Source organism: Ruegeria sp. BB7 (assembly GCF_056539365.1).
The window spans coordinates 1-57,486 of sequence record NZ_JBQFUV010000014.1 but is presented as its reverse complement, the minus strand read 5'-3'; the positions used below and the strand labels follow the sequence as shown (position 1 = coordinate 57,486).

The window sequence follows — 57,486 nt, the reverse complement described above, 5'->3', positions numbered from 1 at the left end:
AGGCATTGCAGCTTCGACACGCTGGCCGCCGCATTTCTAAAGTTGCGGGTCTACCAACCTATAGCAATGGAGTGAACATGCGCTAGTATAGAAATGAGTTAATTTGTTACGGAATTGATCATCATGACAATGAGCACCCATGCTGTAACTCTCATCGTTGCTGCGATCTACCCGACAGTCTCAATGGCGGGCAATGCTGAAGTTTCTAATGTCTCATCGCCGTTTAAAAAGCCGGCCGTACTACCTGAGTCGGGCGTCGACTGGACGGGATTCTCCTTCGGTTTGGAGCTTGGCTATGCTCTTGATGTTGAAGGCACCAGCAGTCCAATTTACGGGGCGAAGCTGGCCTACGATTACGATTTCGGCAGTTTTACAATTGGTTACATCTTTCAATACACCCGACTAGAGCAGGACATTGACGCTGGGTTCGAACTCGTTTCATACACTCGTCTTGGTGCGCGTGGTGGCATCGACAGAGGACTGAACTTGTTCTACGCCAGCGCTGGCTACGCTGAAATCGACACGCACGCCGCCGGCAATACGAACCCTGGCGACGGCAGCGGTTATTTCGTGAGCCTTGGCTATGAGCGCTTCATTCGGGAAAAGCTCACGGTTGGGGCCGAGTTGATGTATTCTGAGTTTTCAGATTTTAATCGCGAGTTTAGAGACGTGGATCTGACTGCGCTTGCATTTTCAGTGAACTACCGGTTCTGAACCCATGCGGGTTGCTTCCCCTATTCACAACTCCGCTTCGAGTTGGGTAATATCAGGGCTGCGTAAACTACCAATGAGATGGGGGTGGGCGATGGTGCCGACATTTTGCCGATACGCTTTTCTGCCTTCCGCCGAGGTGTTTCAACGCATCAGCGTATATTGCGCCAGACCTTCGGCGCATCGCTCAGCACGCGTTGTCGGCAAGGAGGCGTAGCAAATCGGTGCCAATTTATCCTGAGCTAAAGACTGTCTTCGTTCATATTCCAAAAACTGGGGGATCAACAGTCTCTACAATTTTGCGCCGTCCTAGTCACTTTAGTCTAACCAAACATGATCCTATTCCCGCGATCGACAAACACTCGTCAGTTTTTGTGAATCTTCAGCACTTGGGACCGGAGGCGGCGGACTACTTTAAGTTCAGTTTTGTTCGGAACCCTTGGGACCGTTTGGTCTCCGCCTATCATTATATCATTGCGCGGCGCGAGAAATTGGAATTGGTGACAAATAACGACACTTTTGAGAGCTTCTTGTCTTCATTCATAGAAGAGCCGTCGCAGTTCCTTGAAATACCATATTTCAAACCCCAATCTGATTTTCTCGTGGATGACAGTGGAGAAATACCGTTGGATTTCCTGGGTCGCTTTGAAACCTTCGAAAAAGACCTGAGCGTTGTTCTTCGGGAAATCGGCGGTCGGCGTATGTTCTTCAAGCATCGGAAAAAGTCGAAGAGGCGAGACTATCGAGACTATTATTCCGCTGAAAGCAGCAAAGCAGTCGGTGAGGTATACATCCGTGATGCTGAGAATTTCGGGTATGTTTTCAATGACGGCTTAATTCGCAAAAAAAACTTTGGTCTTCGAAAACTGTAGTCTTGGGGGCGGTAAGTGCGGACTTGGTTCCGTTCTGACATTGGAACTTCTCCGAGTGCCGTGCGGGTAAGGCACTTACAAATTGTCGTTTCGCTTCCAACTTTATGCCGATTTTCGGCGCGGAGGGGGCACGCTCTCCGATTACTCTAAAAGCCGCCCAGGCACGCAAATAGCAATCTAGTTCCAACTCGTTGAATTATTTGATTGCAGAGAACTGGTCCAATCAAGGGCCATTAGCCAGCACTTCAGTTATTAATCTTCAATATTTCGAAGGTCAGCCTGAGAACGCTGGTCTTCTGACCTGATTGGCCTGCGCCAGCGCCTCCTCGGCTCGACCGACTACCACCTTGCGCACCCGGTTCAGGCCATAGGCGTTTATCCGGCTCGAGCACTTCCGCAGGGGCAAAGCCTGCTTACACCCAAAGCTATCCACCCAAACGAACCTGCCCAGGCGGGCTCCCTGAGTCTGGAACACGATGTTGCTTAGGTTCTTGTTGCTAACCACGATATGGTTATCGATCAGCGTATCGAAGAAAGTGTGCAATAGCGTCAAGTGCCAGGACGCGAGGTGACCTTCATCGATCATCTGCCTCAGCGTCGGAGGCAGATTTCCATCGGGATCGGAGATGCGTTCGTAGACCAATCCCAACCCGAGGTCGGTTGGAACCGTTCCGTGAACCTCGCAGATCGGCAATTCTACACCAGGCTGCTGCACACGGGCCTTTAGCTCGAGATACTCGCGAAACTCCCGCACAAAGCCCTTGTACATGGTTGCTCGGCGAAATCGGCGCTCGATCCGGTTTGTATTTGGGATATGGCCATGATCGTCGAACGTACCTGGCTGCGGCACTTTCACAATAAGAGCCGGGTCGCTCGGATGAGCATAGACAAACTGACGGTTACCCTTTGCAAGCACGGGCTCGGCGCTCAACCTTAGCATCTTTCATCTCACTGGGCTGTGGATAAGGAGCATGATATCGTATCTTCGAAACAAAAAAAGTGGGTGGGCCTGGATGGCACAAACTGTGTTGCATCGATATTAGCGCCTTATCTGCTCGTATTGAATGATGATTGCGTCCGCTTCGGGCTCCGGGACGACGCTCGCTTCACTCTGCCTGCGTGATAACTGTGCGGACAAAGTCATCAAAGTATGGATACGCGGGTAGGCCAATAACCTGACAAGGCCCCTTTCTATTCAGCGGCAAACACAAATGAGCCAAAGTTTGCTTTAAACGGCCGTTTCAGCAATAGTTCTGGAACAGCCAAAATTCGAGGAGGGACTTCCATTGTTTCAAAGTCTCCGTACCGCGCTCGCCATTCTGTGCGTTCCTTTTGCTGGTGCAGCCAACGCTCAGTTTTATGGCCATGAATTCGAAGGTACTCAGGCCCCGATCCGTGAGGGGGAACAACCCGTTATTCCTTTGGACACTGAAGATCCAACTTACAATGCGTGGCGCACACCCTTGCCAAGTTTTGAAGGAGAGCGTGAAGGACGCGAGCCTGGAATTGTTGACCCTCAACGGTTCTTTGGTCAGGGCTACATGCAACTCCCAACTTTTTTACACCAACCATTAGCATTCACGCCCGGCGATCTTGCAGCCGCTGAAGTCGACGTCGCCATCATGGGTGCATTTACGGATATGGGCAGTGGTGCACGGGGGGCGTCGCGCGGGCCAAACGCCGTGCGTAACTCATCAATTTACCTTGGATATGGAGCGCGGCAGCCGCACATGCATGTCATGGTTGACCCACTGCAGGACATGACAGTCGTCGACTACGGAAATGCCCCCAACGATATGATGAGCACAGAGCGCACAATTCATGCGGTTCGTTCTTTTGTTGGTCAGGCAGCGGCAGTGCAACACGCTGACGGTAGCCATGTGATACCCTTTATCGTTGGTGGCGATCATTCACTGATGTATCCAAATGTTGCTGCGATGACGGACGTTTACGGAAAGGGTAACGTTGGCGTTGTTCATTTCGATGCACACTACGATGCAGGAAAATACAGTCTCGGGCACCTGATCAATCATGGCATGCCCGTCTTCAGGTTGATCGAAGAAGACTTGGTTGAGGGTAAAAACTTCATTCAAGTCGCCTTGCGCGGATACTATCCAGACGAAAAAGCATTTGAATGGATGCGTATGAACGGGTTTCGCTATCATACCATGGCTGAGATCGCAGATCGCGGCTGGGACGCTGTTATGGAAGACGTCATTGCCGAGGCGAATGAAGGGCCGGAGTACATTTATATCTCTTTCGACATCGACACCTTCGATCCAGCGTTCGTACCCGGAACGGGAACACCTGAGCCTGGCGGCCTGATGCCCCGAGAGGTTTTCCCAATAATTCGACGCCTCTGCGCCGAGTCAAACGTGATCGGGTTCGAAATTGTTGAGCTCGCTCCTTTGATGGACCCTACCTATGTTTCTGCTTTAAATGCTAACCGAACCATCAGGGAATGCCTGACGGGCATTGCCATGCGTAAACAAGGTTTGACCGAACCGGATTACAAAAGCCCGCTTACTGTTTCGCACGGTCAGAATGACAATTAGGCTAATTGTCTGTTCGGTCTGTTTGGTTTCTCTGACAGGTTTGGCGGCGCACTCCGAACCACTGGAAATTTCGTGGTCTGATCTTCGAGAAGGTCGCCTTGTTGAGTGCTCTGAGTTTTTAGATGGCTACCTGTCAAATCCAATTTGTTCGCCAAGAGACTTGAGTGATCGCATGCTTTCAATGCAGATAGCCGATTGTGTACCTGGGAACTTTGGCTTGGAAGGCAGTATTGTTCAAATTGCTGGTTACGCCCATCCCATTGAGTTCGAATTTAGAGATGTGAAAAGCTTTTTGTTGGTTCCTCTGCTGTCTCAGAAGTGCCGACATCCACTTGCACCTCTTCCTGATCAGGTTATTTCTGTTGAGTTTCCAGAAGGCATCGACATTACAGCGGATCCGGTTTGGGTTACTGGTAAAATTTTCATCCGCCCAACTCAGAGGGAACTCGCGCCTTCTATCTATAGGATCGAAGCTTCGGAAATAGTCACCGCAACCATTCCTGACGTCTCAGCCGCCGAGTAAGGTCTTCCGCCAAAGGGATCAGTGAGCGCGATGTGCTCGTTGCGGATATTGGATCCGGTTTCTTAATCGTCTGTTGGGCTGGTCAAAGCGGCCACTAGTCGAAAATAATCTTGCCATGATGCAGCAAGAATCTGCATCGAGAGGGTTCATTAGAAAGAAGTTTCGTTGACGTTCGGAAAAGGTCGAATCCTGCTCCCGCAACCAAAATACACAAACAAATACAACGACATAACGTACCAACAGGCGCTTTCTGCGTTTAAGGCCTCAGCACAACTGGAAGCACTGTGGAAGCAAAAGGGGCAGGAAAAGCCGTGTGTGGTGGGCGAGCAACAGAAACCACTCGCATTGCGCAGGTGCTACTGGAGGGCTTCGGTTTTGGGGCAGGGGCTACTTCTCGAATACCTACGAAGCCATTTCCGAGGACATCGTTCTGCAATACCTCCAAAACCATTTCACGAAGTAACCGACGCCAGTCGGTAGTGGTTCAGTGGACCGGGAGAAAGTATCCGTCGTCAGAGTTTTTCGGAAAGAACGGGCTGTTTCGTAATGGAGGCTCTGGTTCGGTGTCTGTTTAAGTTTACGCGGCATCAGATTGGTGCTGCAACCGGCGTTTTCGAATTGTCTGTTTCTTGATCTCCTCTCTCCTCTTTAGGATCTTCGCGCCCCGGCCGTGATAGACGTCAGCCGGTGTCAAATTGCCGAGGCTCTCGTGGTATCGCCGGTTGTTGTAGTAGTCGATAAAGGCGCCGATCTGACGTTCGAGATCGCCCGGCAGGAAGTAGTTTTCCAGTAAGACCCGGTTCTTCATCGTCTGATGCCAGCGATCAATCTTGCCCTGGGTCTGAGGGTGATGCGGCGCGCCACGGACGTGATCCATGCCCTTGTCGTCGAGATAATCCGCCAAGTCGGCGGTGACGTAGGATGAGCCGTTGTCGCTGAGCAACCGGGGTTTCTGAACGACCATGGCCTGATTGCATCCGGAGACCTCCAGCGCCAGTTCCAGCGTGCCCCAGCCTTCATCGTCGTGCAGAGTTTCCACGCGATGATGTCGCGGCTGTAATCGTCGAGGATCGTGCTGAGATAGAACCAACCCCAGCCGATGACTTTCAAGTAGATGAAGTCGGTCTGCCATAGCTCGTTGGGTCGCATCGTCTTGTCCCGGAATTCGTCTGCTGCCCGGATCACCACATGGGCCGGGGCCGTGATCAGGTCCTCGGCCTTGAGGATGCGATAAGCCGATGCCTCGGATACAAAATACCGCTTCTCATCGGTGTATTTGACCGCCAACTCGCGCGGCGGCAGATCCTCATGATCCAGCGCAAAGTCGACAAAGGCCTCGCGGATGTCGTCCGGGATGCGGTTCCACACCGACCTCGGTCGGGGAGAGCGATCAGCGAGCGCATCAACGCCACCTTCAACCCAGCGGGCATACCAATCGTAGTAGGTGCTGCTGGGAATACCGAGCATCGCCAGTGTTTGCTTCACCGGCAGATGCGAAGCATCCACCGTGCGGATGATCTCAAGCTTCTCTGAGGCTGGGTATCTCATTCGTCGTCGGCCCCATCCCCGAGCATGCTTTTTTTGAGCAGCCGGTTCTCAAGCGTTAACTCGGCAACGACCTCCTACAGGGTCAACGCTTCGGATCGCAATTCCCTGACTTCAGGAGCCGTCGCCTGCCGGGCTGTATCGCCCGCCCGCCGGCTCTTCCCATTCCTTTCGACCAGGAATAATACAGGCTCTCAGCGATCCCCTGACGGGGGCTCAGTGCGGCATTGCTTTCTTCGCCCGGCAGGCCAGCCAGGACAATCCTGATTTTCTCCTCGGCCGAGTAATGCTTGCGCGTTTTGCGCTTGATGTCCCTGACCAGCTTGTCAGCAGCGTCTTTCGATGTTCCGGACTTCTTGTTCATCTTCGCTCCATCATGGCTTCGATGAACCAGAAATCCTCCGTTGCTCAAACCCCTAAATCTGTCCGGTAGGCGCTGACGTCAGACAAGATAGATAACATTGGCTGGTCAGGTTGGTCCCAAACGGGCGGACAGCCAACGGCCCATTTTCAGTGCCACAAGCTGAGATGTCCGTCAGATCAAGTTTGAAGTTTTACATCTAATCTTACCTACTGTAGTTACACGAGTAGTCATTCTTGTTAATTGTTCCGTAACGCATATATGCTTTGGCTCTACAGCCGCCGCCACAAATCGATGTAGCATTTGAGCAAGTGCCGCATCCCGACACATCGTGCAGTTTCAGCGTTCTCAGTGCTTCCATTTCGGCAGCGTGGTTCCATTGCTCAAGAAAGGACGTGCTGTAAACTGATGGTGATTTGAAATCTGTTTCGGTGAAAATTGAGCAAGGAGCTAACCGACCAAATGCATCGAGAGCTGCATTTGTCGTTGCAGCCGCACAAGTCTGAAGCTTGTCGATATTTTTTTTGTACGGATAAGGTTCTCTATAACTCCATGGATAGTTGGCACCAATATCAATTTTCGGAATAGCGCCCAAGAACTCTCTTTTTGTTGCTTCGAGAAATTCTGCTAGCTCAAAAATTTCTTGAGGAGTCAAAAACTCGGCGTCATTCTCTCTTGCTCTCCCACTCTCGAAGGCAAATCGAACGACCCATCTATCAGGCTTAACACTTGCTACAACCGCTCCCAAATCTCTTAGCCTTGGGACAGATTTCCGGGTCAGGACCGTTTGAATATACACCCTACTTTTTGTATTCGCCAACAAACTTAAAGCACTCAATGTTCTTCGAAATGCGCCTTTGCAGCCTCTAAAAGTATCGAAAGATGATTCGTCTGGATCGTCTAAGCTAACGTTGAGCACGTCTATACTATCTTCAATGCGATGTACGTTCGTCTCAGTTATGAGTGTTGCATTTGTCCCAAGCGTTAATTCGCGCGTTAGAGGACGAACTCGATCAACAATCTCCCAAAAGTCTTTCCTCATCATCGGTTCGCCACCGGATAACGTTATGTTTCTAAATCGAAACTCTGAAATCTCATCAATAATGGCGGAGATTTTCTCGAATGGAGGGTTAAAGCCCTTTGGCGAGGAGTTATTGTAACAGTGCACGCAAGTCTCATTGCACCGTCTAGTTATTTCCCAATAAAGGTCAAGTGGTGCGGATAGGGTTGGAAATCGCCCCTCATTTCCTGGAATCCGAATCTTCAGTTCGTTCGGGCTACGATCACCGGCTATGATCCCGTAGATAGTTTCAGCCTGTTCTTTTGCAAATCCAGTTTGTTCAGTAGGAAATGCCCTATCCACTTCCTCTTGAAGCTCATGAATAGAGATCCCATTCGATATTGCCTTCACCACATCAAAACCAAAGTGGTCTAGGAGAATGATCTCCTCGGACCCCAGTTTTGCAAGAATGCCTCCGAAAGGCTCCTTCCTTGCTAGGAACGACATCTGACCTGTTTACTCAAGAACAAAAACAGACGTTTCGTCGATGCCTTGCTCTTCAAGAACCACGCTTACAGATACCGATCCATGGCAACCGCATCCGCAAGAGGCCATAGAAATATCATCGCCATCTTCATAAGGAACCAGTCGGTTTACGGTAAATAGTCCTTCAGTTGGAACCTTTTCGGCTTGTACTTTGCCAGTCATAAGAAATCTCCATAGTTTAAAATTGAGTCTCAACTTTGCACATTTTGGCGATTCTGTCATGTGATAAAGCCAGTCGCCTTATGGTCCTGAAGCCATGCGAACGAACGAGTCAGGGTCGCGCGTCGCGCCGGAGGCAGTGTGATCGCATCCGCATCGCTGGTAATCAGCCATTGTAGCCATCGGGCATAGCGCAATTCTAACGTCTTCAACGAGGTCGCGCGTAGATGTGAGAGCGCGCCGCAATCGTCAAGCGGTCCACCTTCCGTCTGAAGGTTGAGCCACTATCCCGGTCTTGCGCAGGCCATTCGTCGAGCGGCAGAACAAGGCTCATCAGCGACGCCCTTTCTTGGCGTCTATCAGGTCAGCAAAGGCGCGTGTTGCCGAACGTGCCTCAAGACCGGAATACATGTTGATGGTGTGGCTGACCTCCGAATGCCCGAGCAACCGACGCGCAACCTCGTAGCCGCCGGGATTGGCGTCGAGCCAGTTCATCACCGCGAAATGCCGAAACAGGTGGGCGTTCATCTCCAACCGCCGTTTCCTTCCGGATCCGTTTGGAGACGCGCGCAGACAGAACGCCGGGGTCAACTGAATGCTGACCATCCCTCCGGGGAAACAGCCACGGCGTTCCTGCCGGACAGAGTTCCGGACAGCGAGATTTGAGATGTACGTCGATCATACGCAATACATCGCGCGGGATCTCGAGCTCGACAGGTCGCACGTTTTTTGTCTCACCGTCTTCCTGAACCAGGTAGACGCGCCCATCGCCCGGGCGGTGCTGGTGGCGATCCAGGTGGAGGCCAGCCAGCTTCTTAACGCGGACGGGGCAACCCAGTAGGATGGCGATGGCAAGCGTCTTGGTCGCGTCTCTGAAAGATTGGATAAAGGCGGCAACTGAATCGGGCTACATCAGACGCTTGCACAGCAAATCAAGAACCGGGCTTTCCAGAACATTACAGCGAATGGATTGATTGTGCGTACAGGTGCTGGACTCGCAGGCGGCTGAGCAGGCGAGGTGGTTGTGCTCAGCTGTTTCGAGCGAATTGACTAGGCATTTTCAATGCATTCATTTGTTTAAAGCTATCGTATATGACTGCAGGTGTATTTTAAGCCAGTCAGTTTGCAGCCTTATTCGACGTTTTGAGAAAATTGTTGTTGACCCATTGCTGGCTAATCCGCTGCGATTTTTTTAAAATCGCTAGGTGAAACACCGAACTCCTCTTTAAACGCCCGCGAAAAGTAGGTTCGACTTTGATATCCTGCCATTACCGAAATCCGCTTTATGGGCAGATCACTTCGGGTTAACAGGTCGGCTGCCCTGCGCAAGCGTATATTTCTAAGTACTTCGATAGGTCCGATCTTGTATGCCTTGCCAAATCGCGACGCAAAAACCGATCTGCTCAGCGCGCATCTTTCTGCCAGGCTTTCGAGATTGTGACCAAATTCCGGGTTTTCGAGCATAGCTTCCATGGCAGGCCAGAGTTTTTCATCTGTTGCACCGTCAATCCACCACAACGACGGATCACCAGCATTGTGCCGCCGCCGGAATAATCGAATGACGCATTGCTCCAAAAGGGATTCCGCCAGTGCTCGGGTTCCTATGTCCGGGTGGCTGACCTCATAGACGAATTGATCTAACGCCATCCTTACGCGGTCTGTTGGCGATAGGTGCTCGACAATCGGATAGCGAAGCAGGCTCAGTGCTCCGCCACTGCCCCGATACGCGATTTCCAGACGTCCACATATTGCAAACAGCGGCGACCCAACCGAATTGTCGCCGACAACAACATTGGTCATTCCTTCGATTGGTGGCAGATTACGTGGCCTTGTGCTCCCACCCGCGTTGGTCACATGAAAGGCGTAGGTCAAATATGCCGGTGCCAGCAGAACTGTTCCCGGGCTAAGCTGAACATCAACATTATTCCCAATGTTAACCGTTGCCGAACCATCCAATACATAGTGCAATATGGCAAAAGGGCGAACGCCGAAATCAACACGACAATCCCCACGCAGTTCGCATAAGGCGAAGGGGCTCATTTTGATTTCCAGGGTCTCCAGAACGCGTTCGATCGACATGTCTGGCCGCAGCCACTTCCAGCACCAGAAGACGCCTTTCAGACGATAAGGCACGGCATTTTTTTTATTATGTCCGCAGTTTTTGTCCATTCAAGGAGAAAGTGTTATGTGCACCAACCCAAATTGCGACAATGAAACCGATATTGGCCGCCGTCAGTTATTGACAAGCACTGTAGCTCTGGCCGCTGGTGGTGCTTTGCTTTCCGGGCAAGCACTTGCGGCTTCAGATCAAGACGGTTCCTATTCCGATCCAAGTGAGCCAGCACTGCCGCCGACAGACGTGGAAGTTGGATTGTCTGATACAGCCTTGGTCGTAACTGACCCGCAGGTTGATTTTCTGAGCGAAGACGGTGTCACCTGGGGCGTTGTTGGGGCATCTGTTCAGGAACATAATACCGTCGAAAACATCGGTCGCCTGTTTGAGGCTGCAAAGGCACAGGGAATGACGGTCGCCATTTCGCCTCATTACTATTACCCGTCCGATCATGGCTGGACCTTCGGTGGTCCGCTTGAAAAACTCATGCACAAAATCGGAATGTTCGATCGGAAAGGACCGTTGACGCTGGACGGTTTCGATGGTTCGGGTGCTGATTTCATGCCTCAGTACAAAGAGTACATCTTGGACGGAGAAACGATTGTCGCCAGCCCTCACAAAGTCTATGGGCCGGAAAACAACGACCTGAGTCTACAATTGCGTAAACATGGCGTGTCGAAGGTTATTTTGGCTGGCATGTCCGCCAACCTGTGCCTGCAGGCCCATCTATACGAGCTGTTGGAGCAAGGCTATCAAGTGGCCGTTGTTCGCGATGCCACTGCGGCAGCTAAACTTCCGGAAGGGGATGGGTATTTGGCTGCCCTAATCAACTTCCGTTATGTTGCCAATGGACTTTGGACCACCGACGAAGCAGTTGAAAAAATTCAGGCTGCATCCTGATGTAAGGTCGGATCTCAGAGTAAGCTGCGACACTTAAAGTTTCGGTGCGTTCAATGCTTCTCCCCAAAGTGGGAGAAGCATTCACGCGAAACTCTCATTGATTGCAGCAGGTTGAGCGGGCGACAAAAGCCAAATAGCCAGGTGTCTTGTAAATCTGGCTATGGCCGAGCGGCCCGCGGGGAAATTGAAACACGCTAGCATTTGCGATTCAGGGCAAAAAAACCGCGCAAATTTTATTTTTTTCCGCGGGCTACGGGAAACCCCCAATATCGAATGGCAGGTTGTTTCGTTAACTGTGCTTTATCGAACGGGTTTTACGGACGATACCACTTTTCCCCTGTGAGGGGTTGGCTACTTACCCCCTCGGCCGGCCCCTCAGTCATCGGCCGCGACCCGTTTCGATCCCTCCAGTAAAGGTGTTCAAGCGCTGTGATCCGGTGCGTAAAGAACCTGTGTGACAAGTCCGGGTAGCACCGCGAAGTCGCCAAAACTGACGGTGTTCAGTATCTCGTCGACCGGAGATTTGCGATAGCCTTCGGTATACAGGAAAAACGGCACCTGTGCGCGTTGGGCGGTTTCGGCATCTACCTCACTGTCGCCGACAAACAGTTGCGGACCAGCAGAGGAGACAGCGGCAAAGCTGGCCTCAAGGTGGGCGGGGTCGGGTTTGCGGGTCTTAAAGCTGTCACCGCCAAGAACGGCATCGAAAAGTGGCGCCAGTCCCAGAGCATCCAACACATGGCGCGCCGGGGCTTCGGGTTTGTTGGTGCAGACCCCAAGAACGCAGCCCATGTCGCGCAATTCTTTCAGAGCTTGCAGGACACCCGGATAGACGACTGTCTTATCGCTTGAGGCTGCATTGTAGTGGTTCAGAGTTATCTGGGTCAGCTCTGAATGAAGGTCCATCGGCAGGTCGTGATGATGGATTACACGCTCTACCAGTTTGGGTAGACCGTTACCGACAAACTGTTTGATTTGATCCTGCGACAGGGGTGCGACGCCAACGCCGTCCAGCATTTTGTTGGTGGCCGCAACAATATCAGGAAGGCTGTCCACCAGCGTTCCGTCCAGATCGAACATGATTGTTGCGCTCATCGGTTTTCCCTTTGGAGTGATACGTTACGCCAGGCGTAACGCGCCTGAATTTCTGGTGCAATCAAGTAAGTTTGGGGGAATTGAAAGAACGGGCCTTGACATACCTGACTAAAATAATCAGATTATGCGAGAGATCATCAGCCAGCCCTTATTGGGGTCAGCCAGAACATCGAAAACCGCAAATAGATCAAGGCATTTTGCCTGAGACTCTCTGGAGTTGTCCTGATGAATATGCAGACCCCGAATCCCACTCAATCCTACGCCGTATCCATGCTTCCGGCCCACAAGGCCGAAGACCTGACCCAAGGTGGCAATCTGGCCCATATCGAACTGGGCGACCAGTTATATACGCTGCGCATCACCCGCGCGGGCAAGCTGATCCTGACCAAATGAGCGCGCCTGACCCTCGTGGTGGGGCGACCGTTGGTCGCCTGACCGATCTTGATCCGATAGAAGCTGGGGCTGTGATGTATCTGCGGCTGTGGGGGGCCGGGACACAGGGGCGCGCCGACGCTGCCAGCGACTTTGAGATGGCATTGGGTGCCGAATGCGGTCGCGCTGCGATGATGACGCTGGATCATCTATGTTCGCTTTGTGCGCATCACGGGCGCCGCCCGCTGATCCACCACGGACTGGGTTGTTCCTGCCTGGGTGCGGACGAGAATTGTTTTGCGCAGATGATCGCAGCCGCATCCGAAGGAGCCCGCGAAGATGCCATGATGATGGCGTCACTGATCGTGAGGCCGGATTTTGCCCCTGCTCTGGCCTCCTTATCCGAAGACTTGGGACTGGCCTTGCGTCGTATGACTGCGTCCATCCCACTGCCCACGACAGGACATCAACCCCCCGCAGCCGTGCTGCACTAAGCAGCTGATCCGCGAAAAACCCCGGCGCGCACCTCGCGTCGGGGTTTTGTTTATGTCAGCAACACCCACACCCTGCGTGATGGTGGTCATGGTCGCAGACGGGGGCAGGGGCATAGTCGCCAACCTCGGTCAGCACGTCCCGCAAAGCCCAAAGGATCATGTCCACATCCTCGGCCTCGATCGTCAGGGGGGGGCGGATTTTCAGGATATTGTCCTTCGGCCCTTCGCTGCCGATCAGAATGCGGTGGCCACGCATCCGGTTCTTGACGTATCTGCAGATCTCGGTGCCCTCGGACCCGTCCGGGTTGATCAGTTCGACCCCCAGAAACAGGCCCATGCCGCGCACATCGCCAACGCAGCCGAACTCAGATTCGATTTTGCGCAGGCCATCCATCAGGCGCGCGCCCATGGCGCGGGCGTTCTCCTGTAGACCCTCGTCATCAACGATGTCCAGAACTTCTTTGCCGATCCGACACGACAGGGTCGAGCCGCCGAAGGTCGAAAAAAACTCGATCCCGTTGTCAAAGCTGTGTGCGATTTCTTTGGTTGTCACCAGCACACCCAGAGGGTGGCCGTTGCCGATGGGTTTACCCATGACGACAATATCCGGCAGCGCGCCCTGATGTTCAAAGCCGAAGTAATACTCGCCCAAGCGTCCCAGTCCGGTTTGCACCTCATCGGCGATGCAGACACCGCCTGCAGCGCGGATTTTCTCATAGACCGCAGGTAGATAACCCTTGGGCGGGATGATCTGACCACCAACCGAAGGGAAGGTCTCGGCAATGAAGCCCGCCACGCCTTGGCCTTTTTCCTGTAGGGCAGCAATCGCCGGATCCACCAGATTGGCGTATTTCCAGGCGCGATCAGGATCGTCGCGTTTGAACGACCCACGATAATCATCGGCGACCTCAACTAGTTCGACCCAATCCGCCTGACCAACACCGCCGGGCTTGTTGAACTTATAGGCCGAGATCGCGACAGCCGCGTTAGTATTGCCGTGATAGCCGTGATCCGGCGTTACTATCCCCTTCGCCCCGGTATGCGCGCGCGCCAGCCGCAGAGCCAGTTCATTGGCCTCGGTGCCGGAATTTACGAAGAAGCAGACCTCGAAATGATCCGGCAGTTTCGACAGTACTTTGTCGGCAAACGCCGTTTGTGCCGGGTGCAGATAACGGGTGTTCGAGTTCATCCGCTTCAGCTGATCCGCCGCCACCGCCTGAATACGCGGATGCGCGTGGCCCACGTGCGGGACGTTGTTATAGGCGTCCAGATAGGGGCGGCCCCATTCGTCGAACAGGTGGTGTTTCCAACCGCGTACCAACATGACCGGGTCGTCATAGGTCAGGCTAAGATTGCCGCCAAAATGGTCATGCCTCCCTTGCCGGATTGCCTGCTTGTTGGTCGGGTGGTAAAACACCTTCTCATCCGGCAAATTCAGCATTGCCGCAGGGTTGGGGCAGACGGCGTGCCATAGTTCCATCTCGTCCGGGTCGCCAACGCCCGGCCAGTCGGTCTGCATCCCGTTCGTTGTCAGAGCAAGTTGGAAATGCACATGTGGGGCCCAGCCACCATTCTGGCTGGCATCGCCCAATCTGGCGAAGGCCGCGCCTTGCGCCACCGGGTCGCCCGGATTAAGCCGCTCGCAGACCTCGGGGTCCAGATGACCGTAGAGCGTATAGAACGGATCACCCTCGGGCGTTTCATGGTGCAGAATCACCACACCACCATAATCAAGATGCACATCGCGGTTTTCCACCGCCTCAACCCGGCCACTCATCGGTGCGTGCAGCACAGTGCCTGCGGGGGCAAACACATCCACCGCCAGATGAACCGTGCGCCGGTCCGAGGCTTTCCAAGGCCCCTTGCGGAACCCGGGCTCGGCATAAATCAGGCGGGGTTCGTTGTAATAACCCAGCCAGAGCCCCTCGCCGAATTCCTCACCCACGCGCGCGGCTTCTTCCAGCGGCATGTGAAATGGGTTTTGTGGCCATGTCGAGTTTTCAACCGAGAGCGAACCCATGGGGACATCGCTGAGATCCTGATCGAACATCTGGGCGAACTGGCCACGATGCTCGGACAGGTAGGCATGGATCCGCTCGGCTCCGTCCGTCACCGGTAATCCGCAGGCTGAACGCAGCCTGGCCGACATCAGATCACCATTCACACCCGTATTCTCAAGGAAGCGCCAAGCTGGGGCTTGACTGATGGTCACATAGGGGTCATCCGGGTTCTCCGCCGCCATAATGGTCGAGTTCACGACAGACACCGCCAGACGCATCCGCAAAAGCGGCCAGATCAAATCAATCTCATCTGCACGCAACCGGTTGGCTGCATGATAACCGCGTACCAAAGCAGCCAATGCGCGTTCAGGCTTGGGGTGATCCAGAACGACATATGCCCCCGCGATAGCCAGATCACAGATGCGCGGAGCCGCGCACATATCGCCCAGATCAATCAGGCCCGAGATGCTTTGGCGCTGTCCCAATTCACCTTCGACCAGAATGTTGTAATCATTGGCATCATTGTGGATCGCTTGTTTGGGCATTCCCGCCAGCGTTCCCGAAATCACCCGGAAGCCGTCGCAGATTTCCGAAAGCGAGTTCCGGCGCGCAGGGTTGGCTACCACATCCAACTGATCCGCGATCCAATCTGCCTGTGCCAAATCCCACTTGAAATCTGCGCGATGCAGCCCGTCATGCGTAAAACGTTCCAGCGCTTTGTCTGTCGCACCCAGTACGCGACCTAGTTTCAAGATCAACTCTTCAGACTTTGGTGCAGCCATGGCATAGCACTGCCCCGGCCGGCATTCCAGCAGCCAGACCAACCGCCCATTCCCTTCCAGATCGGCAATCTCCGGCAGCAGCGCGCCGGTGAGGTCCGGGTAGACCTGCGGAAATGGCAATCCAGGTGCTTCGCTCGCAATATGCGCCAGCGCCTTTACCTGCAGATCGATGAATTCTGCTTCACAGCCCGCGCGCATGACCTTCAAAACATAGTTCTGACCATTGGTGGCCCTGACCATGAAGTTCAGGTCATATTCCCCATCCAGCCGCGTCAGCTTGGCATCCAAGCCCCAATGCGCCCGCAGAGCATCCGCCCAGAATGCAATCATGTCGCTCATCTGATTCCCTGTCCTTTTCCCACCGGGATCCCCTTCATCTGGCCAAAAATATCTTCGGGGGTGAATTGGCCCAACGGGCCAAGAGGGGGCAGACAGCCCCTTTTGTATTAATCCAACGCACGCAAACGCTTGATCAACGAAGACGTATCCCACCGACCGCCACCCAGCCTTTGCACATCCTTATAGAATTGATCGACCAGCGCCGTTACTGGCAGAGACGCCCCGGTTTCGTTTGCCGTCTCCAGGCAAATCCCCAGATCCTTACGCATCCAGTCAACTGCAAAACCATGCTCGAAGTGATCGTCCAACATGGTTTCATAACGGTTCGCCATTTGCCAACTGCCCGCCGCACCCTGACTGATCACCTCAACAACAGATTGGCCATCCAGCCCAGCCTTCTCGGCAAAATGCAGCGCTTCGCTGAGGCCCTGAACCAGACCTGCAATAGCGATCTGGTTGCACATCTTGGTCATCTGTCCCGCGCCGCTGTCTCCGATCCGACGGCAGATTTTGGAATAGACCTGCATGATCGGTTCAGCCGCATCATAGGCGGCCTGATCACCGCCGCACATGATCGACAATACGCCATTCTCGGCACCCGCCTGACCGCCCGAGATCGGGGCATCCACAAAGGCGATGCCCATGCCTTGACCAGCCGCAAAAAGTTCTCGGGTCACCTTGGCGGAAACAGTGGTGTGATCGACGAAGGTTGCACCTTCGGCCATCCCGTGAAAGGCTCCGTTTTCGCCCGTGCAGACCATCCGCAGATCATCATCATTGCCGACACAGGCCATAACGAATTCAGCGCCTTGCGCGGCCTCTTGCGGGATGGCCGCCATGGCGCCGCCGTACTGAGCAACCCAAGCTTCGGCCTTCGCTGCGGTGCGATTGTAAACAGTCACCTCATGACCTGCCGCCTGCAGGTGACCAGCCATTGGATAGCCCATGACGCCCAGGCCCAGAAATGCAACTTTAGCCATATGGTGATCCTCTCTGTTATCCGACCCGTTTCACTTGGAAGAACGGATTGTCAGGCAGAGACAAAGCAAAGCCACGCGCAAAGAGCAACCCCGCGTCAGGGCTTGCCGCCCAAATCCTGCAGGATCGGACAATCGGGGCGGTCATCCCCAGCGCAAGCATCAATCAGGTGGCCCAGCGTGTCGCGCATGGCATTCAGATCGGCGATCTTGGCTTCGATCTGCGCCAGATGCGCGCGGGCGACTTTTTTGACATCGGCACTGGCGCGGGTTTCGTCCTCATATAGCGCCATCAGCGTGCGGCAATCTTCGATCGTAAAGCCCAAGGCGCGGGCGCGCCCCAGAAAGTTCAGCTTGTGCACGTCCTGCGCGCGAAAGCGGCGATAGCCATTGTCGTCGCGCATCGGTTTGATCAGGCCGATATCCTCGTAATACCGGATCGTCTTGGCGGGCAGGCCGGTTTGGGTCGCAACGTCTCCGATATTCACGGCGTGACCTCCTGTGTTTCGTGGCCTTGAAGTGTCTCAGGCAGGCTGGCGCGCACGCGGCGCAGGCGCAGCGCGTTCGATACCACAAAGACGCTGGACAAGGCCATCGCCCCGGCGGCAAGAGCCGGGGACAGAAGATGCCCGCTGATCGGGTACAGCGCACCTGCAGCCACTGGGATCAATAGGATGTTATAGCCAAAGGCCCAGCCGAGGTTCTGGCGGATGTTGCGCATGGTGCGGCGGCTGATCTCGACTGCATTTGCAACACCGCGCAGATCGCCGGACATCAGCACCACATCTGCCGTTTCGATCGCCACATCCGTCCCAGTGCCGATGGCCACGCCGATATCCGCCGCCGCCAGTGCGGGGGCGTCGTTGATCCCGTCTCCAACAAAAGCCAGCGTGCCGAACTGGTCGCGCAGCCCGCTGATCGCTGACAGCTTACCGTCTGGCAGAACTTCGGCTGTGACATGGTCTATACCCAGCTTGTCGGCCAGCGCCTGCGCCGTGCGGGCATTGTCGCCGGTCACCATTGCCAGCGTCAGGCCCATCGCATGCAGCCGCTCCAGTGTCTGTTGCGTGCCCGGCTTTATTGGGTCCGAGACGGCAAGCAGCGCTGCCGCCTGACCGTTGATAGCAACGAACAAAGGTGTCGCGCCTTGATTGGCGCGATGATCTGCCTCGGCTGACAGTTCCGCAAGATCGATAGCGTTTTGTGCCATCAAGCGGGGCGAGCCCAGCAAAACGTCGTGGCCTTCGACCTTCGCGCGCACACCCAACCCGGTGAGGGATTCAAACTCTGACAGGTCAGGAACCTCTTCAGGTCCCGCGCGGGTGATCGCAGTCGCAATGGGGTGTTCCGAGCGCGCCTCAACCGCTGCAGCCAGCCGTAGCACGACGTCGCGGTCAAAGCCGTTCACAGTCGTGATGCTTTCAAGTTCTGGTCGTCCCAGCGTCAAAGTCCCGGTCTTGTCAAATGCAATGACCTTGGCCTGTTGCAGTTGCTGCAACGCATCGCCTTTGCGGAACAATACGCCCAGCTCGGCCGCGCGCCCGGTCCCGACCATGATTGAGGTTGGTGTTGCAAGTCCCATGGCGCAGGGGCAGGCAATGATCAGAACCGATACGCCCGTAACCAGCGCCATCGGCAGCGCAGGCGCCGGGCCAAATACAAGCCAGACCACAATTGTCAGCAGCGAGACAGCGATGACAGCAGGCACGAACCATGCGGTGATCCGGTCGACCAGCCCTTGAATCGGCAATTTGGCCCCCTGCGCCTGTTCCACCATCCGAATGACCTGCGCCAGCACTGTATCCGCGCCGACCCGTGTGGCCTGCACACGCAGCGCACCGGTGCCGTTGACTGTACCGCCGACGACCTGATCGTCGGGCGATTTTCCAACGGGTACGGGTTCGCCCGTGATCATGCTTTCATCAACGTACGAGGTGCCGTCCAGCACGTCGCCATCCACCGGCACCCTTTCGCCCGGTCGGATTTGCAGGATGTCTCCAACCGCAATGTCGGCGATCGGGCGATCAACGAACTTACCATCCACCTCAACGCGGGCAGTCTTGGGCTGCAACCCTGCCAGCTTGCGGATCGCGGCTCCGGTGCGACCTTTCGCGCGAGCTTCCAGCACTCTGCCCAGCAGGATCAGCATCACGATGACCGAGGCGGCCTCGTAATACACATTGGCGCTGCCCTGCGGCAGAATCTGCGGAGCAAAGGTGGCAGTGACCGAGAACAGGTAGGCTGCCCCCGTTCCCAAAGCGACGAGCGCATTCATGTCCGGCGATCCGCGCAGCAGAGAGGGGATGCCTTTTGCATAGAACACCCGCCCCGGACCCAGCAGAAGAACCGTGGTCAGCACGAATTGGATCAAATGACTGGTGTGTATACCGATGGTTGCGTGAATCCAGTGGTGGAAGGCCGGGATCATATGGCCGCCCATCTCTAAAACGAACACGGGTAGAGCTAAAACAGCTGCCATCATCGTCGCGCGCGTCAGGGCGTCAGCCTCATTGGTTTTAGACCGTTCGGCAGAGGTATCAGCCGTCGTGTCTGTCACGCGCGCTGGATATCCGGCATCAGTGCAAAGCTGCGCCAGAGCTTGCGGGTCTATCGCGCCGTCAACATAGCTGACCTGTGCGCTCTCAGACGCAAGATTAACCTGTGCCTCGACCACCGACGGATCGGCTGCCAACGCCCGCTCGATCTTTGATACGCACGAGGCGCAGTTCATCCCGCCGATACTCAAGCTCGTTTGCCGGACATTCGCCGGATATCCGGCAAGGGTGAGAGCATCAGTTAATGCGCTGACCTTGCCGTCATAGGTGACTTGTGCGGTCTCAGTTGCGAAATTGACGGTGGCGTCCGACACGCCCGGCACATCGCGCAGCGCCGTTTCTACGCGCCCTACGCACGACGCGCATCCCATGCCCGATATTTTCAACTGAGTTGTTCGTGGCGCTGCCATCCGACTCATCCCTAGTGGTTCTTCACCCTTCAAATGGGGGTTCCAGTCACGGGAAGGTCAAGGGGAATGGTGGGTTTTCTGGAAATATTCCCTTGAATGTCAATTGTTCGATAGCTGCTTCAACAAAAGTGAGTCATGCGTAGCAGGCGGAGACGAGCGCACAGATTGCGGCGACGCAAAGAACGCCACTAAAAGGGCCAAGATCAAAAGTGCAGCCCCGATCAGGCATAGGCCAGCAATATTTAATGTAGATCGCAGCATCGGTGGGCCTTCTCAGTTCTGATGGGACTGGTTGTCCCGCTCAGCAGGATCAGGTGTGTTTTGTCAGTTCCTGCTTTAATTTTTCGTTTTCAGCCTGAAGCTGCGCCAATTGCTGACCCAGTGCGTTCAGATGCGGGCGCAGTTCAGCTTCGGTAAACCGAGGGGTAATGTGGCGCGGGCAGTTCCAGTCCAGTGCTTCCACTTGAATGATGACGGCACGCTCGGCAGGGGCTTCGGCACTGCTGGGATAAAGGCTGGCTGCAGCGGCCTCACCTTCGGTAAACTCGACACGTCCTAGTATCTTGAGCCGCCGCTGGTTGGCGTAATCCATCAGGATCAGAGAAATCCTGTCGTTGCCATCCAGATTTCCGCGCGAAATATACTGTTTGTTGCCCGTGAAATCGGCATAGCCAATGATCTGCGGGCCAAGAACATTCAGGAACCCCACTGGTCCGCCGCGATACTGAACATAGGGCCAGCCTGTTTCCGAAACGGTTGACTGATAAAATCCATCGCACGCCTCGATAAATGCCTTTTCCGCCGGACCAATCTGATGGCCTTGTTGCGGGCCATCCTCAATGAACTTCGCGTAAGTTTTTGCCGAACCCATCCTTTCCTGATGTGCCCGGACAGCGGGGGTAAAGGTCAGTTCGGAAAAGGCGCGCGGCATATCAGGTCCTTTCAGAGCCCAAGTTCAGACAGGCCCGGGTGACTGTCCGGGCGAGGGCCTTGCGGCCAGCGGAACAGGCGTTCCTCTTCGGAAATGGGCAGATCATTCAGCGAGGCATGGCGTTTGGCCATTCGACCATCTTCGGCAAATTCCCAGTTTTCATTGCCATAAGACCGGAACCACTGCCCGCTGTCATCGCGCCATTCATAGGCGTACCGTACCGCAATTCGGTTGCCGGAATGGGCCCATAATTCCTTGATCAGCCGGTAATCCAGTTCCTTGTTCCACTTGCGTGTCAGGAAGGCGTGGATATCCGTATGACCGCTCAGGAATTCAGCTCGGTTTCGCCATTGGCTATCATCTGTATAGGCCGGGGTCACAACATCCGCATCGCGGCTGTTCCACGCATTTTCCGCCATGCGCACTTTCTGAATCGCAGTGTCTCGCGTGAACGGGGGCAGAGGGGGGCGGTTCATGTCGTGGTCTTTCATGTCAGCGCGGCGGCGATCATTGCGAAGGCCAACAAAACGGGGACGTATTGAGGAGAGAAAAGGCTGGTATGGCGTCTCATCTGAAGGCTCCAGGGTTGACTGATCGGTACATCTTGTTCTCAATGTGTACCGATCGGTAAACTTTTGCAAGTCTTATTTTGAAATCTGACCCGGGGTCTCATTGCGGTTGTCGTATGGCGCATTGAGCATTATGTACTGATCTGTACACCTAGGAACCAAGACATGCGCCCAAACAAACGAGATGAGCTGGTCCGCAATGCCCTGCAGGTTTTTTATCGCGATGGGTTTCATGCGACCGGTATGGACAAGCTGGTGGCCGAAACGGGTGTCTCGAAAACCTCAATGTACAAGCACTTCCGCACCAAAGAGGACCTGATCCTCGCAGCTCTAAAATTGCGTGACGAAAGCTTTCGCGAAGACTTTTTGCATCGCATCAGCGAGATGTCAGATACACCAGCCGGGCAATTGCTCGCCAGCTTTGATGCTCTGGGCGAATGGTTCCAGCAGGAAGAATATCGCGGTTGCATGTTCATCAAGGCTGGCGCGGAGTTTCAGGAAAAGGATCACCCGATTCATAAGCAATCGGCTGAGCATAAGCAGATCATGCTGGATCACTTTGCCGATCTTGCCCGCCGGGCTGGTGCGCGTGACCCCGGAAATCTGGCTTGTCAGATCCTGCTATTGCAGGAAGGTGCGATCGTGACGGCGGTGTTTCTGAAATCCTGTGAGCCCGCCCGAGAAGCCAAGGCTGCTGCTCAGCTTCTATTGGATGCTGCGCTGGCCTGATCAGGTTTTGGGCAAAAAAGACGTTGCGTTGCAAGCCTGTTGACAGATTGGAAAGCGAAACCTCCCGCGCTAGCCTGATTGGCAAGACATAAGGGAAGGGTTTTGTATGTCGTTGTTTACCTCGACTGCGAGCTGGGTGACGGACGAGCACCAGATGTTCGCGGAAATGGCAAACCGATTCATGGAAGATGAATTGGTCCCCAATATCGACCGCTGGAACGAGAACGGCGTCGTGGATCGCGGCATGTGGCGCAAGGCTGGCGAGATTGGGCTGATGGCCGGTGCGATACCTGAAGCCTATGGTGGTGTAGGGGGCGGGATCGGTTTCGATGCGGTCACGATGTACGCGCAGTGTTCGCACGGAGATTCGGGCTGGGGCTATGCCATTCAATCCATCGTGGTTCACTACATCAACGCCTATGGCAGCGAAGACCAAAAGCAGAGATGGCTACCAAAACTGGCGTCGGGTGAGATGGTTGGCGCGCTGGCGATGACCGAGCCTGGAACCGGGTCGGACGTGCAAGCCATTCGCACGGTCGCGGAAAAGGACGGGAATTCCTACCGGCTGAACGGCTCCAAGATATTCATCACCAATGGGCAGTCGGCAGATCTGATCCTGGTGGCGTGCAAAACAGACAAAACCCTAGGGTCCAAGGGGATCTCTCTGGTTGCCGTCGAAACCGAGGGCGCTGAGGGCTTTCGAAAAGGGCGCAACCTCAAAAAGCTGGGGATGAAGGCCAATGACACGGCCGAGCTGTTTTTTGAGGACGTCAAGGTGCCGATGACCAATCTTCTGGGCACGGATGAGGGGCAGGGGTTTTATCAGATGATGAGCCAGCTACCGTGGGAGCGACTGACCATCGGCATTGGGGCGCTGGGCGCGATCGACTTCGCCATTGCCGAAACGGTGAGATACACGCAGGAACGTAAAGCGTTCGGTCAACGTGTAATGGATTTTCAGAATACGCGGTTCAAGCTGGCAGAATGCAAGACCAAGGCCGAGGTTCTGCGCAGCTTCGTCAATGACTGCATAGCGCGGCTTGAGGCGGGAATGCTGGATGCGGCGACAGCCTCGATGGTGAAATACTGGGGCTCGGAAGTGCAGAATGAGATCATGCATGAGTGCCTGCAACTGTTTGGTGGCTATGGGTACATGATGGAGTACCCAATTGCCCGCCTCTACGCCGATGCGCGCGTACAGATGATCTATGGCGGTACCAATGAGATCATGAAGGAACTCATCGCTCGTTCCTTGGATAAATAGCCAGACCAGAGCCTCTTCCGACCGTCGTCAATGTTTCCTGCGAAACATCTTCTGCCTGGCCCCTGCCGTCCGCAGGACGCAAGGCCAAAGGCCGCGCAGGTACTTTCTGGGAAATTATGACGTGTGCTGGTTATATCTGCTCTTTCAGCCATGCCCGGAATGATTTGAGCGGTTCCGATTCCGCTCGGGATTGTGGCCATACAAGAAAGAATTGTCCAAGGCTTACCCCGGGACCTTGCCAGGCCAGAACCAACCGCCCGGCCTTAAGGTCTTCTTCAATCAGGTAGCTGGGTAGCAATGCAACGCCTAAGCCGTGAATGGTCGCTTGGCCCATTGTCGAAAACTGGTCAAACAGCATGCCGCGAATCCCGGTGACCTCGCGGCCCTGTGCAGCGAACCATTTCTCCCAGGCGTCAGGCCGTGTTTCGAGGTGCAACAAAGGAGCCTGTGTCAGCCAGCCGATATCATCTGTGTTGTCGGGCAATAGACCTGGCGCGCACACAGGCAGGACATCTTCGCGCATGAGTGAGAGATAGTTAACCCCCGCCCAATCCCGTTGACCGAAATGAATCGCGGCGTCGAAATGATTGGTTTCGAAATCGAACGGGCGTAAGCGCGTGTTCAGGTTTACGGTAACTTCCGGATGGCGGCGGGCGAAATCCTGCAGGCGTGGGGCCAGCCAGTGCATGCCAAAGGCGGGCAGGATGGACAGGTTCAGCGAACCGCCCGTCGGGTTTGCCTTGAGCTTCAGCGACGCCTGCGCCAGTTGGTTCAACGCAGTGCGGGCGACCTGAACGTATTCCTGTCCCGCAGGGGTCAGGTGCAGCCGCATCTGGCTGCGTTGGATCAGGTCGACGCCCAATTGCTGTTCCATCGCCTTGAGCTGTCGACTGATCGCACTTTGTGTCAGCGAAAGCTCTTCCGCAGCGGCTGAGGCGCTGCCAAGGCGATCGACCGCCTCAAGTGCCAGCAATGAGGGGATCGAAGGCAAAAACCGACGCGGGGCAATCATATGACTAATCCTCATACCTTTCGAATGGAATATCACTGGCTTTTACCGGGCGCCAGTCCGATACAAATCTAGGTTTTAAAGATGGGCGCAGCTTTGTTTTGCCTCTGCTTGCTAAAGCCTGCAAAAAAGGGGCGTACCGGGTTTGCGTTTACGCTGGTATGTAATTGGAAAGGATCAGGGAACAGGCCATGGATCGCGCTCAGATCGTTCACGAAAATTTCCTGACCCGCGTGGCTCGGCGCGATTTTCCCGATGGTGCAGCACCGCGCTTGGGTTTGACCAACAGCGATGCGGTATCACTGTTCAGATCTCAGGTTCTGAGCCGGGCGCTGGACCGCACAAGCCGCGCGATGCAGAAAGCCGGGCAAGGGTTCTATACGATCGGGTCCTCTGGGCATGAAGGTATGGCTGCGGTTGCCCATGCGTTGCGGCCAACCGATATTGCATTCTTGCATTACCGAGACGCGGCGTTTCAGATCGCCCGGGCCGAGCAGGTGCCTGGTCAGCAGATTGCCTGGGACATGCTACTGAGCTTTGCCTGTTCGAAAGAAGACCCGACTTCCGGTGGTCGTCACAAGGTGCTCGGCTCCAAAGCGCTGATGATCCCTCCGCAAACCTCGACAATTGCCAGCCACCTGCCCAAAGCAGTCGGCGCTGCCTACAGCTTGGGCGCGGCAAGGAGACATGAGCCCGAGCATCGCGAATTGCCCGAGGACGGGATTGCGGTCTGCTCTTTTGGGGACGCTTCCGCCAACCATTCCACGGCGCAGGGGGCGATCAATACCGCCGGGTGGACCAGTGTGCAGTCGACGCCACTGCCGCTGTTGTTCGTGTGTGAGGATAACGGGATCGGCATATCGGTTAAAACGCCAACGGGCTGGATACAGATGTCGATGGAACATCGGCCGGGTATCAAGTATTTCCAAGCCAATGGGCTGGATATCTACGAGACTTATGCGGTTGCACAGGAAGCAGCCGATTATGTGAGGAACCGTCGCAAACCTGCTTTCCTACATTTGAAGACAGTGCGCCTATACGGTCATGCAGGAGCGGATGTTCCGACCACCTATCTGCCGAAAGCCGAGGTCGAGGCAGATGAGGCCAACGATCCCCTGCTGCATACAGTGCGATTGCTGGACCATGCGGGTGCGCTGACCCCGGAACAGGCGTTGAAAATCTACACCGACACCTGCGCCCGTACGGATCGCGTTGCGGCTGAGGCGACAACGCGCGCCCACTTGACCAACGCATCCGAAGTGATGGCGAGCCTGATCCCGCCGAAACGCAGCTGTAAACCCACCAACGGCCCCGGTGCCGAGGCACGTGCAGAGGCATTCGGTGGCGATATGCGCGCGATGGGTGAGCCCCAGCCCATGAGCCGTTTGATCAACTGGGCGCTGACCGATCTGATGCTGGAACATGCTGAGATCGTCTGCATGGGCGAAGATGTGGGCCGCAAGGGTGGCGTTTATGGCGTGACTCAGAAGCTCCAGCAGCGCTTTGGTCCCGACCGGGTAATCGACACCCTGCTGGACGAGCAGTCGATTTTGGGCTTGGCGATTGGCATGGGCCATAACGGTTTCATTCCGATCCCCGAGATTCAGTTCCTTGCCTATCTGCACAATGCCGAAGATCAGATCAGGGGTGAGGCCGCAACCCTCCCGTTTTTCTCGAACGGGCAATTCTCGAACCCTATGGTGTTGCGGATTGCGGGATTGGGGTACCAGAAAGGGTTTGGCGGTCACTTCCACAACGACAATTCTCTGGCCGTGCTTCGGGATATTCCGGGCGTGATCATAGCTTGCCCGTCGACCGGGTCGGATGCCGCGCAGATGATGCGCGAATGTGTGCGCCTCGCGCGTGAAGAGCTGCGGGTGGTGGTGTTTCTGGAACCCATCGCGCTTTATCCTATGCGAGACTTGCATGAGGCGCAGGACGGTGGGTGGATGACAACTTACCCTTCACCCGATCAGCGCATCGCGCTGGGCGAGATCGGAATAGACGGAGATGGCACCGATCTGGCCATCGTCACTTATGGAAATGGTCATTATCTGTCGCAACAGGCGCTGTCCGAGTTGGCAGCCGCAGGCGTGAAAACCCGTATCATCGACATGCGCTGGCTGGCGCCTCTGCCAGTCGATGCCCTGCGCGAGGCGACCAAACCCTGCGCGCATGTTCTGGTCGTGGATGAATGCCGCCGCACAGGCAGCCAGTCCGAGGCCCTGATGACGTTCTTTGCTGAAGAAATCCCCTCAACCCCAACAGCGCGCGTCGTGGCCGAGGACAGCTTTATCGCCACCGGCCCGGCCTATGCCGCGCCGCTGCCGTCCAAGGACGAAATAGTTGCGGCCGCGTTGAAGCTGACCGGAGGTCGTTCATGACCCGCACAGCCGTTCTGATCTGCCCCGGCCGGGGCACTTACAATAAGCCCGAGTTGGGGTATCTGCATCGACATCACGGGCAGGGGATGGATCTTTTTCGCAGCTTCGACTCGATCCGTGCCGAGATGGGGCAAGAGGCCGTGACCGCGCTGGACAGCGCGAGCCGGTATACGATGAGCAAGTATTCGCGTGGCGATGTCGCCTCACCGTTGATCTATGCAGCGGCGCTGGCCGATGCACAGGCTTTGGCCGAAGATATTGAGGTGGTTGCCGTCACGGGGAACTCGATGGGCTGGTACATTGCCCTGGCCGCTGGCGGTGCGTTGTCCCCGCAAAACGGGTTTCGCGTGGTGAACACAATGGGCACGTTGATGCAGGAGCAGCTTATTGGCGGTCAGCTGGTTTACCCGTTTGTCGATGACAACTGGAATAATGACGCCATGCGCAAAGCTGACCTTCTGGCCGACGTTGCGCACATCAACGGGATGGACGGTTGTGATCTGGCGCTGTCCATTGATTTGGGTGGAATGCTGGTCCTTGCCGGGAATGAGCCAGGGTTGGCGGCGTTTGAAGCCTCTCAACCCGTTGTTCAAGATCGGTTTCCGATGCGGCTGGCAAACCACGCGGCGTTTCACACCGCCTTGCAGGCCCCGGTCGCTGCAAAAGGGCAAGCGAGGCTGAGGCCAGACTTGTTTGGCCAGCCAGAGTGTCCCCTGATTGACGGGCGCGGTAAAATCTGGTGGCCGGGGGCGACGGATACACAAGCGTTGTGGGATTACACGCTGGGCCATCAGGTGACCGAGGCTTACGACTTTACCCGCGCCGTCCAGATCGCCGCTCGAGAATTCGCGCCCGATCTGTTCATCGTTACCGGCCCGGGCGCGACCTTGGGCGGTGCTGTGGCACAATCACTTGTTCTGGCGGATTGGAAAGGCATGGGGGATAAGGCGGCGTTTCAAGCGCGGCAAGAGACCGAGCCCTTCCTGATTGCCATGGGTCGCGATGATCAAAGGGCGCTTGCAACTGGCTGACCCAAACCAGATGATCCGCGAAGTTGCAAGGAGCCCCCATTGAGCGACCACAACAAGACCCTTTGGCTAAAAACATGTCGCGAAAAGGCCGAGACTCGCCCTTTGACCGAGGGGGCAACCGTTGATCTTGCGGTGATTGGCGGCGGCTATACTGGGTGTTCCGCTGCGTTGACTGCGGCGCGAGCCGGGGCGTCTGTTTGCCTGCTCGAGGCGCAAGAGATCGGGCATGGAGGGTCAGGCCGCAATGTCGGGCTGGCGAATGCAGGGCTTTGGGTGCCGCCCGACGAAATCCGCGCCTGTCTGGGTCAAGACGCGGGGGACCGGCTGATCTCTCTTTTGGCAGAGGCGCCTGCAGATGTGTTCGATTTGATCGAGCGGCACGGTATCGACTGTGATCCAGTGCGCAACGGGACATTGCATTGCGCGCATTCTGCGTCGGGATTGCGCGACTTGCAGGTGCGTCACGAACAGTTGGCCGGCACGGGGGCACCGGTTAAATTGTTATCGGGCGAACAGGCCGCGCGCCGTACTGGAAGTGCGGCGTTCCACGGTGCTCTATTCGATCCGCGAGCGGGGACGATCCAGCCGTTGAGCTATGTCCGTGGTCTGGCCCGGGCCGCTGCTGAGGCCGGGGCGAGAATTGTCTCTCATTGCCCCGTTGAAAAAATGCAGCACGCCAATGGCGTATGGGCATTGGAAACGTGTCAGGGCGAGGTGCGCGCGAAGTCGGTGATACAAGCCACCAACGCCTACCATCAGGGTCTTCTGGCTTCGGCTCCGGCTTATGTGCCGGTTTATTACTTTCAGTTTTCAACCGCTCCGCTGTCAGACAAGTTGCGTGCAACTATTCTACCGGGTGGTGAGGGGTGCTGGGATACCGGGCTGATCATGACCTCATTCCGCGTGGATGCCGAGGGGCGGCTTGTCATCGGCGCAATGGGTGATCTTGCGCAGGCAGGCCGCGTTGCTCACACTGCTTGGATTAGGCGCAAACTTACCGAGCTGTTTCCGCAGCTTGCCGGTCAGTCGCTGAGCGACGGATGGCACGGGCGGATTGCCATGACTTCGGATCACCTTCCAAAGATCACGCAGATCGGCCCCAATGCTTTGTCAGCGCATGGGTTTTCAGGCCGGGGTATTGGGCCGGGTACCGTTTTTGGCCGTCTGATGGCCGAGAGTCTGTTGCAGGATGAACCCTCGCTGCTGCCGGTGCCTGCAGTGCCTGAGCATCACGAGAGCTGGACCAGCCTGCGCCGCGCCTATTTCGAAACCGGCGCGGCGCTGACGCACCTTATCAAGGCGCGGTTCTGACCTCAGACAGACCGGGTGATGCCGCCATCGACCCGGATATTCTGGCCGGTGATATATCCGCCGCCGTCAGATGCCAGCATGGCGACGACCGAGGCGATCTCATCATAGCTGCGTCCATAGCGGCCCATAGGGATGCGTGCGCGGAATTCTTCTTTTTCGGGTAGGCTGTCGATGAAACCGGGCAGGACGTTGTTCATGCGGATGTTGTCGGCTGCATACTGGTCCGAGAACAGTTTGGTGAACGCCGCCAGCCCGGCGCGAAACACGCCCGAGGTCGGAAAGACCGGGTCAGGCTCAAACGCGGCAAAGGTTGAGATGTTGATAATCGACCCGCCGCCCTGCGCTTGCATGATCGGCGTGACTAGGCGAGTGGGGCGCACGACATTCATAAAATAGACATCCATGCCTGTGTGCCAGTCTTCGTCCGTCAGTTCCAGCACAGGTGCGCGAGGGCCATGCCCAGCCGAATTGACCAGCACATCAATGCGCCCCCAATGGTCCAGTGCCACATCGACCAGTTTCTGCAGATCGTCGGTCGACTGGTTTGAGCCGGTTACGCCGACGCCGCCCAATTCTTGTGCCAATGTCTGGCCCTTGCCCGAGGACGAAAGAATGCCAACTTTGAACCCGTCAGCAGCTAGGCGTCGGGCGGAATCTGCGCCCATGCCACTGCCGCCCGCCGTTATAAGCGCTACTTTAGTCATGTGATATCTCCGTTTTGCTCTCCCTAAAAGATGCGCTTGCCAGGTGAGTTTGACTAATCAGTTCTTCTGTTTCTATGTTGTAGAAAATCTGCAGGATAAACCTATGGCTGCATTGCCCCCTTTAAACGCCCTCCGGGCTTTTGAAGCTGCCGCTCGGCATCTGAACTTCCGGTTGGCAGCCGAAGAATTGGGCGTGACACAAGGCGCCGTCGCCCAACAGGTGCGCGGACTCGAAGCGCGATTGGCCAAGAAACTGTTCGACCGACTGCCGCGAGGCCTTGCGCTGACCGAGGCCGGCAGGCGATTTCACACGCCGTTGCGCCGGGCATTCCGCCTGATTGAAGAGGCGGTCGATGACCTGTCGGACGACCTACAAATAACGATTTCGGTCACACCAAGTTTTGCGTCAAAATGGTTGGTTCCGCGTTTGAATGATTTCACCTCCCAGCATCCCGACATCTCTGTTCAGGTGGACGCGCGCGAGCGTCTTGCGGATTTCGAAGGCGACGGTGTGGATATTGCGGTGCGGCAGGGGCGGGCGCCATTTGGCGCAAACCTTGTGGCAGAGCCTCTATTTTCAACTGAATTTATTCTTGTGTGCTGTCCGCGGACTGCGCACTGCATCTCACGACCTTCGGATCTGTCTGGCCAAACCCTTCTGAACGATACTCACGGGTTGTGGCCGTTATTCCTTGAACGCTTGGGTGTCACCGGCAAGCCGAGAATGATGAACTTCAGCCAGACCAGCCTTGCCATTGATGCCGCAGTGTCGGGGCAGGGGATTGCTTTGGCCAATGCGCCTTTGGTTTCGTCCGAACTTGCGTCAGGCAAATTGGTTCAGCCGCTTTCCGACGTTTTGGTCGAAGATCTCGGGTTTTATGTTGTCATGCCGAAACCTCCACGCCAGCCGCAACTTGTAACTCTGATGAGGGATTGGCTGCTGTCTCAAGTCTAAAGCGTAGCAGCAATGCCTTCGATCCGTTCGCGCAACCAGCGATGGGCCGGGTCGTTTGCTGAACGCTGATGCCAGACCATGTAGATTGAGACCGGCTCACACTCGAATGGCAGTGGTGTGCAATCCAGGGCCGCCAGCGGACCTTGTTTCATCAGCGCCGTATCGGTTGAGATCAAGTCGCTTCCTTTCACAAAGGACGGGATGGCGTTGAAATGCGGCAGGGTGACGGTGGGTGGCCGGATCTGGTTCTGATCCACCCCTCGCATCACTGCACGAGAGCTGCGCCCGTCGGTGAAACGCACCTCGACATGTTCGGTCTGGCAATAGCTCTGCCAACTGTCCGGCGGCTTGCGCTGGTCGGCGTCGTAAAAAATCATCAGCGGACTGACCAGTATACGTTTCTGGAAGATGTCCGGCCCGTCCGGTGGCAGTGGGGTCAGCATCAGCTGGCACCGATCGCTGCGCAACAGATCAGGGTCTGGGACACCTGATGGAATAAAGCCCAGCCGCAATCGCACGCCTTCGCTCCGCAGCGCATGCAGCAACGGTGGAAAGATCAATTCACGCGGCATGTCGTTGGTAGCGATCTGGACGCTGATCTCTTCGGCTTGCGGGTCAAACGGGCGGTCATCGGTCAGCGCTCGCATCCCGTCCAAAACGCGCTGGACCGGTTCTTTTAGCGACAAGGCGCGCTCGGTCGGTGTTAGCCCCTGGCCCGAACGCACAAACAACGGGTCACCCAGCACCTGTCGTAGCTTGGCAAGGGTGTGGCTGATCGCCGATTGGGTCACGCCCAGCCGGTCGGCGGCCTTTGAGACCGAGTTTTCCTCGAGGATCGTCAGAAAGGTGCGCAGGACTTTGCCGTCCATGTCAGTGAAATCAGTTTTTCTCATATTAACTATGACTAGTCATGAATGGATTTACTGTCCACGACGCATTAGGTGATATTCATCATCAGGAGGCACGCGATGGGAATCCGCTTTTTCTCGGACAAAAACCGGCCGGTTCACATGGGCCGATATCCTCTGGAGCGGTTGGCGCGGCAACCCGATATGCCGGACTTGTCCTCGGTCGTGCCGATGCCTGAACTAAGTTTCCGACGCCCCAAACACCCCGAAAGCATCGTCAATGCGATGGGTGAGTTTCAGGCGATGATGGACACTATCCGCGATGGATTCGTGAATCCTGCGGTCTCGGAAATTCCTGCAGACCCTTTGGAGCGCGCCAATCATCTGAAGGCATTTGGATATTTCAATGATGCGTCGATGATGGGCTGTGGCTCTTTACCGATTGAGGCGCTGTTGCCTGAGCCTCGTCGTAATCCCGATATCGACCGTCTGGCCCACGCGTTGAAAACGCGCCAGACCAAGACGTTGGCTTCGGGGATAGACCTGATCATGGCCGACCTGAAAGAAAGCATGGAGGCCGCGCCCAAACCAATGGGCACGCATCGCCATGCCATTGTCTTTCTGTACGAACACAACCGCGACCCCGAGCCGGGTGAACCAGGTGCGGATTGGATCATGGGCGCGCAGGATCACCGCGTCTGTTTGCTGGCCACAGAGAATGCGGTGGTAATTGCCAACTATATCCGCTTGTTGGGTTTCGATGCGCGGGCACATACGGTGATGTCCTCCGAAGTTGATCTAGGGCGGCTGGCTGTTGCGGCAGGGCTGGCCTCGGTCGAGGGCGACGACTTGATGGTTCCGTGGCTGGGCAAGCGGTTCGGTCTGGTCGCTGTGACGACAGAGATGGAAATAGCGCATGACCAGCCCTTGCGCCCCATGGCGCAACAACCGTGGTTTCGCACTCAGGGGCCTGCATGGTGGCTGGGTACGGGCTTTGTCAAAAATGTGCTGAACCGCGACCCCTACGCCAAGCGCCGTTACGTGGATGGGGCGCACCCGTTCGAAAAGCTTAAGCGCGTCGAGGATCCAACCACCTATATCGACGAAGAAAACGTCGCCCGGGTTCCCAAACGTGCCGATATGTTCGCACGGGCGCAGTTCGGGGACATGGGTAAATCACTGCAGGACGCAGCCAAGGGTGGCTACTACGTGCGCAAGGCTGCCCCCAGCTGTGCGCAACGTCGCGCGCTGGGCGCGTTTGTGTTGCTGCAGGATGGCGAGAGCGCGAATGTTACGCCGCAGTCCGATGCAGCGCGCAATGCCGCGAATATCAAGGCCGCGAGCTATTTTCTGGGTGTCGATGCGGTGGGGCTCAGCCGTTGCCCAGAATGGGCTTGGTATTCTCATGATGCGACGGGAGAAGAGATCACGCCGCCCCACGATCAGGCCATCAGCATGATCATCGACCAAGGGTACGAAACGATGGAAGGCGCCAGCGGCGATGACTGGATTAGCGTCGCCCAGTCGATGCGTGCCTATCTGCGGTTCTCGCTGCTGGGCGGCGTGATCGCGCAGCAGATCCGAAACCTCGGTTATAAGGCCAAGGCCCACACGGTGATGGATGGTGAGGTATTGCAGCCCCCCTTGCTGCTGCTCTCCGGGCTGGGTGAGGTCAGTCGGATCGGCGAGGTTATCCTGAACCCCTATCTCGGTCCGCGCCTGAAATCCGGTGCGGTCACGACAGACATGCCGATGGAGCATGACAAGCCGATTGATTTTGGTCTGCAGAGCTTTTGCGAAAGCTGCAACAAATGCGCGCGCGAGTGCCCGTCAGGGGCGATCACAGCCGGGCCGAAGCTGATGTTCAACGGCTATGAGATTTGGAAATCGGACAGCCAGAAATGCGCGACGTATCGGGTAACGACACCCGGAGGCGCAATGTGTGGGCGGTGCATGAAAACCTGTCCGTGGAACCTTGAAGGTATCTTCAAGGAGCGCCCGTTCCGTTGGGCGGCGATGAACATTCCGTCCGCTGCACCTGCTTTGGCCCGGCTGGATGATGCTGTCGGGAATGGTGGGTTGAACGAGACCAAGAAATGGTGGTGGGATCTCGAGTTGCAGGCGGACGGAACCTACAGACCCACCGCACACCCTTTGAACCGGCGCGGTCTGCAAACCGATCTGGATCTGAAATACGAAGACCAGACACTGGCCGTCTACCCTGCATACCTGGCTCCGCATCCGTGGCCCTACCCCTTTGCCATGGACCGCGAAACCGGGATTGCGGCCTATCAAGCAATGGTGACGGCGGAAGAATACAAGGCACGCAAAGCTGCCGGTGATATGTCGGTGATCCACCGTTACAACATCGCAGGCGATGCACCAGTGATACGGGTTGAGGTGACCAAAGTAGATAAGATGGCGGCTGATGTGACCAAGTACGAATTCTCGGCCCTCGACGGTGCACCCTTGCCGGACTGGACGGCAGGGGCGCATCTGGACGTGCTGGTCGCGCCGGAATTCCTGCGTCAGTATTCCATGTCCGGCGACCCGTCGGACCGGTCGGCCTATCAGATCGGTGTACTGCGCGAGGATGAGGGGCGCGGGGGGTCGGCCCTTTTGCACCGCATCTTTAATGAAGGGCGCAAGGTTTTCATCTCGAAACCCATCAATCATTTCGAGCTGGATGAGACTGCGACCAAGACCTTCTTGATGGGTGGCGGGATCGGCATCACTCCGATGATCGCTTTTGCCCACCGCCTGCACACGCTGGGAAAACAGTTTGAGCTGCATTATTCTGCCAGCACCCGCGCCAGTGCTGGGTATTTGGCCGATCTGGCGTCAGCGCCTTGGACGGATCACGTACACTACCATTTCTCGGACGAGGGCACGCGGGCAGATTTGGACAATATTCTAAAGGGTTATCAGGACGGCTGGCACGTTTATACCTGCGGGCCGGATCGTTATATGGACGGCGTGATGCAGGCCGCATTACGGCAGGGATTCCCCGAAGATGCACGGCATCTGGAGTATTTCTCGGTTCCCGAGCAGCCAGAATATGAGAACCATCCGTTCACGTTAAGGCTTGCAAAATCCGGTCGCGAGTTGACCGTTCCCGCGGACAAGGACGCTGCGCAGGTGCTGACAGAGGCCGGAATTCAGGTAGATGTGAAATGCGCCGATGGTATCTGTGGGGTCTGCAAATGTGGCTTGATATCGGGCGAAGTCGACCATCGCGATTTCGTTCTTTCGAACAAGCAACGCGAGGGCGCGATGATCCTTTGTCAAAGCCGCGCGGCGCAACCGAACGGTGCGATCGAAATCGACCTCTGAAATAAGGTCTGGAAACGACATCGGATAACGCAAAAATTGGTCGTTCCAGCCATGGACGCCGGTATGCTGCTGCACTAACGTCCCCTTCGAACCCAGTGAATCCTGATCAACAGGTACGAGGTATTTTATGGATTATCACAGCCCCGCCAGCTTTGCCGAAGCCTCGGCGCTGGCAGCAAACGCAACGGGCATTACTCGGTTTCTGGCAGGGGGCACGGATGTTCTGGTGCAACTGCGCTCGGAACTGGTGACACCCGATACGTTGATCGACATCAAAAAGATCGACGGTGTACGCGATATCACACGTAATCCCGATGGCAGTTGGACGCTGGGCGTTGCTACCACCGGTGCCGAGATGAGCGAACATCCCGATCTTGGTCGCGACTGGCCAGGCGTGGTCGAGGCGATGGACCTGATCGGCTCGACCCAGGTCCAAGGCCGTGCGACTCTGACCGGCAACCTTTGCAATGGCTCTCCGGCGGCGGATTCGGTGCCTGCAATGGTGGCAGCGGGCGTGACGGTTACGGTGACCGGCCCTGAGGGTGACCGAGAAGTGGCCGTAGAAGATATTCCAACCGGACCCGGCAAGACGTCCTTGGAGAAGGGAGAGGTAGTCTCGGCCGTCAACATCCCCGCGCGGGGCGAGAAGGGTGGTGACGCCTATCTGCGCTTCATCCCTCGCACCGAGATGGACATCGCCGTGGTCGGCGTTGGCGTGAACCTGCGTCTGGATGGCGATACGATTACCGAAGCCCGTGTCTCGCTGGGGGCTGTGGCCCCGACCGTTCTGCTGGTTGAAGACTGCGCCAAGGCCATCATCGGCAGCACGCTGGATGATGCCGCGCTGGACGCCTTGGCCGCTGCCGCATCCACCGCCTGTAACCCGATCGACGACAAGCGCGGCACGATCGTATTCCGCACCGAGGTTGCTGGCGTTCTGGCCAAACGCGCCGCCAAAATCGCCTATGCCCGTGCCAAGGGAGAGCAAGCATGAGCAAGTTCCATGTATCGACCACCGTGAACGGTGACGCGGTTGAATATCTCTGCGATCCGCGCGAAACCCTGCTGGACTGTCTGCGCGACAAGTTGAACCTGACCGGCGCGAAAGAGGGCTGCGGTACCGGTGACTGCGGCGCGTGCTCAGTCACCGTCGATGGTCGTCTGGTCTGTTCCTGTCTGATGCTGGGGGTCGAGGCCGAGGGCAAGACCATCGAAACCGTCGAGGGTATCGCGGATGGCGACGTACTGCATCCACTGCAGAAGAAGTTCATCGAACACGCCGCGCTGCAATGCGGTATCTGCACCCCGGGGATTCTAGTTGCGGCCAAGTCGCTGCTGGAGAAGAACCCAAACCCGACCGAAGAGGAAATCCGGTATTGGCTGGCAGGAAACCTCTGCCGTTGCACCGGTTATGACAAGATTATTCGCGCTGTCATGGAAACGGCCGAAGAACTGCGGGAGGCGTCATAATGGCTCTGGACGATCGCAAATCGGAATTCACTTTCGTTGGTACGCGCCCGGATCGCCCGGACGGGTTGGACAAGGTCACAGGCCGCGCCAAGTTTGGGGCCGATGTTTCGGCGCCGGGAATGCTGCATGGCGCGATCCTGCGTTCGCCTCACGCCCACGCACGGATCGTCAAAATCGACACCTCGAAGGCCGAGGCACAAAAGGATGTCAAAGCCGTTGTGACACGCGCGGATTTCGCCAAAGTGCCGTTCAAACCCGGTCTAGAAGGCGAGTTCTGGAACGTGCTGGAAAACGTCATGGCAGGGGAAAAGGCTCTGTATGACGGGCACGCGGTGGCAGCCGTTGCGGCTACTTCGGCCTTGGCGGCACGCGATGCGCTCAAGCTGATCGAGGTTGAATATGAGGTCCTGCCCCATGTCACTGATGTAGACAAGGCAATGGCTTCGGATGCGCCTGTCATCCGCGAAGGCGCGGCAGATTACTCCGTACCCGAAGGGATGCACCCGAACGTCGTCCGCTATCACGAAAGTGGCCACGGTGACGTCGAGGCCGGTTTTGCCGAGGCTGATCTGGTGATGGAAGACAGCTTTGTGACCGAAGCGACCCATCAGGGGTACATCGAACCGCACGCCTGTCTGGGGATGCTGGGCAATGACGGCAAGGGTGAGCTGTGGTGCACCACACAAGGCCATTGGATCGCGCAGAAAACCTGTGCGGCCTTGTTGGGCATCGAGACCTCGCAACTGCGCGTCACGGCATCCGAGATTGGCGGCGGTTTTGGCGGTAAGACAACCGTGTTCATCGAACCCGTCGCGCTGGCGCTGAGCCGCAAGGCCAACCGCCCTGTGAAGCTGGTCATGACGCGGTCCGAGGTGTTCCGTGCGACCGGCCCGACCGCCTCCGCCTCGATGGATATCAAGATCGGCATGAAGAAGGACGGTACGATCACCGCCGCGCGCGGCGAATTCCGCCTGCAAGGCGGCGCGTTTCCCGGGGCCCCAGGTGATTTCACAGCGATGTGCGCCTTTGCGGCCTACAATCTGACCAATGTCAAACAGATCGGCTATGACGTCATGGCCAACCGCCCGAAGCAAGCCGCATATCGGGCGCCCGGTGCGCCGATGGGGGCCTTTGCCGTTGAGTCGGTTATCGATGAGATGTGTAAAAAGCTGGGCCTGGACCCCATCGACGTCCGCCTGAAAAATGCGGCGCACGAAGGCACCAAAGCCAGCTATGGCCCGCGGTACGAGCGTATTGGCTTGGTCGAAACGCTTGAAGCCGCCAAGGCGCATCCGCATTACTCGGCCCCGCTGAAGCCAGGGCAGGGGCGCGGGATCTCCTGCGGGTTCTGGTTCAACCACGGCGGCGAGACGTCGGTGTCGCTGGCCCTGTCCGAGGATGGCTCGGCCCAGTTGATGGTTGGCACGCCGGATATCGGTGGTTCCCGCGCGTCGATGGCACTGATGGCGGCCGAGGTCCTTGGCATTCCCTATGAGAACATCCGCGTCACCATCGCCGACACTGCGACGCTGGGCTATAACGATGTCAGCCACGGTTCGCGCGTGACCTATGCGTCGGGTCTGGCGACCATCAAGGCGGCAAAACACGCGGTTGAGAAACTGTGCGAACGGGCAGCGGCTAAATGGGGCATCCCGGTCGATGCGGTGAAATGGGAAAACGGCTGCGCGGTGCCCTCGGGGCCCAACGCAGGTGACTTTGACCCGATGCCGTTGGCCGATATCACCGCCGATATGGGCGCAACCGGAGGTCCGATCTCGGGGCATTTCGAAGCTACTCCGGAAGGCGCAGGCGTATCCTTCGGAACCCATATCGTTGACGCAGAGGTCGATCCTGAGACCGGTAAGACCTCAGTCACCCGCTACACGGTGATTCAGGACGCAGGTAAGGCCATCCACCCGACCTATGTGGAAGGTCAGTATCAGGGCGGGGCCGCACAAGGCATCGGCTGGGCTCTGAACGAGGAATATATCTATGGCGAGGATGGTCGGTTGCAGAACTCGATCTTCCTCGATTACCGGATTCCCGTTGCCAGTGACCTGCCGATGATTGACACGGTGATTGTCGAAGTGCCCAACCCCGGCCACCCGTTCGGTGTGCGTGGTGTGGGCGAAACCGGGATTGTGCCTCCGCTGGCCGCCATCGCAAACGCTGTGTCGCATGCGGCCGGCGTGCGGATGAAGCAACTGCCAATGTCACCGCCGCGCATTTTGGCCGCGCTGAAGGACAATGGTTGAGGTCCATCTCTGGTCCGGTCTCCGGTCATTGACCGGGGGCCAAAAGGTGGTGGAGGTCGAGGCCAAGACCACCGGCGAACTGCTGCGCGCGCTGGTACAGGCGCACCCACAGTTGCAGGCACCGATTGATGCGGGCGTGTCCATCGCAATTGATGGGCGCGTCATTGCCAGCGGTCTAACCGAACCAATTCCCGAAGGCAGTGAAATCTATCTGATGCAACGTCTGAGGGGTGGTTAACCCTCGGGCGACCACGGTTCGCGCCCGACCATGCGATCAGCTTCGGCGGTGATGTCGTTCATGTGTTGCTCAAGGTTCTGACGCAGTTCTTCGATCTGCTCTTCACGGGCCTTTCGCGGAACCTTCTCGGTCCATTCACGACACAGAAACACGCCCTCATTGCGCCAGGGGCGCGGCATCAGCAGCCGGTCCCATGTGCCTGCCTCACGACCATACCGTGTGGAGTAAGTAACCCCGAACACGCGCTTGCCAGAGGTTCTTGCCCAGACCAGAGGCACTGTCTTGGACACCCTTTCGGGCCCGCGCGGGCCATCAGCGGCGATACCGATTGAGATGCCCTGTTTCATCTTTCCAAGCACCTCGCGAGACAGGGCGACGTGGCGCTTCTTGCTGGCCATGGCAATCGTGTCCATGCCGAACAATTGCTGCACACGGCCCACCATGCTGCCGGCTCGCGCAGCCGAGGTAATTGTACAAATACGCCCTTTGTCCAACGGAAACAAAAAAGGCGACTGTGCCAACCTTTGATGCCACAGCACGACGATCACCGGTTCGCCCTGTTCGACCAACGCATCCAGTTCATCATATCCAATGCGCTGCCACGTGGTGTTGCGGTTGACCATCCGAATATAGCTTGCAATTCGTCGTGCCACCCAGTTCAGGACGGCTTCGCTGTCTGCAATTTTCTTACGAATACTCACGGATAGGGTCCCTCGTACTGATCAAACCGTGTCTTATAGAACTCGACGCGGTGCGCAACTTGTTTGTCGGATAGCATTAGTCGCGTGGAATCTGAAAAAGACTCTTGAGTCCGCCGCGCGGCTGGCATATCTGAGGCGCACCTTAGGGGTATAGCTCAGTTGGTAGAGCGACGGTCTCCAAAACCGTAGGTCGCGGGTTCGAACCCTGCTGCCCCTGCCATTTCTCTCACACATGGATGACGCGCAGCGCTGCTAGTGGCTGATTGGCCTGTAATGTGGTTTCCTCTGCCGTTCGATTGACCTATTGTCCACGCGAACTGCAAACGGTCGGATGAGGGTACATGTCGCGTTTTGATGGATATTTCCTGCGGCAGTTGCTGATTCTGTTCGGCTTTTTCACTCTGGTTCTGGTCGGAGTGTTTTGGATCACCCGCTCAGTCAGTCTTTTTGACCGTGTTATCAGCGGCGGGCAGTCAGCCATAGTGTTCCTGGAATTCACCGCGCTTACCCTGCCGACGTTGATCCGGACCGTGATGCCGATGGCCGTGTTCGCTGCAGCTGTTTATGCCACCAATCGCCTGAGCCGTGAAAGCGAATTGCCGGTGATGCTGGCCACCGGTTCCAGCCCGTGGCGGCTGGCGCGAGGGGTCGTCTTGTTTGGTGTTATCGCGGGACTGATGATGGCCGTCATCAGCGTGTTTTTACGCCCCGCTTCGGTTGAACAGCTTGAACAACGTCAGGCCGAGGTGGCCGGAGATGTGACCGCGCAGTTGTTGAATGAGGGAGAGTTCCTGCACCCGGCCAAGGGGGTCACGGTTTATATCGGCAAGATCGACCTGGACGGCACGCTATCAGAGGTATTCGTGTCAGACCGACGGGATGCCCTAAACCCGATCAGTTACTCTTCGACGACAGCGTACCTGGTCAACAACGAATCCGGCATTCACCTTGTGATGTTGGACGGGGTTGCATTGCGCTTGAATCAGCAGGGTAGAACGCTGTCTTCAACCTTGTTCGCAGATGCCTCCTATGACATTTCTGCACTGACAAACACCAATAGGATGGCCGAGCGCAGCCTTGAGGCCATCCCCACGGTCGAGTTGCTAAGAGATCGAGAGGCCATCATTTCCGCCGAAGGCTTTACCGAAGGAGAACTGATCGACGAGTTGCACCAACGTTTTTCTTGGGTTGCGATCTGCATCGCAGTGGCATTGGCCGGATATTCGACCCTGATGCTGGGCGGTTTTTCTCGTTTTGGCTTGTGGCCACAGATTTTGGGTGCGTTTACGATTTTGATCCTTCTCGAGGGTGTGAGGGGGTTTGTCTCTCCGGTTGTTATCGCCGAGCCAAAGCTGTGGATGCTGCTGTACCTGCCTGCAATTATCGGCATTCTTATTTCAGGGCTATTCCTGTTGATCGCTGGGCGACCTTTGGTACGCAGACGATACCGAGGCACGACCGACGGGGTTCCACAAGCCTAGCCCGGCTCCCTCAGATCGGTCAGGCAAGTCAGAACATCGCTGGAAGTGGCAGTGCCCTTGCGGGTCACCAGATACAACGGCAACATCATATCTATTGCGCCAACTACTGGGATCAGATCGCCGTTGGACAGGTGGTCGCGAATGACAAATTCCGGGAAATATCCGGTTCCGCCCCGTTGCAGGAGATAGCGCAATGCCATCAGGCAATTGCCCAGAAACACCGTTTGTCCCCTTGCCTGCCGCGCGGTCGAGCGCACGTGATCTTGATAGAGCTCCCCCAACTCCAGGTTGACGAAGACCGGGTCATCCGAGGCCGGGGTTTCAACGAGTATCAAGCGCTCTGCACTCAATTCGTGCGACTGCACACGCGGGTCTTTGGGGTGTTCATGAGTGAGCGCTGCATCCAGAACATGGGTGGCAACTGCATCGACCATGTTCAAATCATGGTCAAAGTTCAACGTCAGCAGAAGCTGACCCAAACGCTCTTCAAACTGAATGGCTAGATCGACCAGCAACGGATCCCAGATGCTCAACTGTGCGCCCAAACGCAAGGCGACCCGATTTTGTGTCTGCATCGGCAAGTCGCGCGCTGCGAAGGACCACAATGACAGCATTTGTTCGGCGTAGGGGCGAAACTGCCGCCCGAAATCGGTCAGGCCGGTGCCTCCGGCGCCACGTGTGAAAAGCGGCTTGCCAGTTTCTTCCTCAATCAGTCGAATTCGAGCGCTGACGGCTGTCTGGGTTACGTTCAACTTGCGCGCGGCGGCATGGAAGCCTCCGGTCTCGGCCACGCAGAGAAATGTTTCGAGCGCCTTGAGTTGCATAATGAAAGTATTTTTTCATCGTTCTGATAAAATCAATTCATTTTTTCAACCGGAGGCACTGCGCTAATCTGAACTCAACACCTGAGCCTAAGGAATGTGCGATGCTGGATAAAAGCCACAAACCAAACTGGACCAGTTTTGAAGAGGCCACCAAGGCCGACTGGGACGCCGTCATGGAATATGAGGAAGCTTATAATGCTGCTCTTCCAGACAGGATTCTGGATGCGGTCCGCTCGCTGGACGAAGAGTGGACGCCCTATCCTGTAAACCGTTATCAGCACAGCCTGCAGGCCGCGACGCGGGCCTATGAGGATGGCGCGGAGGAGGAGTTGGTGGTCGCCGCCCTGATCCACGACACCGGCGATATACTGTCGCCCTACAATCACGGTGAGCTGTCAGCCGCGATGATGAAACCCTATGTCAGCGAGAAAACCCATTGGATCCTCAAGCATCACTGCGTGTTTCAGGGCTATTACTACAATCATCATCTCGGTGGAGACCGTAACGCGCGCGACAAGTATCGCGACAGCCCCTATTGGGAGGACTGCCGCTATTTCTGCCATGAATACGATCAGAAGGCGTTCGACCCGAACTATCCAACCAAACTGCTGGGATTTTTCGAGCCCATGCTGCGCCGCGTGTTGAACAAGGGCGAATGGCACATGGAGCTGAATGAAACGTCCGAGGGTTAACAGGCCGCCATCAGGCGATAGACGATCTGCGCGGCGGTAAAATCCCAGGCGGCATTGCCGTCGGGGGCCAGTTCGACAACGTCGAAGCCCACGCATTTTCGACCTTTGAGGGCGTGCTCGATCAGGCGCAGCGCTTGATAATAACCCAATCCGCCGGGGACCGGGGTGCCGGTCGCTGGCATCTGGGACGGATCCAGCCCGTCGACATCAAAGCTGACATAGACCAACTCGGGAAAATCTTCGGGCAGGTCGACGGCGTGGATATTGCCGGTCACCAGTTCTTCTGCATCCACGTGGAAGACGTGGTTCTTCAATCGGCTTTGCGCTTCTTCGGTGGAAAAGGCGCGAACGCCGAACTGGGCTAGACGAATGCCCTCTTCGGCCAGCAGGTGCATAACCGAGGCGTGGCTATGTTTCTCACCTTGGTATGCGTTGCGCAGGTCGGCATGGGCGTCGATCTGGACGATACCGATAGGCTGGTTCAGGGCGCGGGCCACGCCCATCACTGAACCGTAGCTGAGCGAGTGTTCACCGCCCAAAACAACCGGCACCTTGCCTGCCCGCACAGCCGTTTCGGTGCGCTGGGCAAGACGTTCCATGATTTCGGGAAGTGCGGCGTCACAATCCAGTGGCGCTTCGGTGTGGATGCCTTCGACGCAGGGCTCGGCGTGGCCGATGATCCGTTCCAATTCGTTGCTGGCCTCGATGATGGCTTCGGGTCCTTTTGCGGTGCCCGAGCCGTAGGAAACCGTGCGTTCTAGCGGTACGGGGATCACGCGGAAACGAGCGTTCTCGGTGCGCTCGAAGGCTGTCAGTTCGCTGTTGAGGAAAATGCTCATGAGAGTCGGTCCTTAAAGTCTTCATAGCCGAACTGTTTGATGACTTTCAGCTCGTCCGTTTCGCTGTTCCACAACGCGATGGTGGGTAGCGGAACCCCGTTGAAGGTGTTGGTCTTGACCATCGAGTAATGAGCCTGATCGAGGAAGGCAAAGCGCTGGCCGATTTCCAGCGGCTTGACCCAAGTGTAGTCGCCGATCACGTCGCCTGCCAGACAGGATGGCCCGCCCAGACGATATGTGTGGCCAGCCTTGGCCTCGTCCATCAGCGCAGGGCGATAGGGGGCCTCGATCACGTCGGGCATGTGACAGGTGGCTGAGATATCGGTAATGGCCAGATCCATGCCATTGGTCGGCAGGTCGAGGATCTCGCCGACCAGAATACCCGCGTCCAGAGCCACCGCCTCGCCGGGTTCGAGGTAGACGGCGATACCGTATTTTTCGCGGATGGTTTTGATGAACGTCACCAGCCCGTCGCGGTCATAGTCATCGCGGGTGATGTGGTGGCCGCCGCCGAAGTTCAGCCATTTCAGTTGGTCCATGAATGGGGCGAGTTTGTGTTCAACGGCGACCCATGTGCGGTGTAGCGGTTCGAACCCCTGTTCGCAGAGCGTGTGCATGTGCAAACCGTCGACTCCGGCCAGGGTCTCGGCAGTCAATTGGCTGGCTGGCGTGCCCAGACGCGAGCAGGGCGCGCAGGGGTCGTATTTCGGTACTTCGCCCTCGGAATGTTCCGGGTTGATGCGCAGACCGACCTGAACGCCGGCAGCCTGAGCCTTGGCGAAGAAGCGGTCTTTTTGCGCTGGAGAGTTGAAGATGATGTGGTCGGATAGCGAAAGGATTTCGTCTATTTCGGCGTCCTTGTATCCGGCACAGAAAGTTGCGACTTCGCCGCCGTATTCCTCACGACCTAACCGGGCCTCATAAATGCCGCTGGCGCAGGTGCCGCCGAGGTGCTGGCGCACCAGAGGGGCCAGCGCAAACATCGAAAACGCCTTGAGCGCGCTCAGAACATGCGCGCCGGATCGGGTGCCGATATCGGCGAGGATGGTCAGGTTGCGCTCGACGGCTTTTTCGTCGACCACGAAGCAGGGCGTGGGGATGCGGGTGAAGTCGAAATTGCGGAAAGCGCCGGCGTCTCCGGCTTGTGTAGTCATCATGTCGGACATAACCGGCGTCTCCTGAATTGGAGAGGCCGGGGGGCCAGCCCCCCGGACCCCCCGGGATATTTTTTAGCCAGATGAAGCTATGGGGATCAGAATTCAACCGGGCCGTCGAGTTCGTGGACCTGCCATGGGAGACCGTGTTCGTTGAGCATGTCCATGAAGTTATCCGGATCTAACTGTTCCATGTTCCACACGCCCGGTTCGATCCAGTTGCCCTTCAGCACCTGAGCGGCACCGATCATGGCGGGGACGCCGGTGGTGTAGCTGACGGCCTGGCTGCCGACCTCGGCATAGCACTCTTCATGGTCGCAGATGTTGTAGATGTAATAGGTCTTCTCACCCGAGCCGTCCTTGGCCTGACCCGTGGCGATGTCGCCGATGCAGGCCTTGCCCTTGGTTTCCGCGCCCAGATCGCCGGGATCGGGCAGCAGGGTTTTCAGAAACTGGATCGGGATGATTTCCTTGCCGTCATGCATCACCGGGTCGATGCGGGTCATGCCTACGTTCTGAAGTACCGTCGCGTGTTTGATATAGGCGTCGCCGAAGGTCATCCAGAAGCGGGCGCGTTCGATCTCGGGGAAGTGGGTCGAGAGCGACTCCAGTTCTTCGTGATACATCTGGTACATGTTTTTCCGCCCGATGGCGGGAAAGTCGTATTCAACCTTGTTGGTCAACGCCGGGCTGTGGTGCCATTCGCCGTTTTCCCAATGGCGCACCTCGGCCAGAACCTCGCGCAGGTTGATTTCCGGGTTGAAGTTGGTCGCGAACTCCTGATCGTTCGAGCCGCCATTGGCGTCCAACACGTCGATCTGGCGAATGGTGTCCAGCTTGTGCTTCTTCAGCCACTTGGCGAAGACGGATGTAACGCCCGGATCGAAGCCTGAGCCGAGGATGGCGGTCAAACCGGCCTCTTTGAACCGCTCTTGATAGGCCCATTGCCAATGGTATTCGAACTTGGCCTCATCCTCGGGCTCATAATTCGCGGTGTCGAGGTAGTGGATACCGGCCTCAAGGCACGCATCCATCAAAACCAGATCCTGATAGGGCAGGGCAAGATTCACGAGGATTTCCGCGCCGGTTTCCTTGATCAGCTTGACCGTGTCCTCGACCTTGTAGGCGTCCAGTTCTGCCGTTGCGATATCAATGCCCACGCGTTCTTTCACCGCTTTGGCGATGGCGTCGCATTTCGATTTGGTCCGGCTGGCCAGAGTGATTACGGTGAAGATGTCCGAATTCATCGCCATCTTGTGCACGGCGGCGTGGGATACGCCGCCCGCGCCGACAACCAGTGTTTTGCCACTCAAAGTTCCCATGGGGGTAATCTCCTCTCTGGGGTTATTCGTAATAGGTGTAGCCGTTGATCGAGTCGCGATAGGCGCTCATCAGGGTTTTGCGGTCCTTGGCCATAAGAGTACCTGTCGAGATCGCCTCGTCCACCATTTTGCGGAAGGCGGCGACGCAATCCTGCGGGTCGAACTCGACATAGGACATGACTTCGGAAATTGTGTCACCCTCCTGCTCGTGCAGCAGGTCGAAGCCGCCATCGGGGCGCAAGTCGATCGTGACCACGTTCGTATCACCGAACAGGTTGTGCAGATCGCCCAGTGTTTCCTGATAGGCGCCGACAAAGAAGACACCCATCAAGTATTCTTCGTGCTCAGGCAAAGAGTGCACCGGCAGGCTGGGCGAGACGCCGTCGGCCAGAATAAACCGGTCGATCTTACCGTCGCTGTCGCAGGTGATGTCTGACAGCACGGCGCGGCGGTCCGGCATCTGGTTCAGGTTTTGCAACGGTACAATCGGGTGCAGCTGATCGATGGCCCAGACATCGGGCAGGGATTGGAACAGCGAGAAGTTGCAGTGATAGATATCGGCCACTTTCTCAAACTGGTCGTCTACATCGGTTTCCAGATCCTCATTCGCCGCCAGTGCTTTGAGGCGGGCCATCAGCGACAGATAGATACGCTCGGCCCGGGCCATCTGACGCAGGTCAATGTAGCCTCGGCGGAACAGTGCACGCAGTTCGTTACGATAGAAAGTAGCGTCGTTCCAGCATTCCTGCAGGCGGTCGCTGCTGAGATAGCCATGCACGGCGGCGAGGTCCGAAACCAGATGGTGATCTTCGGGTTCGACCTCGGGGCCGTTTGGTGCGTCGTAAAGCGTGCTTTCCAACACGTTGAAGACCAGCATCGAGGATGTCGCCACCACCGCACGGCCGCTTTCTGTGACCAGTGTGGGATGGTTGACTTCGGCCTCATCCATCGCATAAGCGACGGTTTCGACGACATTGGCGCAGTATTCCTCGACCGTGTAGTTAATCGAATTCTCAGCCGCTTTCTTCTCGCCGGTATAGTCCACGCCCATACCGCCGCCGAGGTCTAGATGGGTCAGAGGTACGCCCTCACGCGTCAGTTCAGTGTAATAGCGACAAGCCTCACCAACGGCGCGGCGGACGTCGTTGACGTCCTGCACCTGAGAGCCAAGATGTGAATGCTGCAGCTTCAGGCAGTGTAACAGGCCCGCCGCTTTCAACTTGTCGACGGTGGCCACCAGTTGATCGGTATTCATGCCAAAGGCCGAGCGGTCGCCCGAGCTTTCCTCCCATTTACCGCTGATCTGGTTGGTCAGTTTTACCCGCACGCCGATCAGGGGCTCGATGCCCAGCTCATTGTAGACTTCGATAACTGTTTCGGCTTCTTTCGGGCTTTCCAGAACGATAACGGTGTTGAAACCGATTTTGCGGCTGAGGATGGCCAGCTGGATGAATTCTGCGTCCTTGACGCCGTTGCACACGATCAAGGCTTCGGGGGCCAGCCGGTGGGCCAACGCCACGACCAGTTCGGGCTTGGATCCGGCCTCAAGGCCGTAGTTGTATTTCTTACCGAACTCGACGATCCGATCGACCACCTGCGCCTGCTGGTTCACTTTGATCGGGAAGACACCGCGATAAGAGCCCTTGTAGCCGACGCGCGTGATGGCATCGCGGAAGCTTTCGTTCAGATGGGCGATTTCATGCTCTAGATAAGACGTAACGCGCAAAACCATCGGCGCCTTGATGCCCCGGTCATCCAGATCTCTGAGGATACCGGGCAGGCTGATCGCCGCCGCCTCAGGAACCAGAGGATTGCGCAGACCGATTTCTCCCTGCTCCGTCACCTCGATGAGGCCTCTGCCCCATTTCTCAACCCCATAAATGGAATGCGGTGCGTCGGGCGTCTGTTTCAATCAGGTCAGTCCTTAACTTTTGAGTGCGTATTTAGCGCCCGCCAATACGGCAGCAATTTGATTCTTCCAAGTGTAATCTATGTGGCGGGATTTGCCGAGTTTTTGCGGGTGTTTGAATTGGGATCAGGTGATTATTCCGTTGGCCGTCCGAATAGGCGGAACCGTGAGAGTTGGAAGTCAGTTCGCCAACGATCCCAGTGCCTGATGTGAAAAGGAAACCCTCGGGGACGGGGGCCAATGCCACAGACATCTTGCAATCGGAAAATTTCATCCAGTTGACCTTTCGCGCCGTCAGATGATGGCCACAGTTTCCCCTCACCGGAAATAGCGATGCTGCAGGTATGGCCGTGTAGCCTTGCTTGAACGGTATCGGGGGCAGCAAGGGCACCCTGAGCGTGAAATCCTTTGTGTCCGATCACAGGCTTTCGAGAAACCGGATCAATGCATCACGGTCGGGCTTGGGCATGGTGACAACCCTATCGCGGGCTGACTGTGCCTCACCGCCGTGCCACAAGATGGCTTCCAGTAAGGATTGCGCGCGGCCGTCGTGCAGGAATTGCGTATGACCCGAGACTTGCTGCGTCAGACCAATCCCCCACAGTGGCGGGGTGCGCCATTCGCGGCCCGTGGCGCGCGCTTCGGGGCGATTGTCGGCCAGCCCTTCGCCCATGTCATGCAACAGCAGGTCGGAATATGGCCAGATCAGCTGAAAACTGTGCTCGGGCCGGTCCGGCATGCGATGGGTGACAAAAGCAGGCGTATGGCACGAGGCACAGCCAGTATCGTGGAACACCTGTTTGCCACGCAAAACCTGCGGGTCATTTACATCGCGCCGCGTTGGAACGCCCAGATTGCGGCTGTAGAACGCCACCAGATCCATGCCGGTCTGGTCGATCTCGAAAACGCGATCATCACCGTCACCATGTGGAGCGCTCACGCAATCGATCTGTGCTGTGGTGCAATCTCCGTGACCGGCAGGGTAGAGCGGGCTGGAGATGCCGAGATCACCGGCAAAGGCTGCCGCCGATTGCTCCATGATTGTGGACATCCCGGCCTTGTGTCCGAACCGGCCCATCATTGGTTTGGCAAATTCTGTTGCCCAGACGATGTTTGGACGACCTGAGATGCCGTCGCCATCAGCATCTTCCGGGTCGGCATTGGCCAGCAGGTCTTCGACCGGGATCGCTTCGAGTAACCCGAGACCGATCATCTGCGGCGCCACACGCGGGCTGAGCATGGCATCCGGGTGCAACGGTCCGTATCCCAGGTCAGCCGCAGCGTAGGTCGGTTTGCGCAGAGTGATAGTTTCGCCGTCCGACAAGGTGACCGGCACGTCTTTGTATGTGATGTCCAGTCTGTATTCCGCCGGATGGCCGGGAAGGGCCAGATCCTGCATTTGGCCACCGTAATTCGGTTCGGGTTGGGTGGCGATGTAGTCCTCAATTTCTTCGATCCCCTCACCACCGGGGATCGAAACCCGCAGAAACATCGAAATTGCGTTGTCGTTGGGGCCGTTGGGGGTATGCCCGCGCCCGTCCTTGATGTGACAGCGCTGACACGAACGGGCATTGTAAAGCGGCCCCAACCCATCCGAGGCCAGTGTAGAGGCCGGAGAAGACACCCAGACTTTCCTGAACAGCCCGTTGCCGACCTTAAAGTCCAGCTCTTGCTCAAAGCTCAGATTGCCTGAAGGCTGCGAAAACGCGTTAGCATCCGTAAGAGCGCGGACGGTTGCGGCACCGGCCGATAATTCCTCGAACTTCTGCGAGCTGCTGAAATCCGATGGCGCAGCTGTGGCGCGGGTGACGCGAAGGCGTTCATCCTCGGTGCGGGGTTCAAAATTAAGGTGGAGATCCTGCAGCTCGGCGGCAGGCGTTTGTGTGGCCGCAAGCGCGGCCACCGACAGCGCGACAAGCCTAGTCGCCTTCGTCCATCTTCGATGCGTTGAGTTGCGCATAGTTGGCTTCGCCAATCCTTTCGTAAAGGTCAAGCTGAGTTTCGAGGAAGTCGATATGGCTTTCCTCATCGCGGAGCAGGCCTTCGAACAGTGACATGGAGACAAAGTCGCCCGCCTCGCGGCAATAATCGCGGGCCTCGGCATAAAGTGTGCGGGCATCCAGTTCCGCTGCCAAGTCACATTCCAGTGTTTCCTTTGGGGTCTGTCCGATCCTCAGGGGATCAAGTTTTTGCAGGTTGGGGTGGCCTTCAAGAAAGATAATACGTTCAATCAGCTTGTCTGCGTGCTCCATCTCTTCGATGGATTCCTCGCGGCTTTTCTTAGCCATATGGCCAAGGCCCCAATCCTCTTGCAGGCGATAGTGCAGCCAATACTGGCTGACGGCCGTCAGTTCATGCCGCAGAGATTTGTTGAGATATTCTATGACTTTGGGATCGCCCTTCATCTGCTTTCTCCTGGGTTGCTTCGGCGCGTAGGGCGCGGAGTTGTATGGGAACTTCCAGATTATCGCTCGATCTCATCGTGTCCAGAAAAAGGGGCATGCAGCCGCCGCAATCCGCCGATTTTCCAAGCGCGTGATAGATCTTGCCAGGTGTTATGATTGCCCGCGCGTCGGCTGTTCGCATCCAGTCGATCGCGGCGCGGATATCATGGTCGGTTATGTTTGTGCAGTGACATACGATCATGGTGAATCTCTGCTTGATGCATTCCTTAGTTAAATAGTTGGTTATTTTTATCAAGTCCAGCCAATAGTACGGCGGGCGACGGGCAAGAAGCGTAAAGGCGCGCACGTTTCTCACCCGACACTTGCTTAGTGGAAGACCGCGTTTGGATTATCCAGACTGTCTGACCCTTCAATGTTGATCTGATCGAGTTCCAGTGTGATCACGATACGCTCGATGATTTTGGTCTGATCAATCAGGCCATTGACGCCATCCATGATCAGCAACTCACCGCCTTTATTTCCGCGTTCCAACATCTGGTCATAGGTGAAACCGGCTTCGGCTGTTGCTTTCAAAAGACCCAGGGCCTGCATGGTGTTGGCCAGCTTGACCTTCATCTCGGTATCCAGCGCGGGATCGGAGGCAATCACGAGGTCAGACAGCGACACGCCGGACACTGGGGTGCCATCTATGCGAGTATAGCTGCCCAAATAGACGTTTTGTATGCCAAGGCCGTCGTAATAGTGGCTGTTGTGAGTGTTGTCCGAAAAGCAATCCTGCTCTTCTTCGGGGTCGTTCAGCATCAGGCCGAGGCGCATACGTTCACCGGCCAGCTCACCGTAGGACAAAGAGCCCATGCCGGTCAGAATGGCCGAGACGCCAGCCGTTTCGTTCGCAATCAAAGCAGCGCGTGCTTCACCACCGTCTTTCCACTGGTCGGCCATCCATGCCAAATCGCTGACCAACAGTTCCGTGGCGGCGCTTAGATACTGGGCGCGTCGGTCGCAGTTCCCGTTTGTGCAGTCGTCACCTTGAACATAATCAGTGTACGGACGGTTGCCTGCGCCTGCGCTATGACCGTTCAGGTCTTGACCCCATAGCAGGAATTCGATGGCGTGATAGCCGGTTGCCACATTCGCCTCGATTCCGTCAGCTTCGTGTAGGATATCGCCCAGCAGTTCCGGGGTGATTTCACGCGCGTCGATGGCCTGACCGGACAGCCTAAAGGTAGGATTTGCGATCACGTTCAATGCGGCAAGCTCGTTCGCATCGGTGGGGCCGCTATATGAGGCGTCAACATAGTCGATCAAACCTTCGTCCAGCGGCCAGGCGTTCACTTTGCCCTCCCAGTCGTCAACAATGGCGTTGCCGAAGCGGTAGACTTCGGTCTGCTGGTAAGGCACGCGCGCAGCAATCCACGCAGCACGCGCCGCGTTCAGAGCGGTATCAGTCGGATCAGCGATCAGAGCGTCCACGGCCTCTTGCAGTTTCATGGCCGCGATCAGGCTGTCTTCGTATTTTGCCTCGGCGATGTTTGCATAGGTGTTTAAAACATCGGCCTTGGACGGTGCATCAGCTGCAGCGGATGCTGAGGCAACGCCAAGGGCTAAGATGCTGGTTGCAGCAAAAAGTTTGGTCATTCAGGTGACACTTTCCTGTCAGAAACATATTCCCGAGTGTCATCGGCGCGACGCACTCAGGAATTTAATTGATAGAAATAGTCAGGTATGTCAACCTGAGTTTAATAGTCAGGATTATTGGATCGAATTTTTTCGACCTACCATCAGGAGGCAGCCGTTGGAAAATGCCCCGAATGCATGATCTAAACCCGGCGCCGCGCCTGCTGTCCGATTAAGCTGAAAAAGGCGAACAATACGGCCGCAACGCAGACAATCGATGGACCTGCAGGCGTATCGAACACATATGCCGCCCTCAGGCCCGCGACTGCGGAGAAAGCGCCGATCGCGGCTGCGATCAATGCCATCGTTTCCGGTGACCGCGCCAAACCCCGCGCCGCGGCGGCCGGAATGATCAACATGGCCGCAATCAGCAAAACGCCGACGACTTTGATTGCCACGGCCACGGTCACGGCGAGGGCCAAAGTCAGGATTAGCTGCTCGCGCTTGGGATCAAATCCGCTGGCATAAGCCAGTTCTTCGTTCAATGTCGCAGTCAGGAGTTGTGACCACCGCCACGCGATCAAGGCCACGACCAGCGCGGCACCGCCCCAGATCACGACCAGATCAGATCGCGACACTGCAAGAATGTCGCCGAAGAGATAGGCCATCAAATCGATACGTACACCAGACAAGAACGAGACAGCGACAAGGCCGAAAGCAAGGGCGGAATGCGCCAGAACCCCCAAAAGCGTGTCCATCGCGTATCCGCGTCCGGTTAACAGAGTCACGATCAGTGCCATGGCAAGCGCAACTGCTAACGCTCCTGCAAAAATAGACATCTGAAATGTCAGTGAGAGTGCCACGCCCAAGATTGCCGCATGTGCTGTGGCATCTCCAAAATACGCCATCCGGCGCCAGACAACGAAGCATCCCAGGGGGGCTGCGGCGATGGCAACGCCAACGCCTGCAAGCGTTGCGCGCATCATGAAATCATCAAGCATTATTCTGCGGCTTCCTGAGAATGTTCACTGTGGTCATGATCGTGGTCGTGATCATGACGATAAAGCGCCAGCGCGCCGCCTGTGCCTGTTCCGAATAAGGCGCGGTATTCCGGCGCCGACGCAACTACGGCCGGAGAGCCCGCGCAGCACACATGACCGTTCAGACAGACAACCCTGTCCGATGCGCTCATAACCACATGCAGTTCATGACTGATCATCAAAATGGCACAGCCGGTTTCGCGTCGGACATTTTCGATCTGATGATAAAACGCCGCCGATCCCGGCTGATCCAGGCCCTGGGTCGCTTCGTCCAAAAGCAAAACCTCGGGTCGATTGATGAGGGCTCTGGCTAGCAAAACCCGCTGAAACTGACCTCCGGACAATTGCGACATCTGGCGTGTCAAAAGGTCAGGCACGCCGGCAGTTTCAAGCGCTTCGGTGCATTGTTTGCGCGACACGCGATTGGTCAGACGCATGAACCGTTCGACAGATATTGGCAAAGTCGGATCGATGTGCAGCTTTTGCGGCACGTATCCGATTTTTAGACCGGGCTTTAGTGAAACTTGGCCAACTGATGGCTTGGTTGCACCGATGATGGCTCGTAACAGACTGGTCTTGCCCGAGCCGTTCGGGCCGACGATCGTAACGATCTCGCCGGGCTCGATTGTCATGTCCACGTGGCGCAAAACGGTATTGGAACCGTAGCGTACGCTGAGATTGTCAACGGTGATCAGGGTCATTTCTGCGCCTTTTGGGTGCAGTCCGGGCACAGCCCTTCGGCTTCTACTACCGTTCGCTCAATCTCGAATCCTGCCGCGCGCGCTGCTGCGCCCAGAACGCCTTTGGCCGGGGTTGATTGCGCCTCGGCCACGGCATCGCATCTTCGGCAGATCATAAAGGCCGGCGAATGTGCAGAGCCGGGGTGAGAGCAAGCAACAAATGCGTTCAACCGCTCGATCTTATGGACGAACCCGTTTTGGACGAGGAAATCGAGCGCGCGATAGGCAACCGGCGGCTGGGATCCAAATCCTTCGTCACGCAGACGATCAAGAATTGCATACGCCCCAAGCGCGCGATGTTCTTGCAGCAACATTTCCAGAACCTTGCGTCGGACCGGGGTCAGGCGCAGCCCTTCCTCTTTGCACTGAGCATCCGCCGTGGTCAGCGCAGTCTCAACGCAATTCTCGTGGTCGTGCTTCTGGAACGCAACCGGGGCCATGTCCTCGGTCGGAATGGGGCGCGTATCACTTGTCATGTTATTCCATATCATATATGTCGCTCGTAACGTTATAAAATCACACAGAGGGTCTGATGTCCAGAAAGCTTCTTCCAGTATCGATCGCCGCCGTACTTATGGGGGGAACGGCCATGGCGGATGTTCCGAATGTAGCGGTCGACATCGCGCCCATTCACTCGCTGGTAGCACGAGTTATGGAGGGTGTGGGAACGCCTGATCTGATCGTGCAACCCGGTGCCTCGCCGCATGAATACAACCTGCGCCCCTCGGAAGCTGCCGCACTGCAAGAGGCAGACCTAGTGTTCTGGATGGGTGAGGGTCTGACACCTTGGATGCAGGGCGCAGTGGAGACACTTGCCGATGGTGCAACCGTTACTTCGTTGCTGGAAGTGGACGGCACGGTTCTTCTTGATTTCCGGGAAAACGCCTTGTTTGAGGCGCATGATCATGAAGATCATGCCGACCAGGACGCGCATGATAAGCACGACCATGACGACCATGCCGAAGACAAAGAGCACGACGAGCACGAGCATGACGACCATGATCACGATGATCATACCGACCACGATGAGCTCGCGCACGGCAAACATGACCCGCACGCATGGCTTTCCCCGGCAAACGCTCAAACCTGGTTGAACGCGATCGCGTCACAGCTTTCATCCGCAGACCCGGATAACGCGGGGGCCTATTTTGCAAATGCCGCAGCAGCGCGAGACGAAATGGCTGCCCTGTCTGCCGAAGTGGCCAAGACACTTGAGCCCGTCCGAGGGGGCAGCATTATCGTGTTCCACGATGCCTACCAGTATTTCGAGGATGCGTTTGACTTCCGTGCGTCGGGCGCAATTTCCATCAGCGACGCATCTGACCCAAGCCCGGCCCGCATTGCAGAAATTCAGGCCCGAATCAGGGATGAGGGTGTAGACTGCGTGCTGGCTGAACCTCAGTTCAACCCCGGAGTTGTCGAGGTTGTGCTGGATGGCACGGAAGCCAATACTGGTGAGATCGATCCTCTGGGCTCTGATCTGGAGCCCGGTGCAAAACTGTACCCCCAAGTCATCCTCAACATGGCGAAAACATTGGCCGAATGCTTTTAGCTTTTTGCCCGGTCGAATTTAAAACTTTGACCGGGCTGATTTACGTCAGGGACAACACAGGTACTCAGTGCTCTTTTTTCAAGTTGATCACGTTGTCTCTGACGTATTCCCCAAAGGTGATTGGAGGGGGGCTCCAGAAAGCACCAAAGCTGGCGCGCCGATAACAGCCAAGAGGGGCCAGACCTCTCGTGTTCTATTTCGCTGAGTACGATTCATTATTGGGATCAGGCTTCATGACTGTTTCTAGCAGACAACGGGTAGTCGACAAAACCACGGTGGTGTCCGAGTTGTGCAACGAGGCGGCCGTTAGGTGCCTCGGCGGTTTATAGGACCTGACACTAGGAATTTTTGCCCAAAAATGGCATAGTGAGACTTTGGTAACGATTTTTTCCCCTCATTTTGAGATTTTTTTGTTCAGCAAGAGAACAAGTTTCTTCGACCCGGAGGATACGAACAAGTTCGATAACGGGAAGTCTGATGGACAACGATCTCTCGCAAGAAGACATTGCCTTTGACGGAGCAATTGGGTTTGGGTCCGCAACAGTTGGTGGTCGGGGTGGTGAGATTGTCAAGGTGACAAGCCTCGCCGATTCCGGTCCGGGGACCCTCCGATGGGCCCTAGAGGAACTAGATGGTCCGCGTATTGTTGTTTTCGAGGTAAGCGGGCAGATAAATCTTGAAGAAGCGATCCAAGTCAATGGTGATGTAACAATCGCCGGCCAAACCTCACCCGAAGGCATAACCATAACAGGCGCAAAGCTTAGGATTGTCGAGAGCAATGTAATTATTCGCGGACTTCATTTCCGTCCAGGCGACGGAGACGGTGACGAACCCGAGAATAGAGACGCCATCTCGATCGGTAGCAGTTTAGGTCAAGTCGAAAACGTCGTGATCGACAGCAATTCCTTAAGTTGGTCGATAGATGAGCTGATTACAGTCTGGTACGGTTCCAGAAACATTACGCTTTCGAACAACATATTCTCGGAGGCGTTGAATTACTCGCTCCACCCGAAAGGTGACCATTCGATGGCTCTGATGGTCGGCGACGATAGTTCCAATGTAACCGTATATGGAAATCTGTTTGCTCACAACGAATTCAGAAACGCGACCGTTGCGAATGCAAACCAGGTCGAGTTTATCAACAACGTGATCTACAACTACGGAACACTTGGCTTCAACGGGCGAACTTATTCGACCGCCCATATCATTGGAAATGTTTACATTGCGGGTCCGGACTCAGCGGTTGTCGAGGCAATCCAATTGCGGGCACCTGAAGATGGTGCAGCCTATTATTTATCGGATAACGTTGCAGAAATTGGTGGCGACGCAATCTCGAAAATCTCTGAAAGCCTGGTGTTTGAACCCAGCGGCGTCCCTGTTCTGACGTCATCAGAAGTCATAAATTACGTGCTGGCCAACGCTGGTGCGCGATATCCGTCACAGGATTCGATTGATGCACGAGTCATCCAGTCTGTGATCGATGGAACCGGTAGCATCATCGATTCACCCAGTGAAGTGGGCGGCTACGATAGCGTGCCAAATACTCCCGCACCCAGTGACCGCGACAACGACGGTGTTCCGGACAGTTACGAGGAATTCGTTGGTTCTGACCCCGATCTTTTCGATGCGCATGGTGATGTAAACAGCAATGGAATTTCCAACATTGAAGACTATATCAACGGATTGATCGTCGGGGATGATGTTCTCACCCCAATCGTCGTTTCTGCCGTCGCCGCAAACATCGGCACACCCGAGGCTGGCTCCTCCGATACCGAGATCACCGTGACCTTTGCCGACAACGTGGCCATTGATGTCTCGAGCATCGATATCGGTGATATCACGGTGACCGGCCCTGCGGGACCGCTGAGCG

General features: G+C 56.5%; 51 protein-coding genes, 1 tRNA gene and 2 pseudogenes. 25 read left to right on the top strand and 29 right to left on the bottom strand.

The annotated features are described in order from the left end of the window. Window positions 1-123 precede the first annotated feature (123 nt). Complete coding sequence (locus ACR0D7_RS16735) at window positions 124-714, top strand: outer membrane protein (RefSeq protein WP_480680041.1); 591 nt, start codon at window positions 124-126, stop codon at window positions 712-714. Window positions 715-935: 221 nt separating this feature from the next. Further along, on the top strand, window positions 936-1,583 hold the full coding sequence (locus tag ACR0D7_RS16730) for a sulfotransferase family 2 domain-containing protein (protein ID WP_480680040.1): 648 nt from the start codon (window positions 936-938) through the stop codon (window positions 1,581-1,583). Between the two features lie 274 nt (window positions 1,584-1,857). On the opposite strand, the gene ACR0D7_RS16725 is transcribed toward ACR0D7_RS16730, so the two are convergent. After that, the gene (locus ACR0D7_RS16725; RefSeq protein WP_480680039.1) at window positions 1,858-2,523 is read right to left on the bottom strand and encodes a YrbL family protein; all 666 of its coding nucleotides are present in this window, start codon (window positions 2,521-2,523) and stop codon (window positions 1,858-1,860) included. Window positions 2,524-2,869: 346 nt separating this feature from the next. Between ACR0D7_RS16725 and ACR0D7_RS16720 the strand changes: the two genes are divergently transcribed. The 3 genes and pseudogenes from ACR0D7_RS16720 to ACR0D7_RS16710 form a co-directional block, all read left to right on the top strand. Beyond that, window positions 2,870-4,138, top strand: a complete 1,269-nt coding sequence (locus ACR0D7_RS16720; RefSeq protein ID WP_480680038.1) for an agmatinase family protein — start codon at window positions 2,870-2,872, stop codon at window positions 4,136-4,138. A 160-nt stretch (window positions 4,139-4,298) separates the two neighbouring features. Further along, the gene (locus tag ACR0D7_RS16715; RefSeq protein WP_480680037.1) at window positions 4,299-4,661 is read left to right on the top strand and encodes a DUF3299 domain-containing protein; all 363 of its coding nucleotides are present in this window, start codon (window positions 4,299-4,301) and stop codon (window positions 4,659-4,661) included. 345 nt (window positions 4,662-5,006) lie between these two features. Continuing rightward, a pseudogene (locus ACR0D7_RS16710) lies at window positions 5,007-5,124 on the top strand (transposase); the annotation flags it as partial. Window positions 5,125-5,238: 114 nt separating this feature from the next. Here the strand turns inward: ACR0D7_RS16710 and ACR0D7_RS16705 are convergent. From ACR0D7_RS16705 to ACR0D7_RS16690, 4 genes and pseudogenes are all read right to left on the bottom strand, one after another. Beyond that, window positions 5,239-6,570: pseudogene (locus ACR0D7_RS16705) on the bottom strand (IS3 family transposase). Between the two features lie 202 nt (window positions 6,571-6,772). After that, complete coding sequence (locus ACR0D7_RS16700) at window positions 6,773-8,074, bottom strand: radical SAM protein (RefSeq protein ID WP_480680036.1); 1,302 nt, start codon at window positions 8,072-8,074, stop codon at window positions 6,773-6,775. A gap of 9 nt (window positions 8,075-8,083) precedes the next feature. Continuing rightward, window positions 8,084-8,275, bottom strand: coding sequence for a hypothetical protein (locus ACR0D7_RS16695; RefSeq protein WP_480680035.1), 192 nt, complete (start codon window positions 8,273-8,275; stop codon window positions 8,084-8,086). 330 nt (window positions 8,276-8,605) lie between these two features. Beyond that, a complete protein-coding gene (locus ACR0D7_RS16690) occupies window positions 8,606-8,800 on the bottom strand; it encodes a hypothetical protein (RefSeq protein WP_480680034.1) in 195 nt (64 codons plus the stop codon). Window positions 8,801-8,939: 139 nt separating this feature from the next. Here ACR0D7_RS16690 and ACR0D7_RS16685 point away from each other — a divergent pair, with 139 nt between their 5' ends. Further along, window positions 8,940-9,113: a hypothetical protein gene (locus ACR0D7_RS16685; protein ID WP_480680033.1), complete on the top strand. Its 174-nt coding sequence runs from the start codon at window positions 8,940-8,942 to the stop codon at window positions 9,111-9,113. 332 nt (window positions 9,114-9,445) lie between these two features. Here the strand turns inward: ACR0D7_RS16685 and ACR0D7_RS16680 are convergent, their stop codons facing one another. Continuing rightward, the gene (locus tag ACR0D7_RS16680; protein WP_480680032.1) at window positions 9,446-10,441 is read right to left on the bottom strand and encodes an AraC family transcriptional regulator; all 996 of its coding nucleotides are present in this window, start codon (window positions 10,439-10,441) and stop codon (window positions 9,446-9,448) included. Between the two features lie 16 nt (window positions 10,442-10,457). Here ACR0D7_RS16680 and ACR0D7_RS16675 point away from each other — a divergent pair, with 16 nt between their 5' ends. Next, the gene (locus ACR0D7_RS16675) at window positions 10,458-11,285 is read left to right on the top strand and encodes a cysteine hydrolase family protein (protein ID WP_480680031.1); all 828 of its coding nucleotides are present in this window, start codon (window positions 10,458-10,460) and stop codon (window positions 11,283-11,285) included. 420 nt (window positions 11,286-11,705) lie between these two features. On the opposite strand, the gene gph is transcribed toward ACR0D7_RS16675, so the two are convergent. After that, window positions 11,706-12,380, bottom strand: coding sequence for a phosphoglycolate phosphatase (gph, locus tag ACR0D7_RS16670; RefSeq protein WP_480680030.1), 675 nt, complete (start codon window positions 12,378-12,380; stop codon window positions 11,706-11,708). Window positions 12,381-12,605: 225 nt separating this feature from the next. Here gph and hemP point away from each other — a divergent pair, with 225 nt between their 5' ends. Together hemP and ACR0D7_RS16660 are read left to right on the top strand one after the other, a co-directional pair. Next, a complete protein-coding gene (hemP, locus tag ACR0D7_RS16665) occupies window positions 12,606-12,773 on the top strand; it encodes a hemin uptake protein HemP (RefSeq protein WP_170386936.1) in 168 nt (55 codons plus the stop codon). Beyond that, window positions 12,770-13,246 carry a hypothetical protein gene (locus ACR0D7_RS16660; RefSeq protein WP_480680029.1) on the top strand — a complete coding sequence of 159 codons (477 nt, stop codon included), beginning with the start codon at window positions 12,770-12,772 and terminating at the stop codon, window positions 13,244-13,246. The genes hemP and ACR0D7_RS16660 overlap by 4 nt, the downstream gene beginning before the upstream one ends. 55 nt (window positions 13,247-13,301) lie before the next feature. Here the strand turns inward: ACR0D7_RS16660 and ACR0D7_RS16655 are convergent, their stop codons facing one another. The 6 genes from ACR0D7_RS16655 to ACR0D7_RS16630 all read right to left on the bottom strand — a co-directional run bounded on the left by ACR0D7_RS16655 (window position 13,302) and on the right by ACR0D7_RS16630 (window position 21,716). Beyond that, a complete protein-coding gene (locus tag ACR0D7_RS16655) occupies window positions 13,302-16,367 on the bottom strand; it encodes an aminotransferase class III-fold pyridoxal phosphate-dependent enzyme (RefSeq protein ID WP_480680028.1) in 3,066 nt (1,021 codons plus the stop codon). A 107-nt stretch (window positions 16,368-16,474) separates the two neighbouring features. Then, the gene (locus tag ACR0D7_RS16650; RefSeq protein WP_480680027.1) at window positions 16,475-17,347 is read right to left on the bottom strand and encodes an NAD(P)-dependent oxidoreductase; all 873 of its coding nucleotides are present in this window, start codon (window positions 17,345-17,347) and stop codon (window positions 16,475-16,477) included. A 95-nt stretch (window positions 17,348-17,442) separates the two neighbouring features. After that, on the bottom strand, window positions 17,443-17,832 hold the full coding sequence (gene cueR / locus ACR0D7_RS16645; RefSeq protein ID WP_480680026.1) for a Cu(I)-responsive transcriptional regulator: 390 nt from the start codon (window positions 17,830-17,832) through the stop codon (window positions 17,443-17,445). Continuing rightward, a complete protein-coding gene (locus ACR0D7_RS16640; RefSeq protein ID WP_480680025.1) occupies window positions 17,829-20,309 on the bottom strand; it encodes a heavy metal translocating P-type ATPase in 2,481 nt (826 codons plus the stop codon). Before ACR0D7_RS16640 ends, cueR begins: the two co-directional genes overlap by 4 nt. A gap of 310 nt (window positions 20,310-20,619) precedes the next feature. Next, a complete protein-coding gene (locus tag ACR0D7_RS16635; RefSeq protein WP_480680024.1) occupies window positions 20,620-21,240 on the bottom strand; it encodes a pyridoxamine 5'-phosphate oxidase family protein in 621 nt (206 codons plus the stop codon). Window positions 21,241-21,251: 11 nt separating this feature from the next. Next, window positions 21,252-21,716: a nuclear transport factor 2 family protein gene (locus tag ACR0D7_RS16630; RefSeq protein ID WP_480680023.1), complete on the bottom strand. Its 465-nt coding sequence runs from the start codon at window positions 21,714-21,716 to the stop codon at window positions 21,252-21,254. A 258-nt stretch (window positions 21,717-21,974) separates the two neighbouring features. Here ACR0D7_RS16630 and ACR0D7_RS16625 point away from each other — a divergent pair, with 258 nt between their 5' ends. Both ACR0D7_RS16625 and ACR0D7_RS16620 read left to right on the top strand, forming a co-directional pair. Next, window positions 21,975-22,538, top strand: a complete 564-nt coding sequence (locus ACR0D7_RS16625; RefSeq protein WP_170386953.1) for a TetR/AcrR family transcriptional regulator — start codon at window positions 21,975-21,977, stop codon at window positions 22,536-22,538. A 106-nt stretch (window positions 22,539-22,644) separates the two neighbouring features. Continuing rightward, complete coding sequence (locus tag ACR0D7_RS16620; RefSeq protein WP_480680022.1) at window positions 22,645-23,802, top strand: acyl-CoA dehydrogenase family protein; 1,158 nt, start codon at window positions 22,645-22,647, stop codon at window positions 23,800-23,802. A gap of 130 nt (window positions 23,803-23,932) precedes the next feature. On the opposite strand, the gene ACR0D7_RS16615 is transcribed toward ACR0D7_RS16620, so the two are convergent. Beyond that, window positions 23,933-24,814 (bottom strand): LysR substrate-binding domain-containing protein, encoded by an 882-nt coding sequence (locus ACR0D7_RS16615; protein WP_480680021.1) that lies wholly within the window; start codon window positions 24,812-24,814, stop codon window positions 23,933-23,935. 188 nt (window positions 24,815-25,002) lie between these two features. Here ACR0D7_RS16615 and ACR0D7_RS16610 point away from each other — a divergent pair, with 188 nt between their 5' ends. Genes ACR0D7_RS16610 through ACR0D7_RS16600 form a run of 3 tightly spaced genes read left to right on the top strand, consistent with a single transcriptional unit; the run spans window position 25,003 to window position 29,537 of the window. After that, window positions 25,003-27,195 (top strand): dehydrogenase E1 component subunit alpha/beta, encoded by a 2,193-nt coding sequence (locus tag ACR0D7_RS16610; RefSeq protein WP_480680020.1) that lies wholly within the window; start codon window positions 25,003-25,005, stop codon window positions 27,193-27,195. After that, window positions 27,192-28,226, top strand: coding sequence for an ACP S-malonyltransferase (locus tag ACR0D7_RS16605; RefSeq protein ID WP_480680019.1), 1,035 nt, complete (start codon window positions 27,192-27,194; stop codon window positions 28,224-28,226). The genes ACR0D7_RS16610 and ACR0D7_RS16605 overlap by 4 nt, the downstream gene beginning before the upstream one ends. Before the next feature lie 39 nt (window positions 28,227-28,265). Further along, window positions 28,266-29,537, top strand: coding sequence for an NAD(P)/FAD-dependent oxidoreductase (locus ACR0D7_RS16600; protein ID WP_480680018.1), 1,272 nt, complete (start codon window positions 28,266-28,268; stop codon window positions 29,535-29,537). A 2-nt stretch (window positions 29,538-29,539) separates the two neighbouring features. On the opposite strand, the gene ACR0D7_RS16595 is transcribed toward ACR0D7_RS16600, so the two are convergent. Further along, complete coding sequence (locus tag ACR0D7_RS16595) at window positions 29,540-30,241, bottom strand: SDR family oxidoreductase (protein ID WP_480680017.1); 702 nt, start codon at window positions 30,239-30,241, stop codon at window positions 29,540-29,542. A 103-nt stretch (window positions 30,242-30,344) separates the two neighbouring features. Between ACR0D7_RS16595 and ACR0D7_RS16590 the strand changes: the two genes are divergently transcribed. Beyond that, window positions 30,345-31,196, top strand: a complete 852-nt coding sequence (locus tag ACR0D7_RS16590) for a LysR substrate-binding domain-containing protein (protein ID WP_170386967.1) — start codon at window positions 30,345-30,347, stop codon at window positions 31,194-31,196. Here the strand turns inward: ACR0D7_RS16590 and ACR0D7_RS16585 are convergent. Beyond that, window positions 31,193-32,065, bottom strand: coding sequence for a LysR family transcriptional regulator (locus ACR0D7_RS16585; RefSeq protein ID WP_480680016.1), 873 nt, complete (start codon window positions 32,063-32,065; stop codon window positions 31,193-31,195). The genes ACR0D7_RS16590 and ACR0D7_RS16585 overlap by 4 nt on opposite strands. Before the next feature lie 99 nt (window positions 32,066-32,164). On the opposite strand from ACR0D7_RS16585, the gene ACR0D7_RS16580 reads away from it, so the two are divergent. From ACR0D7_RS16580 to ACR0D7_RS16560, 5 genes are all read left to right on the top strand, one after another. Continuing rightward, window positions 32,165-35,377: a reductive dehalogenase gene (locus ACR0D7_RS16580; protein ID WP_480680015.1), complete on the top strand. Its 3,213-nt coding sequence runs from the start codon at window positions 32,165-32,167 to the stop codon at window positions 35,375-35,377. A 127-nt stretch (window positions 35,378-35,504) separates the two neighbouring features. Beyond that, the gene (locus ACR0D7_RS16575; protein ID WP_480680014.1) at window positions 35,505-36,371 is read left to right on the top strand and encodes an FAD binding domain-containing protein; all 867 of its coding nucleotides are present in this window, start codon (window positions 35,505-35,507) and stop codon (window positions 36,369-36,371) included. Further along, window positions 36,368-36,847, top strand: coding sequence for a (2Fe-2S)-binding protein (locus ACR0D7_RS16570; RefSeq protein ID WP_480680013.1), 480 nt, complete (start codon window positions 36,368-36,370; stop codon window positions 36,845-36,847). Before ACR0D7_RS16575 ends, ACR0D7_RS16570 begins: the two co-directional genes overlap by 4 nt. Next, complete coding sequence (locus tag ACR0D7_RS16565) at window positions 36,847-39,102, top strand: xanthine dehydrogenase family protein molybdopterin-binding subunit (RefSeq protein WP_480680012.1); 2,256 nt, start codon at window positions 36,847-36,849, stop codon at window positions 39,100-39,102. Before ACR0D7_RS16570 ends, ACR0D7_RS16565 begins: the two co-directional genes overlap by 1 nt. Next, window positions 39,095-39,340: a MoaD/ThiS family protein gene (locus ACR0D7_RS16560; RefSeq protein ID WP_480680011.1), complete on the top strand. Its 246-nt coding sequence runs from the start codon at window positions 39,095-39,097 to the stop codon at window positions 39,338-39,340. Before ACR0D7_RS16565 ends, ACR0D7_RS16560 begins: the two co-directional genes overlap by 8 nt. Here the strand turns inward: ACR0D7_RS16560 and ACR0D7_RS16555 are convergent. After that, entirely contained in the window at window positions 39,337-40,041 is a 705-nt protein-coding gene (locus ACR0D7_RS16555) for a lysophospholipid acyltransferase family protein (RefSeq protein ID WP_480680010.1), read from the bottom strand. The genes ACR0D7_RS16560 and ACR0D7_RS16555 overlap by 4 nt on opposite strands. Before the next feature lie 144 nt (window positions 40,042-40,185). Between ACR0D7_RS16555 and ACR0D7_RS16550 the strand changes: the two genes are divergently transcribed. Then, a tRNA-Trp gene (locus ACR0D7_RS16550) sits at window positions 40,186-40,261 on the top strand. Window positions 40,262-40,382: 121 nt separating this feature from the next. Beyond that, on the top strand, window positions 40,383-41,522 hold the full coding sequence (lptF, locus tag ACR0D7_RS16545; RefSeq protein ID WP_480680009.1) for an LPS export ABC transporter permease LptF: 1,140 nt from the start codon (window positions 40,383-40,385) through the stop codon (window positions 41,520-41,522). Here lptF and ACR0D7_RS16540 read toward each other — a convergent pair. Then, window positions 41,519-42,346: a LysR family transcriptional regulator gene (locus tag ACR0D7_RS16540; RefSeq protein ID WP_480680008.1), complete on the bottom strand. Its 828-nt coding sequence runs from the start codon at window positions 42,344-42,346 to the stop codon at window positions 41,519-41,521. The genes lptF and ACR0D7_RS16540 overlap by 4 nt on opposite strands. Before the next feature lie 101 nt (window positions 42,347-42,447). On the opposite strand from ACR0D7_RS16540, the gene ACR0D7_RS16535 reads away from it, so the two are divergent. Then, window positions 42,448-43,038 (top strand): HD domain-containing protein, encoded by a 591-nt coding sequence (locus ACR0D7_RS16535; protein ID WP_480680007.1) that lies wholly within the window; start codon window positions 42,448-42,450, stop codon window positions 43,036-43,038. On the opposite strand, the gene speB is transcribed toward ACR0D7_RS16535, so the two are convergent. The 11 genes from speB to ACR0D7_RS16480 form a co-directional block, all read right to left on the bottom strand. Then, window positions 43,035-43,877 (bottom strand): agmatinase, encoded by an 843-nt coding sequence (gene speB / locus ACR0D7_RS16530; protein ID WP_170387025.1) that lies wholly within the window; start codon window positions 43,875-43,877, stop codon window positions 43,035-43,037. The two genes, ACR0D7_RS16535 and speB, sit on opposite strands and share 4 nt — an antisense overlap. Continuing rightward, a complete protein-coding gene (gene nspC, locus ACR0D7_RS16525) occupies window positions 43,874-45,043 on the bottom strand; it encodes a carboxynorspermidine decarboxylase (protein ID WP_480680006.1) in 1,170 nt (389 codons plus the stop codon). Before nspC ends, speB begins: the two co-directional genes overlap by 4 nt. Window positions 45,044-45,129: 86 nt before the next feature. Then, the gene (locus ACR0D7_RS16520; RefSeq protein WP_480680005.1) at window positions 45,130-46,353 is read right to left on the bottom strand and encodes a saccharopine dehydrogenase family protein; all 1,224 of its coding nucleotides are present in this window, start codon (window positions 46,351-46,353) and stop codon (window positions 45,130-45,132) included. 22 nt (window positions 46,354-46,375) lie between these two features. Beyond that, a complete protein-coding gene (speA, locus tag ACR0D7_RS16515; RefSeq protein ID WP_480680004.1) occupies window positions 46,376-48,265 on the bottom strand; it encodes a biosynthetic arginine decarboxylase in 1,890 nt (629 codons plus the stop codon). Window positions 48,266-48,680: 415 nt separating this feature from the next. Continuing rightward, window positions 48,681-50,222: a di-heme oxidoreductase family protein gene (locus tag ACR0D7_RS16510; protein WP_480680003.1), complete on the bottom strand. Its 1,542-nt coding sequence runs from the start codon at window positions 50,220-50,222 to the stop codon at window positions 48,681-48,683. Continuing rightward, complete coding sequence (gene bfr / locus ACR0D7_RS16505) at window positions 50,182-50,667, bottom strand: bacterioferritin (RefSeq protein WP_480680002.1); 486 nt, start codon at window positions 50,665-50,667, stop codon at window positions 50,182-50,184. Before bfr ends, ACR0D7_RS16510 begins: the two co-directional genes overlap by 41 nt. Beyond that, window positions 50,615-50,908, bottom strand: a complete 294-nt coding sequence (locus ACR0D7_RS16500; RefSeq protein ID WP_170575909.1) for a (2Fe-2S)-binding protein — start codon at window positions 50,906-50,908, stop codon at window positions 50,615-50,617. The genes bfr and ACR0D7_RS16500 overlap by 53 nt, the downstream gene beginning before the upstream one ends. Window positions 50,909-51,033: 125 nt before the next feature. Continuing rightward, complete coding sequence (locus ACR0D7_RS16495) at window positions 51,034-52,305, bottom strand: imelysin family protein (protein WP_480680001.1); 1,272 nt, start codon at window positions 52,303-52,305, stop codon at window positions 51,034-51,036. Window positions 52,306-52,487: 182 nt separating this feature from the next. Continuing rightward, the gene (locus ACR0D7_RS16490; protein ID WP_480680000.1) at window positions 52,488-53,285 is read right to left on the bottom strand and encodes an iron chelate uptake ABC transporter family permease subunit; all 798 of its coding nucleotides are present in this window, start codon (window positions 53,283-53,285) and stop codon (window positions 52,488-52,490) included. After that, window positions 53,285-54,025 carry a metal ABC transporter ATP-binding protein gene (locus ACR0D7_RS16485; protein ID WP_170387041.1) on the bottom strand — a complete coding sequence of 247 codons (741 nt, stop codon included), beginning with the start codon at window positions 54,023-54,025 and terminating at the stop codon, window positions 53,285-53,287. The genes ACR0D7_RS16490 and ACR0D7_RS16485 overlap by 1 nt, the downstream gene beginning before the upstream one ends. Further along, entirely contained in the window at window positions 54,022-54,540 is a 519-nt protein-coding gene (locus tag ACR0D7_RS16480; RefSeq protein WP_480679999.1) for a Fur family transcriptional regulator, read from the bottom strand. The genes ACR0D7_RS16485 and ACR0D7_RS16480 overlap by 4 nt, the downstream gene beginning before the upstream one ends. A 56-nt stretch (window positions 54,541-54,596) precedes the next feature. Between ACR0D7_RS16480 and ACR0D7_RS16475 the strand changes: the two genes are divergently transcribed. Together ACR0D7_RS16475 and ACR0D7_RS16470 are read left to right on the top strand one after the other, a co-directional pair. Then, on the top strand, window positions 54,597-55,616 hold the full coding sequence (locus ACR0D7_RS16475; protein WP_480679998.1) for a zinc ABC transporter substrate-binding protein: 1,020 nt from the start codon (window positions 54,597-54,599) through the stop codon (window positions 55,614-55,616). Between the two features lie 477 nt (window positions 55,617-56,093). After that, the coding region (locus ACR0D7_RS16470) for a pectate lyase family protein (protein WP_480679997.1) at window positions 56,094-57,486 on the top strand (1,393 nt) is incomplete at its 3' end.

Coding starts and splice junctions, on each gene's coding strand:
- ACR0D7_RS16735 (WP_480680041.1), top strand. CDS start 124: ATGACAATGAGCACCCATGCTGTAACTCTCATCGTTGCTGCGATCTAC.
- ACR0D7_RS16725 (WP_480680039.1), bottom strand. CDS start 2,523: ATGCTAAGGTTGAGCGCCGAGCCCGTGCTTGCAAAGGGTAACCGTCAG.
- ACR0D7_RS16700 (WP_480680036.1), bottom strand. CDS start 8,074: ATGTCGTTCCTAGCAAGGAAGGAGCCTTTCGGAGGCATTCTTGCAAAA.
- ACR0D7_RS16695 (WP_480680035.1), bottom strand. CDS start 8,275: ATGACTGGCAAAGTACAAGCCGAAAAGGTTCCAACTGAAGGACTATTT.
- ACR0D7_RS16690 (WP_480680034.1), bottom strand. CDS start 8,800: ATGAACGCCCACCTGTTTCGGCATTTCGCGGTGATGAACTGGCTCGAC.
- ACR0D7_RS16685 (WP_480680033.1), top strand. CDS start 8,940: ATGTACGTCGATCATACGCAATACATCGCGCGGGATCTCGAGCTCGAC.
- ACR0D7_RS16680 (WP_480680032.1), bottom strand. CDS start 10,441: ATGGACAAAAACTGCGGACATAATAAAAAAAATGCCGTGCCTTATCGT.
- ACR0D7_RS16675 (WP_480680031.1), top strand. CDS start 10,458: ATGTGCACCAACCCAAATTGCGACAATGAAACCGATATTGGCCGCCGT.
- gph (WP_480680030.1), bottom strand. CDS start 12,380: ATGAGCGCAACAATCATGTTCGATCTGGACGGAACGCTGGTGGACAGC.
- hemP (WP_170386936.1), top strand. CDS start 12,606: ATGAATATGCAGACCCCGAATCCCACTCAATCCTACGCCGTATCCATG.
- ACR0D7_RS16660 (WP_480680029.1), top strand. CDS start 12,770: ATGAGCGCGCCTGACCCTCGTGGTGGGGCGACCGTTGGTCGCCTGACC.
- ACR0D7_RS16655 (WP_480680028.1), bottom strand. CDS start 16,367: ATGAGCGACATGATTGCATTCTGGGCGGATGCTCTGCGGGCGCATTGG.
- ACR0D7_RS16650 (WP_480680027.1), bottom strand. CDS start 17,347: ATGGCTAAAGTTGCATTTCTGGGCCTGGGCGTCATGGGCTATCCAATG.
- ACR0D7_RS16640 (WP_480680025.1), bottom strand. CDS start 20,309: ATGGCAGCGCCACGAACAACTCAGTTGAAAATATCGGGCATGGGATGC.
- ACR0D7_RS16635 (WP_480680024.1), bottom strand. CDS start 21,240: ATGCCGCGCGCCTTTTCCGAACTGACCTTTACCCCCGCTGTCCGGGCA.
- ACR0D7_RS16630 (WP_480680023.1), bottom strand. CDS start 21,716: ATGAACCGCCCCCCTCTGCCCCCGTTCACGCGAGACACTGCGATTCAG.
- ACR0D7_RS16625 (WP_170386953.1), top strand. CDS start 21,975: ATGCGCCCAAACAAACGAGATGAGCTGGTCCGCAATGCCCTGCAGGTT.
- ACR0D7_RS16620 (WP_480680022.1), top strand. CDS start 22,645: ATGTCGTTGTTTACCTCGACTGCGAGCTGGGTGACGGACGAGCACCAG.
- ACR0D7_RS16615 (WP_480680021.1), bottom strand. CDS start 24,814: ATGATTGCCCCGCGTCGGTTTTTGCCTTCGATCCCCTCATTGCTGGCA.
- ACR0D7_RS16610 (WP_480680020.1), top strand. CDS start 25,003: ATGGATCGCGCTCAGATCGTTCACGAAAATTTCCTGACCCGCGTGGCT.
- ACR0D7_RS16605 (WP_480680019.1), top strand. CDS start 27,192: ATGACCCGCACAGCCGTTCTGATCTGCCCCGGCCGGGGCACTTACAAT.
- ACR0D7_RS16595 (WP_480680017.1), bottom strand. CDS start 30,241: ATGACTAAAGTAGCGCTTATAACGGCGGGCGGCAGTGGCATGGGCGCA.
- ACR0D7_RS16590 (WP_170386967.1), top strand. CDS start 30,345: ATGGCTGCATTGCCCCCTTTAAACGCCCTCCGGGCTTTTGAAGCTGCC.
- ACR0D7_RS16585 (WP_480680016.1), bottom strand. CDS start 32,065: ATGGACGGCAAAGTCCTGCGCACCTTTCTGACGATCCTCGAGGAAAAC.
- ACR0D7_RS16580 (WP_480680015.1), top strand. CDS start 32,165: ATGGGAATCCGCTTTTTCTCGGACAAAAACCGGCCGGTTCACATGGGC.
- ACR0D7_RS16575 (WP_480680014.1), top strand. CDS start 35,505: ATGGATTATCACAGCCCCGCCAGCTTTGCCGAAGCCTCGGCGCTGGCA.
- ACR0D7_RS16570 (WP_480680013.1), top strand. CDS start 36,368: ATGAGCAAGTTCCATGTATCGACCACCGTGAACGGTGACGCGGTTGAA.
- ACR0D7_RS16565 (WP_480680012.1), top strand. CDS start 36,847: ATGGCTCTGGACGATCGCAAATCGGAATTCACTTTCGTTGGTACGCGC.
- ACR0D7_RS16560 (WP_480680011.1), top strand. CDS start 39,095: ATGGTTGAGGTCCATCTCTGGTCCGGTCTCCGGTCATTGACCGGGGGC.
- lptF (WP_480680009.1), top strand. CDS start 40,383: ATGTCGCGTTTTGATGGATATTTCCTGCGGCAGTTGCTGATTCTGTTC.
- ACR0D7_RS16540 (WP_480680008.1), bottom strand. CDS start 42,346: ATGCAACTCAAGGCGCTCGAAACATTTCTCTGCGTGGCCGAGACCGGA.
- ACR0D7_RS16535 (WP_480680007.1), top strand. CDS start 42,448: ATGCTGGATAAAAGCCACAAACCAAACTGGACCAGTTTTGAAGAGGCC.
- speB (WP_170387025.1), bottom strand. CDS start 43,877: ATGAGCATTTTCCTCAACAGCGAACTGACAGCCTTCGAGCGCACCGAG.
- nspC (WP_480680006.1), bottom strand. CDS start 45,043: ATGTCCGACATGATGACTACACAAGCCGGAGACGCCGGCGCTTTCCGC.
- ACR0D7_RS16520 (WP_480680005.1), bottom strand. CDS start 46,353: ATGGGAACTTTGAGTGGCAAAACACTGGTTGTCGGCGCGGGCGGCGTA.
- ACR0D7_RS16510 (WP_480680003.1), bottom strand. CDS start 50,222: ATGCGCAACTCAACGCATCGAAGATGGACGAAGGCGACTAGGCTTGTC.
- bfr (WP_480680002.1), bottom strand. CDS start 50,667: ATGAAGGGCGATCCCAAAGTCATAGAATATCTCAACAAATCTCTGCGG.
- ACR0D7_RS16500 (WP_170575909.1), bottom strand. CDS start 50,908: ATGATCGTATGTCACTGCACAAACATAACCGACCATGATATCCGCGCC.
- ACR0D7_RS16495 (WP_480680001.1), bottom strand. CDS start 52,305: ATGACCAAACTTTTTGCTGCAACCAGCATCTTAGCCCTTGGCGTTGCC.
- ACR0D7_RS16490 (WP_480680000.1), bottom strand. CDS start 53,285: ATGCTTGATGATTTCATGATGCGCGCAACGCTTGCAGGCGTTGGCGTT.
- ACR0D7_RS16485 (WP_170387041.1), bottom strand. CDS start 54,025: ATGACCCTGATCACCGTTGACAATCTCAGCGTACGCTACGGTTCCAAT.
- ACR0D7_RS16480 (WP_480679999.1), bottom strand. CDS start 54,540: ATGACAAGTGATACGCGCCCCATTCCGACCGAGGACATGGCCCCGGTT.
- ACR0D7_RS16475 (WP_480679998.1), top strand. CDS start 54,597: ATGTCCAGAAAGCTTCTTCCAGTATCGATCGCCGCCGTACTTATGGGG.